The following is a 55,561-nucleotide window of genomic DNA, read 5'->3' on the forward strand; positions in this document are numbered from 1 at the left end:
CAACGTCACCTGGTGCAGCGGCTCGCTAGCGCGCAGCCCGCTGCAACGCAGCATGTGGCGCAATGTCGTGCTGGAACACATCAGCGTCGAGGACTGTGCGCTCGACGATGTGAGGATCACGAGCGGAACATGGTCGGCGGTAACCGTACATGGGTGTGCGGGTGCGCGGGGCGTTGTGCAGGACATCGAGTGGGACAGCGTCGCGTGGAACAAGGTCGACGCGCGCGATTGGACCTGGAACCGCGTGCGCGCCGACAACCTCGGGTTGATCGAATGTACGCTGACGAATCTGGCACTCACGCAATGCACGCTGATCAAGTCGAGTGCGACGCGAAGCAACCTGTCGGAGAGCGCATGGCAGCAGTGCGTCTTGTCGATGACGGTCTTTTCCGTCGGCACGTCGATCGATCGCACTCGGCTCGTCGATTGTGTGTTCCGGTCGTCGAGCTTCCAGGATCTGAGCGCGGAAGCACTGGGGGTCGATCATTGCACGTTCGAGCAGCTCAATGCGCAGCGTCTGAAGGCGGAGCGCTCGAACTGGACATGCACCTTGCTCGATGGCGCGAATGCGACGCACGCTCGTCTGGCCGGCGCATCGTTCGATCGCTGCTCGCTGAAGGAAGCCATCCTGTACGGCGCAGACATGCGCGAGACCCGGATGCGCGATTGCAACCTGATCCGCGCCGGCACGTCATGGGCGCATCTGCCCGAGCCCGGCGCGTGGAGCGATAACATGAACGCTCGACGGATCGATGTTCCGAGGAGGGAAAAATGAGCGGACTCGAACTGCCGGTGCCCGTACCCGCGCTGCCGCAGGTGATCAAAGGGCGGCACTACACAACGTCACATCGCGGACTCGAGCTGGCCAATACGGTTTACCAGGAATGCCATTTCGACCAGCTGGCCTGGTCGGGATGCAAGCTGTCGAACCTGCGTTTCGTGAACTGCCGCTTCGACGGGAATCGATTCGAGCGTTGTGAGCTGACGGACCTGGTTCATGAGGATTGTGTCTTCGCATCTACCACATGGACCGACTGCATACTTCGCGACCTCGCGTTCGTCGGGGGCGAGATCCGCGACGCGATGTGGGCGGGTGGTCAGATCAAGGACACAATCTTCTCGAAAGTGAACGCATCCGACTGGCGATTCGACTGCGTGCGTGCGGCACACGTGTCGATCATTACGAGCGAACTCACTGGCGTCGTGCTGAACCGCGGACGCTGGTCGGACGTGTCGTGGATCGGCATGCAGCTTGACGGCATGCACATACGCTCTGCGGAACTCGAGAATTTCATCGTCGGGCAGAGCGGTTGCAACGCGTGCACGCTCGACGCGTGCCGGGGTATCAACGTGCGCTGGATCGGTTCGAAAATCGATCGAATGACCGTGATCGATTGCGAATTCCGACAGGCTTCCTGGTCGCACTGCACGTGGACGGACGGTCAGATCCATTCGAGCCGGTTGCCTATTGCGAGCTTCGATCACGCGACGATAAGCAACCTGTCAATTTTGAATGCTGATATACCGCAGGCAATCTTCGATCACGCGAGCATCGTCGACAGCGATCTGCGGGGATTGCGTGCACCTCGTATCGGGCTACGTCATGCACGATTCGTGCGCGTACAACTTGCCGGTGCGCAACTGTCGGGCGTGGACGCGCGCGGCGCGACGCTGGAGCACGTCGGTCTGAACGGTTGTGACTGCCGTGCCGGCATTCTGATCGGACAACCGAGACGTGCGTGGCTTGCGGCGGACACGCGGCAAGCGACCTTCGACGAAGTGGGCGCAGAGGACGATGGCCCATGGAGGCAGCGCACTCAACCTGGAGCAAGAGGAGTATGACAATGACGATTCTTCAATCGGCCGATACGTGCGAGGCGAGGATCCACGACGGCGGGTTGCGGGAACCGGTGCCCGCGCCGCTCAAGCGGCAGGTTGCCACGGGTTCGGTCGGATACCTGACGATCGGCCGAGTCGGCGAATCAACATTTGACGGCGTGTGGTGGGTGGCGACGGAGCCCGGCGGTGAGATGAGGCTGGCGCGTACGGCGGTCAGTTGCCTCGTCGCGCCGCAGTCGGACGACCTGGTTCAACTGTACCAGGCAGCGGGCGACTGCTGGGTACTCGCGATCCTCGAGCGGCGTAGCGACGCCGCGTCCGTCACGATCGATTTCGGCACGGCCAGCGTGCTGCTGCGGGCGCACGACGTGCGCGTGCAGGCGCGCGACCGGCTGGATCTGGAGGCAGCCCGCCTTGCGAGCCGCGCGGAGGTGGTCACGCAGGCGGCGACGGAGCGCCACGCGCACGTCAGCGGCACCGACGCCACGCACGCCGGCAACACATTCGTTCATACCGAACGTCACCTGGGCGTCCATGCGCAGACCGCGGTCGTGACGGCGGACGCGCTGCTCAAGATGGATGCCGGCCAGATCCACATGGGTTGAATCAGTTTACAAATTGAGGAGGTTGTCATGTATGCCAATAGCTCTGCGGGTGGAATGGCGATGGCGGGCTCGGACGTCTGCAAGACGCCGCCGCTCGCGATCCCCGCGTCGTATCCGAACATTGCAAACCAGTCCGAGGCCGTGCCGAACGTCCCGACCATCATCTATTGCGGCGGCCCGGTTCACAACCTGAACACGATCATTCCGGTCACGCACGGCGACGAGTCGGGTTCGATGGGGGGCACCGCGTCGGGCACGGTCGCGGGCCCGTCGCGCCATGTGACGGGCTCCGGCAAGGTGATGATCCAGGGTGCGCCGCAGACCCGGTTGACCGACACCAATCTACCCAACAACCAGAACACGGCCGGGCAGACCGTCGCGCCATCCCAGACCGTCACGATGACGCTTAGCTGATGAAGTTCGTTCGAACCCTGTTCTCGTGGCTCGCGCTGGGCATCCTTGCGGGCTGCTCGTTCGGCTCGAAGAACGTCGAGCCGCGCCAACTGCATGTGACATTGGTAGGTGGGAGCCACCTGAACGTCGGCGCGAGCGGTGAGCCGCGGCCGATCCAGTCGTGCGTGTATATCGTGCGCGCGGCCGACTGGGTGCCGATGACGAACGGCGACGCGCCGTGCGCCGGCAAGGATCAGGAGGGCACGGTGGAAAGCGTGTCGCGTCATGTGATCGCGCCGAACCAGGTGCTGCAGTTCTGGATCGACGTGCCGCGCAGCGGCGAGCTCTGGCTCGTCGCGGACGCCGACTACGCACAGCGCCCGGCCCAGTACGCGCCGTTGCGCGTGCGCATCGACGGAAGCGGGGTGATTCATCTCGCGGTATGGCTCGATCGCAGCGGGATCTACAACGCGTCGTTGCCGGGTGCGGTGCCGCTGCCGCCCGACGCGCCCGTCGCCGCGAGCGCGCCGAACCCCGACGCCGCAACCGACAAACCCGCCCGACGCCACGGCTCGGGCACGAGGAGATACAGGCAATGAGCAGTCTGCCGGTTGGACCGGTCGCGTGGAGCGACGGCATGCTGATCGAGACGCAGCATTTTCAGCAACTGGAGCGCCACTTGTCCCATCAGGTCGCGTCGCGGCTCGGGCAAACCGTGAATCACGGCTGGGGCTTCACGCTGCTCGACGTCGACCAGGACGGGCTCGGCCTCGGCCGGCTCGCGCTGCGCGGCGCGCGCGGCGTGTTCCAGGACGGCACTGCATTCTCGCTGCCGTCGCACGACCCGCTGCCCGCGCCGCTCGAGACCGAACGGGCGCAGGCGGGCGACATCGCGTGCCTCGCGATCCAGGCCGCGCGCAGCGGCGGCCCGGAAATGGCCTTCGGCGAGGTGGCGTCGTCGTCGCGCTACCGGGCGATGACCACCGACGTGCCCGATCTCGCGGTCGGCCTCGACGCGCCGGGCACGCCGCGCAGCCTGACGATCGAGACCGGGCTGGCGACGCGGCTGTGCTGGAAGTCGCAACTGCGCTCGGACGAAGCGGCGCTGCCGATCGCCCGCGTGGCCGGGCGCAGCGCGAGCCGCACGGTGCTGCTCGATCCGCGCTTCATCCCGCCGCTGCTCGACACGCGCGCGCACGTCGTGCTCAATTCGCTGATCGACGAGCTGCAAAGCACGCTGCGCGTGCGCCTCGCGCATACGTCCGGGCAGCGGGTGCTGTCCGCGGGCGGGGGCATCGCGGACCTGATCGAGCTGCTGCTGCGGCAGGCGATCGCCGAGTACCGGATGCGGCTCGCGCATCTCGATGCGTTCGATCCGCTGCCGCCCGCGCTGCTGTATCGCGGCGATCAGCCTGCTCGGGCGGCTGAGCGTGCTGCCCGGCGTCGACGAGGAGCTGGCCGAGCGCGATTTCGGCTACCGCCACGACGACCTGCAAGGCAGCTTCGAGCCGCTCGCGGCCACCTTGCGGCATGCGCTCGCGCGCGTGATCGAGACGCCGGTGCTGCCGCTGCGATTCGAGGATCGCGGCGACCAGGTCCATATCTGCGTGGTCGACAAGCAGTGGAACCTGAAGAAGCTCGTGTTCGCGGTGTCGGCCGCGATGCCGGCCGACAAGCTGCGCCAGCTGCTGCCGCAGCAGACCAAGCTCGGCGCGGTCGAACAGATCCAGAAGCTGGTGGACCTGCAACTGCCGGGGGCCCGCCTGATCCCGCTGCCCAACCCGCCGCGCCAGATTCCCTATTACGCCCAAAGCACCTACTTCGAGGTCGAATCGACCGATCCGTTCTGGACGCAGACGCTCGCCGGCTCGGCGATGGCGCTGCGCATCGTCGGCGATTTTCCGGACCTGCGTTTCGAAGCATGGGGCTTGAGAGACGGGAAGGTGGCATGACACACGATATGAACCGCTATCCACGATGAACCTGCTCAGAAACGTTTCCTCTGCCATCCGGCGCGCGTCAACGAGCCCCGATCTGCTCGATCGGGTGATGGCGAATCTCGATCTGGCGACGCGAACGCCGACGCTGTCGTCGCTGGCCAATGCGGCATCGGCCGACGGCGCCGCATCGGTCGGCGAAGCCAGTCCCCCTGCGCCGCCGGCACAGGACCACGCGGTGCTGCCGTTCCCGGCGCCGGCGGGCAACGCCCGCGCGCGGCGCGACGGCACGGTGTCGTCGCCCGTGGTCTACAGCCAGCAAGGCGAACAGGTCGCGATCCTGAAGGCCGGCCAGCAGTCGGCGAGCTGGAGCAACCCGTTCGTGTCGCACGCGCTGCCCGCGATCCTGCAATTGCGGCGGCATCTTGCGGACGGGCCGCTCGACCAGTCCGCGGTACGCACGCAGCTCGGCCTAGAAGCGAGGCTCTACCGGGAACGGCTCGCCAGTTCCGGTTGCGAATGGGAGCAGATCCGCGACGCGTCGTACCTGCTGTGCACGTATCTGGACGAAAGCGTCAGCGATGCTGCGCGTGCCGCGTCGCAGGTGCTTTACGACGGCGAGCGCAGCCTGCTGGTGGAGTTCCACGACGACGCGTGGGGCGGCGAGGACGCATTCGCCGATCTCGGGCGCTGGATGAAGGCGGGCGATCCGCCCGTCGGCCTGCTGGCGTTCTACGAGCTGATCCTGTCGCTCGGCTGGCGGGGCCGCTATCGCGTGCTGGACCGCGGCGACGTGCTGCTGAAGGACCTGCGCTCGCAGTTGCACGCGCTCATCTGGCGTCACGTACCGCCCGAGCCGCTCGGCACCGGGTTGATCACGCCGGCGCGTCCGCGTCGCCGGTGGTGGACGCCGGTGCGGGCGGGCGCGGTCGCGCTAGGCGCCGTGCTGCTGACCTACGGCATCGCGAGCGCGGTGCTCGACTCGCAGGGTCGACCGATGCGCAACGCGCTGGCCGCATGGATGCCGCCGACCCGCACGATCAATCTCGCGGAAACGTTGCCGCCGCCGCTGCCGCAACTGTTGTCCGAGGGCTGGCTCACGGCGTACAAGCATCCGCAGGGCTGGCTGCTGGTGTTCCGTAGCGACGGCGCGTTCGACGTGGGCAAGGCGCAGGTGCGCGCCGATTTCGAGCGCAACATCGAGCGGCTCGGGTTGGCGTTCGCGCCGTGGCCGGGGGATCTAGAGGTGATCGGCCACACCGACCGGCAGCCGATCCGCACGAACGAGTTCGCGGACAACCTGGCGCTGTCGGAAGCGCGGGCGCGGACCGTCGCCGCGGAACTGCGCAAGACCGCGGTGCCGGGCGGTGCGCAGGCGCCCGAGAACGCCGTGAAGCGGAACATCGACTATTCGGGGCGCGGCGACGCGCAGCCGATCGATGCGGCACAGACGCCCGCTGCCTACGAGCGAAACCGGCGGGTGGACGTGCTTTGGAAGGTAATCCCGGCGGGCGGCCGGCGCGCGCCGAATGCGGCCGATTCGCCGGGCGTCGGCCCAGCCGCGCGGCCCGCGCTTCCGGACGGCGTCGTGACGGCACCCGACGGCCAGTCGCCGTATGCAACCGAGGACAAAAAGCAATGATACGAAACAGTCTGCGGGTCTTTGTCGCGGTTCTGATCGCAGTCTTGATCTGCTGGGTCGGCCCTTTGTTTGCGCTGGGCATCTACCGTCCGTTCGCCTCGGTCTGGGTGCGCGAAATCCTGGTCGCAGCCGTGCTCGTGTGGGGGCTGTGGCCGACGCTTGCGCGGCTCTGGGCACGGCTTGCGATGAGTCCGCGCCGGGTGCGCACGTCGCAGCCGGAGGCGCGATCCGATTTCATCGACGAGCGGCTGCGCGACCTGGACCGCCAATTGAAGGCCCGCTGGCTGCGCGAGCCGCGCAGCCGCTGGAAGCACTGGGGTGGCGTGCTGAGCCGGCAGCATCGGGCCGCGCTGCCGTGGTACGTCGTCCTCGGCGCGGAAGGGAGCGGCAAGACGAGCCTGGTGGTGAAGGCGGTGAACGCGGGCGGCTCCGACATGGCGCAGAGGCTCGCGATCGAACCGCTCGACAGCCGTGGAGGCGACTTCGATTTCCGCATCGCCAGCGACGCGGTGTGGTTCGATATCGGCGGCCGCTGGAACTTGCGTGATGGCATCGACGACACGTCGCTCGACGCGTGGAAAAAGCTGCTGCACGGGCTGCGTCGCCTGCGCGGGGGCGCGCCGGTCAACGGCGTGGTGCTGTGCGTCGACAGTGAGTCGATGGTCGATGCGCCGCTGGAGGTCCGCAAGCGTCTCGCCGACGTCGTGTATCGCCGGCTCACGGAGATGCGCGAGGTATTCGGGCAGCAGGCGCAAGTCTACGTGGCGTTGAACGGGATCGACCGGCTCGACGGCGCGGTCTCCATGCTGTCGCTGCTGGACGCCAGCCGCTGGGCGAGTGGCGTGGGCTTCTGCCTGCCCGAGCAGGCGTGCGACGAAGGCGCGGCGGCGGCCGGCGCGAGCTGGCATGGCGCGTTGCAGCACCTGCAGCAGCGCGTCCAGCAGCAGGTGTTGTTCTCCGCACCGGCGGCGACCGAGGTCGCGGCGAATTACGCGCAATTGCGCTTCGTCGAGACGCTTAGCCAGCTGCACAAGGCGCTGCTCGTCTGGCTGCAGATGGCGATCATGCCCGGCGAGCTCCATGCCGCCGCGCGGCTGCGCGGCGTGTGGATGGGCTCGATGGCGGAACTGGCTGTCGCGCAGTCGGGCGGCGCGACGGCCGGGCCACCGGTGCAGACCTGGCCGATGGACGCGTTGTGGACGCCTCTGTTCCGGCAGGTTGCGCTCGAGCGCGACGCCGTGCGGCCGAGCGGCACGCAATCGTGGCGCAGCCGGGCTGGCCACGCGCTGCGCTGGGCGGCGCTGCCGGTCCTCGCGATCTGTCTCGTGCTCTGGTTTGGCTGGAGCTACTTCGCCGAGCGCACCTATCTCGACGACGTGTGGGCGCAGTTCAGCGAAGCGAAGCGCGTGGCGCAGGCCCAGGTGTCGTATGGCCCTGACGACGGCTCGCCGCTGCTCGACGTCGCGAGCCAGATGCACTACGCGCAGGCGCAGGCGCAAGACGCCGGCCGGCGGATGGCGACGCCGTACTTCGAGCACGGACTCGTCGCCGATGCGGCGCGCGACACTTACCACCGGCAGTTGCAGAAGATGCTGATGCCGGAGCTGTACAACGAGGTGCGGCGCGTGCTGGTCGCGCAGTCGGACGGCGCCCCCGGCGATGTGTACCAGACGCTCAAGGTGTACTTGATGCTGTGCCGGCCCGATCGGCGCAACGCGACCGAAGTCGAGCGCTGGCTGAGCAGCCGCTGGGACAGCCTGTCCGGCGGGCAGTACGGCGACGACGACCGGCGCGCGCTGCTGGCGCATGTGCGCGCGCTGATCGAGCTGCCGAAGCTTCCGGGCACGCCCGAGGACGCGAACCTGGTGCGCTCGGCGCGTGCCCGGGCCGAGCAGATTCCGATCGTGACGCGCGTGTTGCAGAACATTCACGCGCAGGGGTTGCCGGCCCAGGTCAACGACACCTCGCTGTCGCGCGCGGCCGGCTTCGCATCGGCGATGAGCCTGCGGATGCGTAGCGACACCCCGGCGACCGACGTTGCGGTGTCCGGCTGGTTCACGCGGGCCGGCTACACGGACGTGTTCCTGCCGCGTCTGGAGAAGAGTGCGCGCGCGACGCTCGAGGAGGATAGCTGGGTGCTGCACGACACGATGCTGCACGGCAATAGCTTCCAGATCGACGGGCTGGTGCAGAAGCTCACGGATGCCACCCGTGCGCAGTTCCTGCAGGACTACATCACCGCCTGGCAGAACTTCCTCAACGATGTGACGGTGCGCAGCGTTACGGGCCTTGACGACGCTTCGCAGTTGGCGGCGGCGATGATGGATTCGCAGTCGCCGCTCGCGAGCCTGCTGCGCTTCGCGGCGCGCGAGGCGACGCTCACCGGCGCAAGCGACGAAGGCAATATCGACAGCTGGATCGATCGTCAGAAATTTCGTTTCGAAAAGGGACGGCGCCAGATCGTTGGCGAGTTGAATGGCCAGCACTATCGGACCGTGCTGTTGCCGGAGCATGTTGTCGAGGAGCACTTCCAGGCCATCCGGCAACTGGCCGCGCAGTTGAACAATCGCGGCGTGGAGTCGAGTAGTCCGCTCTCCCGGCTGTTCGAGCCGCTATACCGGCAATTGGGGCTCGTCAACGGTGCATTGCAGGCAGGGCAGGTGCTGCCCGCGCAATACGATGCATTCTCGCGGCTCAAGGAAACCGCCGCGCGTCAGCCCGAGCCGGTGCGGGGCATCATGCTCGACCTGATCGGCAACGGTAGCGCAATGACGACCCGCGAGTCGGGCGCACTGCTCAATCGCGGCGCGGCAGGCGCGACATCCACCGTGTGCAGTACCGGATTCACGAGCCGTTATCCGTTCCGCCGCGGCGCGCGGGTCGATGCGGGCGTGGAGGATTTCGAGCGCCTGTTCAGCGCCCAGGGACTGATGGCGACGTACTTCCGCGATCACCTCTTGCCCTACGTCGACACGTCGAGCACGCCGTGGAAGGAGCTGCGTTCCAACGGCGGGAATCTCGGCCTCGTGAATCCGAGCGTGCTGTCGTCGTACGAGACGGCCGATCGCATCCGCGGCGCGACGCTCGACGAATCCGGGCGCCTGGGAGTATCCACCGTGCTGCGCTTCGTCGACATGGATTCGCAGATTTCGGAAGCACAGCTGATCGTCGGCGGACAGACGCTGCACTATGCGCACGGGATGACTTCTCCCCAGCGAATCGACTGGAATGGGCAGAGCGCTAAGCTCGCGATCCAGTTGCAGCTGAAATCGGTCGACGGTCGGCTGAACACGATTCAGTTCGACGGACCTTGGGCATTGTTCCGCTTCTTCGACGCGGGGCAGGCGGCGGGCGGGACGGCCGACCGTCGCGAGAGGCTGTATCAGACGAGCATCGGGGCGGTCCGGCTGGAGTGGCAGGCGCTGACGACGCCTTCGCCGATCTGGTCAGGCATCCTGCAGTCGTTCAGATGTCCGTCGTGATGCACGCCATGTATCGCAATGCGCCAACCGGCGCGAACTTGAAAAGGAGTAGCAGATGATTGATCCGAAGGTAATCCTGGCTGCGTGCACCAGCGCACATGAATACGGACAGAGCGCAGGAAGCTCGATGGCGCAGCCATTCATGGACTCGATTCCTGACATGTCGGTGGCATCGTCGCAGAACGCGAGCAACGTGATCGGCGGCGTTCATCAGATCGGCGGCAAGATGCTGGACCATATGGTGAACATCAAGGCGTCGGTCGACAAGCAGGTTGCCGCGCACCAGGACGCGCAGCAGCGGCAAAAGACCTACGACTTCAACGTTAACATGAATGACCTGCGACCTACCAACACGGTCGGTTTCCCACAGGAAATGCCGTCCAACTTCTTCGCGCCGTTTAAAACCGGAAAATAGTCGGCTTGGACGCGAGCCGCTGCGCGGCTCGCGAAAGTTGGCAGGTCTGGCGTTCTGCGTCAGGTCTTCTGGGCGTAGCCGGCGACAACGGACGGCGCGCCGCATCATTTGAAAGGAATACGCAATCATGAAGAGAATATTTTTTGGACTCCTATTCGGTACGTTGTCAGTGAGCGCCTATGCGCAATTCGGCCAGCTTATCCAGTCGGTCACGGATCAAGTGACCAGCGCTGCGCAGACGCAGGTGAACCAGGGCGTGCGGTCGGCGACGGATGAGGCGGTACAGTCGGCGACGACGCATACGCGCAAGATGATCGACTCTGTGCGCTCGTCCGACAAAAGCACGATAAAGGAAGGCCAGGACGTAAAGCCTCAATGACCCGGAGCGAGATCGAGCGGATACGCCCCGCCCCGGGGGGACTGAATCGCGCAGCATGCAGGCGCGTGTCGATAGGAGAAAACTCTTTGGATTTTCCTAACGTAATTGCAGAACCAGATTCGTCTAAAAAATGACCGTCATCCGAGGAATTTTATGCGTCTGATCGAATTACGCAGCGATGTATTGGACTCGAGGGTAGTCGCACTGGCTTTTACGGCTCGCGAGGATTTCTCGCAGGAGCCGTCGTACCGCCTCGACCTGTTGAGCAGCGATCCGGAGCTAGATCTGGACTCGCTGCTGGGCGGGTTAGTGTCGGCCGACATCGACCTTGACGACGGAATGATACGAACCTTCAACACCTACGTGTTTGGGGGCTACGACACGGGGCAGCTGAGTGGTCAATATACCTACACGCTGGAACTGAAAAGCTGGCTGTCGTTCCTGGAGGAGAACCAGAACAGCCGGATCTTTCAGAACCTGACGGTGCCGCAGATCGTCGAGCAGGTGTTCCAGGGACATCAGCGGACTGATTACCGCTTCGAGCTGGAAGGCGCGTATGACGTGCGCGAATACTGTGTGCAGTTTCAGGAATCCGATCTGAATTTCGTCAAACGCCTGCTCGAAGACGAAGGGATCTACTTCTGGGTTGAGCACGAGTTGTTCCGGCACGTGGTGGTGCTGTCCGACACGCAGCGCTTCAGGGACCTGCCGTTTCCTTATCGGCAGTTGCGGTACCTGCCAGACGGCGAGGAGTCGCGGGCGATCTGGGGGCGCGAAGGGGTGCAGCGGCTGCAGAAGACCCGTCGGGTGCGGCCAAACAACGTCGCGCTGCGCGATTTCAACTACCTGGCGCCCTCGAACCGTCTGGACAGTGATGCACAGATTTCGCCGGAGCCGGCGCTGTCGGGAGTGCAGCTTGAATACTACGACTACGCGGCGGGGTATCAGCAGGAACAGACTGGGGAGCGTCTGGCGCGGTTAAGACTCGAGGCGTTTCAGGCGGAGGCACATGTGTTGACCGGCGAGGCGAACGCGCGCGCCTTGGGAACTGGTCAGGCATTCACGCTGGGTGGTTACCCGGCGGTGAGCCGGAATCGTCGCTACTACGTGATCGGCAGCGAGCTGTCGTTTATCCAGGACGGACCGGACAGCACATCGCAGGGGCGTAACGTCGTGGTGAAGTTTCGCGCGTTGGCGGACAACCAGCCGTACCGGCCGGCGCTCGTGACAAGGCGGCCGCAAGTGCCCGGCATCCAGAGTGCGACGGTGGTGGGATCACAGGTGTCGGAGGTGTACACCGACAGGCTCGGTCGGATCAAGGTGCATTTCCACTGGGACCGCTACAAGACGGTCGAAGCCGATGCATCGTGCTGGATCCGGGTGTCACAGGCCTGGGCTGGCAAGGGTTGGGGCGTGCTCGCATTGCCGCGGGTTGGGCAGGAGGTGCTGGTGACATATGTGGACGGCGATCTCGACCGGCCGGTGGTGACAGGGGTCGTCTACAACGGCGAGAACCCGACACCCTATGACTTGCCGAAGGATGCCCGCTACACGGGGCTGGTGTCGCGTTCGATCAAGCAGGCGGGGCAGGCGCAGAACGGTAGCCAGCTCACGTTCGACGACCAATATGGCGCGGAACGCCTGATGCTCCACTCCGAGCGCGACATGCAGCAGACCGTCGAGCGCAACAGCTCGATCGCCGTCGGTCAGGATTTCAATACATCGATAGTGGGCACCAATACCTCCGTCGTCGGTACGAACATAAGTTACACAGGAACTGCTGTCTCATATACGGGCGTCTCGGTCGGCTACGCGGGTGTTTCAACAAGTTTCACCGGCGTCAATACGTCATGTGTCGGTGTAAGTACAAGCTATACCGGTGTTAGCACATCATTCACCGGAGTAGAAACGGGATTCGTTGGAGTCTCCACATCATTCACCGGAATTTCAACCGGCTTTACCGGAGTATCGACGCAGTTTACGGGGGCAGACTTTTCCGTTCATGGTTCTAGCACATCAGTCACGGGTGTATCAAATAGCATGTGTGGTATTTCTTCGTCGTTGACTGGGACACATACGTCAGTTACTGGTCAGGAGCAGAGCATTGTGGGCGTGTCTCTATCCTATACAGGTGTATCGAACCACATGACTGGCACCAGCGCCTCGGTGACTGGTACATCGACAAATATTACGGGGACATCAGTGTCGAACACCGAGACGGAAATCAGTGTAATCGGTACATCAGCATCGACAGTAGGTACATCAACAAGCGTAACCGGAGTTCACTCATCGACTACCGATAGCTCATTTAGCGTTACCGGGTCAAGCACTTCATTAACTGGAAATTCATTCTCGCTTGTTGGGTTAAATTATTCATGCGTCGGAGTTGGTTATGCAAATCTCGGAGTTGACTTAAATCAAGTTCAAATGCAAATTTTGAATTGACCCTTTGTTTTGTTGCCATTCATGGGCGGGCATTATTATGTATTAATTTCTCGATTGCCGCGAAAGGTGAAATGGAGTCGAATTAAGCGAGCATCAAAGATGGTGTGACGATGGCTTTTAGCCTATAAGCACGGCACTCAGAAATCGGCCAATCTTTTCGAGGTATACGAATACACGCATCTGTAAATGTTTTTCAACGATATAAAATATGCATAAATATGGCACGCCCGACATTAACGTGATCTGCACTTGCGCGCAGCGCACGTGATTTGCAATTAATTGACCGCATCGACGGAATTGCTGCTCTTTTATTGTAATTTTTATGGGATCTGTGGATTTATGAGTAACCCGATTATAATTAGACCCCGAGTTAGACCGCAAATTTACCCCGATACCCCGAAATCTCCGGTTGAAATTCATCATGAAACTCAGGGGGTTAAAATTGAAAATAACCCGGAAATTCATGTTGAAGATCATTCGGAAATTCAATCTGAGAGCCATCCCGCGAGAGTGCCGCGTCGCAATTCGCCTCAGGTCCGAGTCGAAGTTGTTGATAATGTGGAAAATACTGGCCATGCAAATCAGGAATCGCGGAACAATCCGACTTATGGGGATATAAATTCACACCCCGACTTCGGGGGTGAAAAATCCGAGGCGCCAGGTCAAAAAGGTACTTCGCGAATTCGTAGAGCACTATGGAATCCAACTATCCAGGCCGAAGAGAACGAGCGGAGGGAAGCAGAGTATTATCAGGGTCTTTCTACATGGGATAAAGGTCTATATAATTTCAAATATTATGGCGAAGCATTACTCTTAACTCTAGCTGCTGGGCCAGGAGTAGAAATTGCAGAAGGGCCCGGAGCGGTCGGAGCGGTCGGAGCGGTCGGAGCGCCAGATCCGCTGGCGCCAAATGTATATACATTTGGGTCAGTAGAAAGCAATTCCCTCTTAGGCAGTGAAGAAAGTATTGGTCTTGACGGTCCGTCGTCTCCGATAAATAATCCATCTCAGTCTTCGCGGCGTAATAACTTCAGGGGGAATTCAAATTCTAGGCCCGATGAAACAGGTGAGATAAGGGAGCCGGGGAACCAAGGTAGTGGGCATGCGTCAAAGGATACAGGAAAGAGCGCGTTTGAGAGTAAACTTGACTCTCAGGTCAAAGAAGAAGCTAACGCGAGGCTTAGTAAGGATCAGAAGGCATATTCAAAGGGGGCTCGAAACAGAGAGTCGGCGTACGCCCGTGCTGGGTCGTACACTACTGGGGCTCACCCTGCTGAGGTGATTAGCGATTCATTTGTAAATCTTTCTGCGAAATTTAAGAACTTTCCGGGGACGAAACCTACTGAGACCCCCCCAGGAGGCCAGTCTAATGTCACTTATTATAAAGTCCACGATCCCGATGCTTTCTTGAAAGCGGTTGATATGGCGTATGGTGGTTCATTGAACAGCCTGACGAGAGCGCAAATCAGAGATTACGTAACCAGTAATCAGGCTATCGGCGAAGTATACGGGGTTCCCGGGTTGCATGCAGAAGTTAGAGCGGCAAATGACCTGTATAATAAACTTGACGCGAGTTATGGCGAGGGTGCTGCACGTCAACGTCTTGAAGCTGGCGATATTAGCGTTTCTACTTATAAATTGGGGGCTAAGTCAATGTCGGGGGAGACCGGCGGCCCTTTCCTTGCGTGTCAAAACTGCAGCGGGATTCTTCCGTCATCCATTAACGCCACTACTGGTAGAACAACTCCATGAAACGCATTTCATCTGATGTAATACAAAAAACTGGCACTCTTTTTTTCTATGAAGGGGCGCCGTTTTCCGGAGTGCTCTATGAGAAAAGAGAAAATGAAAACATCCTACCTTGGGTTGTCGAGAGTGGTGAAATAAAGGAGCGCTATATCTCACCTTATTTTGATATCCAGGATGATGTGCCGCATATTGAATTGACGGACGACGCATCAGAGGTTGGTCGTTTAATGCATGATGGTGGGCTGTTTAGTGGGGTTGCGTATTCATTCGACAACGGATTTTGTTGCGAGGAATATTTTTTTCTCAATGGCGAGGCAATTGTCGATATTTGTTGGGGAGGACGCGGGGACTTGATATCTTATGAAAGAGTGAGAGGGGATATCACTGAGACGTATGAATGGCATGATAACGGAAGGATTAAAAGCTATAAGGCAAATACGGCCGATTCATTTTTTGGATTTTTGAAGTTTTCGGCTGATGGACTTCTTGAAGGGGTAGGGGGCTATCGCGGGTTTGTTGGAAAGCTTCATGAATTGTTGGATGATGCAAAATCTTTGCAAATTGGCATAGGTAATAATTTATTTTCCTCTGCCTGCTCGAGTGAGCTAAAATTAATTGGCGCTGACATTGGTGATGATTTTCTTGATGGCATGATTAAATCTGGGGCATTGTCATCGGTCGAGACTTTACTTATTGTTGATACAAGTGTAACCCATGATGGAATTTTTGCCGTTTGTAGCGAGGCAAGAATTAAGAAAATCTCCATCAAGGAGGATGATGAAGGTCGGCGCAATGATTTGATTGGCGTGAGCCATAGTTTCCCGGAGGTTGATATCAAATCAATCTACTGAATTTATTTCATCGAAATAAATAACTGGGGCGACATTAATCGATCGATAGATAATTCTCCTATTTCGATTCCTAACACTCTGATGCTAATATTCAAGAATACAGTTGGCATCAGAGTGCTTAGAGACGGTTTCATAAAGGCTGCTCGGCGCGCCGGAGGGTATTCCAGCAGATCAGGCAGCAACCGAGTTTGAGGAACGCGCAGTGAATGTCGGCACGGCGCTCGAAATGAATACAGAGGCGGCGAAAGGATGCAGGCAGGCATGCGTGCGCTCAACGACCCAGCGATATTTGCCAAGGCCGCTGCAATGTTCGGTCGCGCCGCTCACGACGAATGTCTCGAATGCCGCGCTATACGCCTACGCGCCGAACTTCATCAAACTCAGCTGGCGCGCTGTGAAACTGGCCAAGCCGGCTAGTACCCTGACGCAAGCCCAAGTCCGCCAGCGGGCCACCCAGGCGGTGCAATCGGGCACGCATGCTCCATGCGGACGCGGCGCTCCCCTTTACGCTGCCAACCTCAACGGTGCCGCACAGCGGCACGCTGCCGAGAGGGCTCAAGGTCGGCGATCCGGTCCAAGGGGCGACGCCGCTGCCGCCGGGCTTTCCGGCGGCAGCGTCCACGAAAAACGGCTTCGACGGCGACGTCGAGATCCACATCGCGACGTAAGCGAGCTACGCATTCCGGCTGCACGCTCGTCCCTATGCTAGGAGACACCTTATGGCACTCTTCCAGATTCCGGTGCAATCCGCCGACGGCTACCCGACCGCCGCCATGACTCCTGACCATGTTGTCGCCTTGCGCGCCTCGCCAGCCCACGCCGGACACGTTGAGATCCGGCGGAATGGACGCACCGCTGCCGGACAGGTGGTAACGCTCACCACACCCCTCGATCTGGCCCAGGTGGCGGGCTTGTTCGAGCCGTTCGTCACGATAGAAGTAGTCGGGGCGGTCAACGGTCCGTCCGCGTACCACGTCCGTGCCGGTGCCATCGTGGCGGTGCAGCCGCTGGCCAACGGTAACGGCCACGTGTGGCTGGTCAACCATGAGGAGCTGTTCGTGCCGCCCGCGGCGCTGGCGGTGCTCGCGGGCCAGACCAAGACGGCCAGCGGCGCGCCGGCCCCAGCGAAGATCTGAGAACCGCCTGCGCAGACTCCGCCCTAGAAAAATGCCCGGCTGGGTGCCGGGCTTCGTCTATTCGAATGTGCCGTTGCGAGACAGGGTGGCATGACTCCGTTGATTCCCCTCGAGACAAACCCCGAGTATCTTCTGTGTTGTTGGTGCGGCAGGCTGAGCCGGGGCTTCGAATCACTTCAGCATCAAGCCGCCCGTGCCCGGTCGAAATGAGACGTATGGGCGCGTATCAGATCCCTTGGCGTACTTGGGCCATGAGCCGCTGACACAGCATCCGCTCGTCGCGTGCGATGCTGAGGCTTTGCTCAAGTTTTCGGATGAGCCCACGGCGCTCATCGAGAAACGCGAGTGCATCCGACCCCTGGCTTGCTAGAAGTAGTCGAAAGACGATTCTGCTAGGCGATTCGACCTTGTTCACTACTGGCACGAGCTCTCCGAGATCGGATACCACATAAGCGCGTCCATCGACATCGTAGTGGTAGGTCCAGCCAGCAGGGTGGTAAGTCTTCGTCATTTTTTAGCTACTGGTGGTGTTCGGACATTCGCTTCTAAGGCGGTCAAGCCGGGCAAAAAGAGCGAGCCCGCATTGGCATGGGATGATCCAGTTTTTGTGTTGCTTGGCTTCAATGCCGCAGTGATCTCGCGCGATCGATGCGGCGAGATCGCGCGCGGCTGGTGAACCTACGCCTTGTAGGGTGAAGTCGCCTTTCCATAGCTGTCCAAGAGACAGGTATCCCTCGTTGAATGGCAGATCAAACCTCATTTCACTTGCTCCTGTTATGGCAGTTCGGGTTGAGGTGCGGCTAGCCAATCGGCCTGGAGTCGGGCGAAAGCCACTTCATTGCAAAGGCGACTTCGTCACGGCAACGCGCGAACGATAAAGCCGCGCTCGAACTTTGGCTGACGAACGACACCCGAGGGTGACAGTGCGTCTCATCGGATATACGTCGCGCGACCAGCGGACCGGCCGCGCAGCCATTCCAGCACGAGCAGGAGCCCGGTCGACAGAACGATCAGGATCGTGGCGAGCGCGGCGATGGTTGGATTGATGTTTTCGCGAATGCCCGCAAACATCTGCCGTGGCAGCGTCGTCTGGTCGGCACCGGCGAGAAACAACGTCACGACGACTTCGTCGAATGAGGTCGCGAAAGCGAACAGCGCGCCCGCCATCACGCCCGGCGCGATTAGAGGCAGAGTCACGCGAAAGAAGGTCGTCAGCGGGTTTGCGCCCAGCGACAGGCTCGCGCGTGCAAGATTTGGATCGATGCCTTGCAGGGTGGCCAGCACGGTGGTCACGACGAAGGGTGTTCCCAGCGCCGCATGGGCACAGATGAGCCCGGTGTAGGTGCCAGCCAGCCCGAGCGGCGCAAAAAACAGATACATGCCGACGCCCACGATCACAACGGGCACGATCATCGGCGACAGCAGCACGGCCAGCAGGAAGGACTTGCCGCGAAAGGCCGTCTTCGACAGGCCGACCGCCGCGAGCGTACCCAGCGTCGTGGCAATGAGCGTTGCGATCGGCGCGACGATGAAGCTGTTGACAGCGGCCGATCGCCAAGCGTCGGAGGCGAACAGGGTCTCGTACCAGCGCAGAGAGACGTCAGGAATCGGATAGACGAGGAAGGTGCTGGACGAGAACGACAGCGGCACGATGGCCAGCACCGGTAGGACTAGATATAGCAGGGCCAACGCGACGAGCATGCGTAGCGCGACGTATCCGATGCGTTCGCTCAGCGATAGATGTGGGGCGAACCGCGGAATTGAGGTTGGTTTCATGGTCGCGTGTTGTCCTGCTATCGGATGTTCAGGTGGGTGCGGGCAAAGCGTCCGTAAACCGCGTATAGCAGCAAAGTCGCAACCAACAGCAAGCCGCCGAGCGCGCAGGCCATTCCCCAGTTGATGGTGATGTTCGTGAAGTAGGCGACGTAGTAGCTGACCATCTGGTCGCCGGGGCCACCGAGCAATGCGGGTGTGATGTAGTAGCCGAGCGTCACGATGAACACCAGCAGCGAACCCGCGCCGATGCCCGCGTAGGTCTGCGGGACGTAAACGCGCCAGAACGCGGCGAACGGATGGCTGCCCAGGGAAATCGCGGCCCGCTGATAGCTTGGCGGAACGGTTCGCATCACGCTGTACAGCGGCAGGATCATGAACGGCAGCATGATGTGCGTCATCGAGATGTAGACGCCCACGCGGTTGAACAGAAGCGGTAGCGGGGCATGAACGAGCCCCAGGTCGATCAGCAATCGGTTGAGCAATCCCTCGTTTTGCAGAATCACGATCCACGCCGCAACGCGCACGAGTATCGAAGTCCAGAACGGGATCAACACCAGGATCATGGCGAGATTTGCCCGCCGCGCGGGCAGTATCGAGATCCAGTAGGCGAGGGGGTAGCCCAGCGCCAGGCACAGGGCCGTGACGACCGCCGCGATCAGGAACGTGCGCGCGAACACCGAGCGATAAATGCGCTGGTCCGGATCGCTCGACACGACGTGGCCGCTGGCGTCCTGCCTGAAATCGAGCGCCGCGAGGACATAGAACGGCGAGTACGCGTGACCATTCCTCGCGATCGCCTGCCAGTAGCGCACGTCGGACCATCGGCCGTCGAGTTCGTTCAGTGCGGCCTTGATGCGGGCGGCCGGCAGCGGACGAGTTTCATCGTCGCGCAGCGGCATCGCGCGGGCGGTTTTCATCACCAGCGAGCGAAAGCCGGGTATTTCGCTATTCAACCGTCGCGCGAGTGCGCCCGTCGTTTCGTCGGTGCCAGCGGCAGTCAAGTCGTTCGCGAGCGCCGCGTAAGCAGCGTCATCGGGAGGCGTGCGCGCGTCCCAGTTGCGCAACGCGGCGACGGTGCCCGGCAACGCAGTCGAAATCTCGGGATTCTGAATCGCGCGGACGAGCAGCGCACCGATCGGGATGACAAACACACCCAGCAGGAAGAGGGCGAGCGGCGCGATCAGCAGTACCGCAATGGCGTGCTGCTTCGCCTTCGCGACGGCGAGGTCGCGTTTCAGCCGAGTGCCCGCGCGCTGCGGGGAGGTCTGGGCCGTCGCCGCGTCGATCATGCTGTCCATCTTCTGCCTTGTTGAGTCGACGGCGTCGATTCGGCCGCCGTCGATTCGCGACGGCGCGGCCGAGATGCCTGGTTACCTGGAGGCCCAGTCGGCGAAACGCTCTTCGAGTTCGTCGCCGTGGTCCGTCCAAAACGCGAGGTTCTGCAAGACCGCTTGTTTGCCGTTGGCCGGTGAATTTGGCAGTTTCGCGAGCAGCGCCGGATCGAGCGATTTGAGTGCCGCGAGATTGACGGGACCATAGGCAATGCGCTTCGCAAAATCCTGTTGCGGTCCCGGGGAGACGGTGTATGCGATGAACTTCTCTGCCAGTGCCTTATTAGGCGCGCCCTTCGGAATGGCCCAGTAATCGAGGTCGTAGATGCTGCCGTTCCAGACGACCTTCAGATTTTTGCCCTCGCGTTGAGCGGCATCGATGCGGCCGTTGAACGCGGACGTCATCACCACGTCGCCCGCTACCAGGAACTGCGGCGCTTGCGCGCCCGCCTCCCACCATTGGATGTACGGTTTGAGCGCATCGAGCTTCTTGAACGCCCGGTCCTGGCCCGCCTTGGTTTCAAGGACCTTGTAGACGTCCTTCGGGGCGACACCGTCCGCCATCAGCGCGAATTCCAGATTGCCGCGCGCGCCCTTGCGCATCGAGCGCTTGCCCGGGAAGCGCTTGACGTCCCAGAAGTCAGCCCAGCCTGTCGGAGCCGTCTTCAGGCGGTTTGCGTCGTAGGCGAGCGCGGTCGACCACACGAAGATGCCGACGCCACACGCTTGCTGGGCTTCCGGAATCAGATCGCTCTTCTTGAAGAGTTTGGACCAGTCGAGTTTTTCGTAAAGGCCTTCATCGCAGCCGCGGCCGATGTCGCCGGACTCCACCGCAACGACGTCCCAGTCGACGTGTTTCGCCTCGACCATGGCCTTGATCTTGGCCTGTTCGCCGTTGTAGGCGACCGCGCTCACCTTGGTCCCGGTTTGCGTGGCGAAGGGCCGGTTGAAGGCCGCTTCCTGCGCGGCGCCGTTCGTGCCGCCGAAATTTACGACGGTCAACTCGGCGGCATGGGCGCTAGTTGAGATGGCGAACGTCGAAAGGATACTCGCCGCGCCGAGCACCACCGAGCGAAGGATGTCCTGCTGTTTCATGGATAGACCCATTGGGTAAACGATGGAAGGGATGAGGCTGGGTTGGGAAGCATCAAACGAATACGCGCAGGTGCTCGGCATCGAACTCGAGCCAGAGCCTTGACCCTGGCGTCAGTGGCCCCGGCGTCGGCGTGCCGAGTGGCACCTTGACGAACAATTCGCGCTGATCCGCCAAGGAGAAGTAGAGGCGAACGTGGTCTCCAAAATACGATAGCCGCTGGATTTCACCGTTGACCCTATTCGCGACGCCGTCGCGGCGGCCATTCGCGAGCCGCAGGCGCTCTGGGCGAATGAGCGCCGTCGCCGGCGCACCCACGCGCAGATCGCCGGCCTTGACGCCGCGCATTTCACTGCCGTCGCTCAGCCGCAGCGTACAGAAGCGGTCGTCGAGGCCGACCACGGTTCCAGCGAGCGGGTTGTTGTCGCCGATGAATGAGGCCACAAACGGACTGGATGGCGCTTCATACAGGTGCTCGACCGTATCGAGCTGTTGGACGCGTCCGGCTTCGAATACCGCGACGCGATCCGACATCGTGAGCGCCTCGCCCTGATCGTGCGTCACATAGATGAAGGTGATGCCAAGCGCGTCGTGCAGCGATTTCAGCTCGTACTGCATTTTCTCGCGCAGCTGCTTGTCGAGTGCGCCGAGCGGCTCGTCCATCAGCACTAGCCTGGGGGTGAACACCAGCGCGCGCGCGAGCGCCACCCGCTGTTGCTGCCCGCCGGAAAGCTGTGCAGGGTAGCGTTTGCCGAGCCCCTCCATGCGAACCATCTTTAGCGCTTCGTGCACTCGCTGCGCGCGTTCGTCCCGCGCGATCCGGCGTACCGTGAGCGGATATTGAATATTCTGCTCGACGGTCAAATGCGGGAACAGCGCGTAGTTCTGAAAAACAACGCCTATGTCGCGCTTCTGAGGCGAGACGGTATTGATCAACACGTTGTCCAGCCAGATTTCTCCGCCGGTCGGCGCCTCGAAGCCGGCAAGCATCATCAGGCAGGTCGTCTTTCCCGAGCCGGACGGTCCCAGCAAGGTCAGGAATTCGCCGCGGTAGACATCGAGGTCGAGCCGCTTAACGACATGCGATTTTCCATCATAGGTCTTGTCGACGCCCCGGAAGCTTGCAATTATGTCTCGCCCTTTCATTATGATTCTTGATGATGACCGCTCGCCTCGGCGCCCATTTGGTGGGTGGGATGAATCCGATTCTGAATTCTATGTTTCAGACTCTCGATAAATGCTTTTTCTGCGGAATTCATGCGCTTTTTATTATTCCATATCAAGTGTACCGCAAGATCTGGTTGCTCGGCGTCAATTGATAATTCCCAGAGTCGGCCACTGTGTATTTCTGTTGATGTGTGGTGATCCGGGAGACAAGCGATGCCATAGCCGGCAATCACGAGGCGCTTGATTTCGTCGATACTCTCGGAGCGGGCAATGACCTTTCCGTCCAGTCCAAATTGCTTGCGGAGTAAGTCGAACGTTCGCAGTCGGTTGTAGTTCGAGGGGCTGGAAAGGGCGGCCAGATCGGCATATTGAATGTCGGCGGGAGTCAGGCCGGTACGGCCGAAAAGCGTATGGCGACGACCGCAATACAGCGAGTAACGTTCACGCATGAGCTGGAGCTGGTCGAGTCCATCGTGCATGGTCTCGCCATACGTGATGCCGCAGGTCGCGAGCTTTTGCGTTACCGCGGACGCGATTTGCTCGGGGGACGTGATTTCTACGATGATGGTCGCGTGAGGATAGCTTTGACGAAAGTCCGACAGGAAGTCGTCATAGGGCGGATAGTCGAACTGCCCGACACATAGGAGGCGGATCGTGCCTGTCACCGCGTCGCCGACGCTCGCGTCGGTTGTTGATGCTGCGTCCACCTGTGAAATATTGTCGTAGAGGTGGTTGGAAATATCGAAGATCTTGCGCCCGGTCTCCGTCGGATTGAACTGCCCGCCTTGGCGATGAACGAGCGTGTGACCAACGGTGTCCTCGAGTCGCCGAAGTGCCGCGCTGATGGCGGATTGCGTCAGGTTCAGGCGCAGCGCAGCCCGGCTGACGCTTTGCTCCTGCACAATCACCCGGTAGGTTCGTAGTAAATTCCAGTCCATTCGATCAACGATGAGGCGATCGGAAATCGTCATAGAGACCTCTGCTGAAAAGTCGTTCGCTGGCTGGGGGTAGCCAGGGCGAACCTGCCAACCGGGGCGCGAGAAGCGCGCTAATAAAAAAGCCGTGCAGAAGTCTGCACGGCGAAACCGCCCACATCCGAGGGCCAAGCATTGAGCAGGCGGAACTGCAAGCGCAACGCCAGTGGGGTGGCGCTACGCCAACAAGATGGTTGCTATGTCGATCGAGGTGACGTCGGCCAAGCCGCGCCGACCTAGCTTAAAAATGCAAAAACAGTAATTCATTTTGTTTGCGATAGTGAAATTATTCGAATCAATCGCCATCGATGAATCTTGAATTGCACTGCTGCGATGCACTATGCAGTGGCGATCCTGTAAAATCCGCCCCAATCAATTTAGCGTTCAGGCATGATAGCGACGGATGGCTATAGGCTATATAGCCATAATCGACCACTTTATAAGGCCGGTTTGGATGCGCGACGTGTTGCTATCGGATCTATTGATTCAAAATCTATCGAGGGAATCGGGCCACTCGTTGCAGCGTCAACTCTATGACCTCATTCGGCGGGGGATCCTGGATCGCATACTGACGGCAGGACAGAAATTGCCGTCGACGCGCGCGCTTGCTGTGGAGCTTGGAATTTCCCGCATCACGGTTTCGCTGGTATACGAGCGACTCGCCGCCGAGAGTTATGTGCTGACCGTGAGCGGCAGCGGAACCTTCATTGCGGATATCGGGATCCGCCCCGGGGCTGACGCGGCAAGAGCGTCAAACACCGATCGCTCGCCGTTGCTGTCACGACGCGGCGGAACACTCGCGCGTGGGCGCGGGGGGATTAGCCAGCCTGGCGGGGCATTCGTACCGGGTGTCGCCGACGCGGAATGGTTCCCTTTTCACGTCTGGCGACGCCTGGTCACACGCCACCTGAACAAGTCGGACCTGTCTCTGGCGGGCTATTCGCGCGAGGGCGCGGGCTTTCTTCCGTTGAGGGAAGCAATCGCGAGCTATCTGCGCATTGCGCGATCGGTGGTTTGTACGGCCGAGCAGGTCATCGTCACCTCGGGCACGCATCAATCGATCGACCTCTGCGCTCGCATGCTGGCGGATATCGGCGATAGCGCCATGGTCGAGGATCCGTGCCACTGGGCATTCCCTTCAGTCCTTGCCGCGTCGGGACTGCGCGTGGCGGCGGGGCAGCTCGATGAGGCCGGCCTCGATCTCGAATCGAGCCGCGTTCCGAAGCGCTTGCGTCTGGTTGTCACCAGTCCGTCCCATCAGTATCCGACAGGCGTCGTGATGCCACTCGTCCGGCGCATCGAACTGTTGCGCGCCGCGAGCCGACGCGGGGTCTGGATCATCGAGGACGACTACGACAGCGAGTTCCGCTATGACGGGATGCCGATCCCGTCCTTACAGGGCCTGGACGATACCGCGAACGTCATCTACATGGGCACGTTCAGCAAGGCGACCTATCCTGGCATGCGCGTGGCGTATATGGTGGTACCGCCGCATGTCGCGCGGGCGTTCTCGCACGCATGCGCCGAGATCTACCGCCCAGGCATGTTGCATCAGCAGGCCGCGCTCGCCGATTTCATCGCGGATGGGCATCTCGTACAGCACATTCGACGGATGCGCGAGGAATACGCACGCCGGCAACAGGCGCTCAGGGCGGCCTTGCACCGGGAACTAGGCGGCGCTATCGAACCGTCCCAGGCGCGCGCGGGACTGCACGTATTCTCCCGCCTTCGCGTGCCCGTTTCCGCCGCGCAACTGGCATCCGAGGCGATGTCCGAGGGCATCGTGCTTGGGATGCCGCATTTCGTTTCGCGCGCGGCGGCTGCAGCGGCGCCAGCCGTCGTGCTGGGTTACGGCGGTGTGCCGATAGACCGGATCGATGCCGGCGTCACCCGTCTGGCGCGTGCATTTGATCGGGCGAGGCGGGCGCCGATACTCGCGGAGGCGCGCGTGCCCTGAGGGTGATGCCTACCCGCACGCCGTAGCTCGAATCGTGCACCTGGTCGGCGCGAGATCCAGCCGCTGACTAGACCGCCGAGGTCGGCTGCAACGCCTCCAAAGCCTCATCGGCTGTTTGCAACAGCAATTCCGCGTTGGCCCGGCTGAAGCAAAGAGGCGGCCGTAACTTGATCACATTGCCATGAGTGCCCGTGGCACTGAGCAGTACGCCTCGATCGCGCATGGCGTTGACGAAGCGAGCAGTCGCCTGCGGGGCAGGCGTCTTCTCGCGGCGGTCGTTGACGAGCTCGACGCCGATGAACAGGCCATCTCCGCGTATGTCGCCGATCAGCGCGTGACGCTCGCCAAGTTGCCTGAAGCCCTCGCGCAGATACGTGCCGATTGCGTTTGCGTTCGCCTGCAAGCCTTCCTGTTCGATGACGTCGAGCGTGGCGGCGGCGGCCGCACAGGACACCGGATTTCCACCGAAGGTGTTGAAGTAGCGCGCCTCGCGGCCGAAGGCGGCGAGCAATGTCGGTTTCGCGACGAGTCCCGCGATCGGGTGGCCGTTGCCCATCGGCTTGCCCATCGTGACGAGATCAGGCACGACATCGTGCCGCTGAAAGCCCCACATCTGAGAGCCGGTGCGAGCGAACCCCGCCTGCACCTCGTCCGCGATGAACAGGCCGCCTGCTTCGCGAATCGCCGCGACGGCGGGGGCGAGAAACCCGGCGGGCGTCGTGTAGACGCCGTCACTTGAAAATACCGTGTCGACCAGCAAGGCGGCTGGGCGGATGCCGTGTCGACGCATGTCGGCTATCGCTGCGCGCACGCCGTGGGCGAATTGATCTGCGACGTCGCTGGACAAGTTGCGATAGCCGTCAGGCGCTGCGACGGTGCGTACGCCGCCACTCAGCGGCACCCCGTCGCCGAGCGAAGGAGAAGCGGCGGCGACCGTCGCGGTCACGCCGTGGTAGGCGAGCTTCGTGACGATGACGCCGGTTCCTTCGGTATGACGGCTTGCTATACGCAACGCGAGGTCATTCGCCTCGCTGCCGCTGCACGTAAAGATGGCCTGCGACAGTTCATCGGGAAACGTCGCGACCAGCCGTTCCGCATAGCGGACGATCCCTTCGTGCAAATAGCGCGTGTGCGTATTGAGGGTCGCGGCCTGCCGCGTGATGGCGTCGACCACGTGGCGATGACAATGACCGACCGAAGCGACGTTGTTGTACGCGTCAAGATAGCGCGTCCCGTCATGACCGTAGAGCCAGACGCCCTCACCACGAACGATATGCAGCGGCTTCTCGTAGAAAAGCCGGTACGCAGGGCCGAGAACGTGATGCCGGCGCTCGACGAGGTCGCGGTCCTGGTGCCATCTGGTGTTGTCGGACGAAGGGTCGAACGCATTCAGCATGGATTTGTCGAGGCTCAATTGGGCTGCTCCGTTTGTGCCAGGTGGGGCTGGCAGGCACGGTGCATTGTGTCGGCCGCGAAGTCCGGATCAAGCCCGGACAGGCGACGGAGTCCATTCCAGGAAAGCGGGTTGTTGCGCAGGATGTAGGCGCGATTGTCCGGGTACTGGCGCGCTCGCCAGCCGGTAATGGCGACCGTCACGAGCAGGCGCGCCGCGATGAGGTCGGGCAGCAAGGCGATCTCATTGGACATGAGCGGGCAAACCCCATGATAGGCGGATACGCATTCCGCTGCGGTCTCGAGCGGATTAGCGGCATCGGCGAGCTGATAGGCGCACGCGACGGCGAGATCCTGCACGAGCGGCGCCTCCACGAGATCGCCGAAGTCGAAGATGCCGGTGATCTGCTCATGACGATGCGCGTCGACCATGACGTTGTACGCGTTCAGATCGTTGTGAATGACCTGTCGGCGCAATACGCCGAGTCGCGGCAGCACATGGCGCTCGAAGTGGTCCATATGGGCGGCGGCGAGGGAGCGCTGACTGTCGTCGTCGATAAACTCCAGCAACCCGCGCAAACGATGAGCGTGCTGCAGATCCCATTGCAGCACGTGTTTGGCTTGAGGATGCGTAAAGCCCGCCAGCGCGAGATCGAAACGTGCCAGTGTGGCACCGAGTGCACGACGCACGCGCGTGGTGCGGGGCACATCGCGCAACAACAGACCAGGCAACAGGGACACCAGCCGAATGGCGCGCCGTTCGGCCGGAGCGTCGCCGTGCCAGTGAATGTGGTCACCTGCGAGGGTGGGGATGAGCCGCGGCACGGGCACGGCCGGGGCTACACGTTCGATGTGGAGCTGCGCGCAGGTCTGGAAATCCAGGACGCCGGGTGCTTCGGCTGGGTGCGCAGCCTTCAGTACGTATCCGACTCCATCGTCGAGAAGCAACCGGAAATTCTGATCCCGTTCTCCGCTCAAAACGGTGGCGCGCGCCCTCAATCCGTAGACATCCCAGGCGATCGCTTCTGCGTCACCGACTGTCAACAGGGGCGGGGACGTGGTCAGGGTTTCGTTGAGATCAACTTTCATGACGTTGGCGGCCGGAGGTCGGTGTCCGCGTTGGTGTTGGTGAGCGCCGATGCCCCGCAACTCATGCGCGTTCGGAAAGGCGATTCGCGCCCAAGTTGGCTCTCGGCCTATCGTGTTACATGGCCCGTATCATTTCGGTTGATGTCGCGCTCCAATATTCGTCATTTGACTGGCGATCCTCGCTGAGCGATAAATATTCCAGTGGTTGTGCGCCGCGCGAAGCATCGGCTTGGTAATCGGGACCGATATCGATTGATAGCTGAGTTTCGAACAATCCTTAGCTTACCGACCTCCTAAAGCTGTCCTTTACGAAATGATGGTGACGCTGTTCGTGTCGCTTCACGAAATCAATTCGCTTAACGAATGAAAGCGGCAGATAGAAAGCTATCCAGCAAATCGCTTGATCGAACTCTATCACAATGTTTTGTTTTGATGTTGTTGGTGTAAATAATTCGAAATGGCGAGCAGAAATTGTGAATTGCCTGGGGGGCGCAGGGACGGCTGATGGCGAGGTCGCTCGCATGCTGGGAGGCGTGAATTCCCTGGCTGGTTGGTCGCTGGCTAGGTGACTGCTCACTTATGCGGGATTTGTCGAATTGCAATCGAGCTCGAATTGAAGCGGGTGCGATTCATTTATGCAGGCGAAATTGTGCGCATTGAACATAAATATTTGTTTGAATGTTTTGGCAAATGCAAAGGCAAAAATCAAGATATGAGAAGTGGATTGAGTCGGAAGTTTTGGCCGGTGCCGCTTCCCCAAAGATTCCGTTAGCGGATAAGACGAAACGCGAACCGGGCGGGGCATTTATCTTTTGATAGGCGAAGGGCGAGGCGATCCTGAGATGGGCCTGGGTCCTCGACTGCTTTGGGCTGGCTGCACGCCGCGCGCTGTCCGGGCATCCAGAATCGGGAAACGGCTCGCCTGGTCGCGGCCGTCCCTGACGCTGCGCCCGCCGCCTCCCCCTAGCATAGGCTTCGAAGGTGTCCGGAGCGCCGTACCCGACTCGCGCGCTGGTTGGGTCTGCAATATCAGAGTGCCTGCCGAAAGTCTGGCGGTCTTGCGGTCCGCAGGTGGGACCGTTTTTTTACACTGGGTTGCCGATAGAGGGTCAGATAGATCGGCGACCATGCGCAGTTCGCGAGCTCACCGGCAGATGTGAGGCTCGATGGTGCAGTAAGTTGTGGAGGGAGAATTTACATGGCTACCTACGAAGAGCTGAAAGAGCAGCTCGAGCAACTCGTCCGCGAAGCCGAGTCGGTCAAGCACCGGGAGATTGCGGAGGCTCTAGTCGAGATCCGGGCACTGATCGCAAAGTACGGGATCGAGCCCGAGCAGATATGCGCGACGTGGACAGTCAGAGGTCGCCTGGACGATCGTCGCGGCGGGCAAATGCCGAAGTATCGGAATCCAGCAACAGGCCAGACGTGGGTTGGGCGTGGCCGGGCACCGAATTGGATGGCCGGACGCCCCCGCGAGATCTTCTTGGTGGGCGGAGCCCGCAGCGAGGCAGACTAGATTGGGTCACGGGACTCTCCGGGCGCGCGGAGTTCCGGGTAGGGAAACCGGGCAAAGTCAGGTGGGAGCTGGGCGTCGGCAAGCGGTGCTTTCGAGCTGCAGAGGCCTGCGGCGTCGCGCTGCGCGCTTTTAAGGGGGCGGGCACTGCGCTGGCGGGGAGCGTGAGACGTGATTTCGTCACCTCAGGCGTCGTTGTCCAGCCGCGGCTCGCGCTTATACCGTTAGAGGTCTGCAAGTGTCGCCGCGGCATCGCGTTTGACCGACCACCACTGCGACGGCGAGCGGGCCGGACGCACCGCGCACGACGTCCTCAGCACTCACGCGATCGAAGCGTGGGAGAGGGGCCGGTCCATTGGCGCGTGGCGCACGCGCCGGGACATTTAACGGCCGCTACCAGTAGGAAGCTCAATCGCGTTGATCGTGAAACCGCGCGCGCGGAGCAGCGCGACCAAGCCGTCCGAGCCGGGCAAATGCGAGGCCCCAACGAGGACAAAGGAACGTTGAGCTTCTAGCAGGTCCGGTAAGGATTTCATCCAAAGACTATTCCGGTCTCGGACCATTATTCCGTGAGTCAACTGCTTGTTGCCGCCGGCTAGTTCGACGGACAGCTCCGTTGCTGCTGCGACTTCGGGGTAGTCACCGCGGTTCAGGGCCCCAATGACACGATCCTTGAGGCGTGTAGCCTCCGGCGAAAACGCAAAATCAAAGCTTTGACGAATATCTCCGGTGGCCAGCTGCGCGCGACTCCGTGCAATTTCTTGCTCAGTTTCCAAGTAGCGCAGTGGGAGACCAAGCTTTTCTGCGGTCGACAGGACGATGTCGTCACGAGAATGGTATCCGGTGCTGTCACAGGTTGCGTAGGCGAGTTCATTTGCCATTCCTGGGGTTGCCTGCGCTAGGACGACGACGAGCCCCAAGGTTACCGACTCACTATCCAAGTCAGGAAACCGGCACTTGAGATGTTCGCGGAGCTTTGCAATGTGGATAGGTCTTAGTTCCTTGATCCACGCGGGCTGGGCGGACTCGAGCTGGGCGGCAATATCCCGAACCTCAGAGGCGACGCGGTGTTCCACGACCACCTGCTGGAACTGCTCCAGTACGCGCGGGTCTGGTTGGTGCAAGCTTGGCGACGCCACGTGGAGGCTACCCATGAGGATGCTGCGAATGCCGTTCGGGGCGATTACCTCGAGCGCTGGGGTGCCGCTGGGAGTGGTGTTTGCAGCCTGTGCCTGGCCGGCTAGTAGTGCCGCAGCACAGACTAGCTGGAGCCCAATAAGCGCCGTTCGGAACACGACATTCGAAACGGCCGCGGCAATTCGCGGCCCATGGTCCGATCTCTTCACTCTGCGGAGCTGGCGCATCCGAAAGCTGGCGGCGAGCCACGACTTGTCGTAGATCGTTTCCCCCGGAGCGGACTGGTTGAGGGCCATGCTGCGCGAAGGCTCATCAGTCAACAGCAGCGCGTTGCGGTAGGAGATTGGACTGATCGACACGGAATTGCCGTCTGCGGTCATGTTATTGAGGTCGCCACAAATTTTATTTGACATAAGTATATCTATCACCCGAACTGGTGAGTCTACAGGTGATGTTGGGTTTTCTGGCGGCGCTTCGACGGTCGATCAAGGGTCGCGGCCGGGTTGCTCGCAACAAAACGCGGCCGCTGAACGTTGGACAGGTCACGCCGATTGGTTGAGAACTTCGACCTCGAAACCATCCGGCCAGCCAGCCTTCGAGACGCGCATTGCGTCCTCGGCTATCAACTCAGGCGCGACGTCCTGGTAGTCCTCGTCCAGCGGAGAAATCATCACGATCGCACACGGCTGCCCCTTTACGGCAGCGATCTGGTGCGCCAGTCGCTTTAGTTCTGCGGTCCAGTCGCGAATCTGCTTCTCAAGAATTAGCTTCTCGTCATACGTCTTTGTCATAACTTCCCTCGTCTGTTCGCGGGTCGTTTGTGTCAGCGCGGGCAGACACCGGCGTCCCGATTTCTACGGACCAAAGCGCGCGGTGGAAATGCACGCCGTGATCCGCTTGGGTTTCCCGGACCAGATCTAGAGCGAGTTTTCCGGCGTTTCGGGTCTGGTTGAACCCGGCAAAGGCATCAGCTGACGGGCGAATTCAGCTGGTGCCAACTCTTTGAGAGCAGAGTGAGGACGGCTCTCGTTGTAATCCCGGCGCCAGGCCTCGACGATCGCTTTGGCTTCGCCCAACGTCTCGAACCAATGTAGGTTCAAGCACTCATCGCGGAATGATCCGTTAAACGTCTCGATGTGGCAATTGTCCGTCGGCTTGCCCGGTCGGCTGAAGTCGATTTTTGCTTGGTAGTGGTACGCCCACATATCGAGCAGGCGCCCGGAAAACTCGCTGCCGTTGTCGACAAACAGATGCCGCGGAGCGCCGCGCCGAGCGGCGATTCGGTTCAATGCGGATACCACGTGTTCGCCTTTCAAGCGTTGCCCCACTTCGATCGCCAACGCCTCCTTCGTGAACACATCCACGATCGTCAAAGTGCGAAATTTCGAGCCATCAGCAAGCTGGTCAGCCACAAAATCCATACTCCAAGCGTCGTTTGGCCTGACCGGAACGATCTTCGCCACGCGCGTCACCACCATCTTTCGTCGCTTCGGCAATTTCGAGCGCAACTGCAACTGCTCTTCGCAATACAACCGGTACGCCTGATTCCGACCCAACTGCCAGCCTTCCCGGCGCAGCAGTACATGGACGCGTCGATACCCGTAGCGCACACGCGTATAGGCGATCTCGCGCATACGTGAGCGCAGTTCTGGGCGAGGGTCCTTGATGCTTTTGTAGTACTGAACGCTGCGCGGTTGCTTCACGAGCCGACAGGCCCGCCTCATCGTCAATCCGTAGTGGCTCACCACGTAATCCACCACGTCTCGTCTCAGCGCGGGCCGGGCCACTTTTTTGCAGCTACGTCTTGCAAGATGGCCTTGTCCAAGCTCAATTCGGCGACCAGCTTCTTCAGCCGCGCATTCTCGTCCTGCAACTGCTTGAGTTCGCGTACCTGATCAGACTGCATCCCGGCGTATTGCTTCTTCCACCGATAGAACGTCTGTTCCGAAATACCGACCTGCCGGATCACATCGGCCACCGGCATCCCCAGTTCGGCTTGCTTCAGCACTGCCACAATCTGTTCGATCGAAAAGCGTTTCCGTTTCATGACAAACGACCTCCTGGTTCAGGGTCAAGTTTGCCGCAAAACTCGCACTCGGATTGGTCCAGAATTCCTAAAGCGGATCAGCCGATGGCAGACTACTGATCGAGCTCTTCGAGGCTGGTCGACGTGCGCGAAGACCCGCTTCCTTCACCGACCAGGACCTTCAGCGGCTTGTCCCGTTCGACCGTCGCATCGTCGGCTGGGCGGCTCAAAGGCGCTCCACCTCCTGCGTCCAGAACTTCATATGAGGCCAAGGTGCGATGCCGTTGCGTTCACGTAGTTCGCAGAATCCAGCGTGCGCGAGTCCGTGAACGCCGAAGTAGGCCGCCGCCTTCAACGACAGTCGAATGTCCTCGCCTTCGCCATCATATTCGTCGTCGCGGATGATCTCGTCGCCGGGGAGTCCTAGCTTGATTCCCGCTGCCCAGGCCCACGCCGTGGCTTCTGGATCTGAGCACTGGATGACGGCTCGATAGAGCGGATGGTCGGGATGCAGTTCTGCCTCGTCGAGGATACGCAGCATTTCACGCTGGCCAGCGAAGAGGTTGCCGTCCATCAAAGTACGAAAGCAGCCCGGGGTAATGGCCAAGTGCCCGCCCTCATGCAGCACGCTCGAAACGCGACATGCTGGGTCGACAGCAAGCGTACCGTGATCAATGCGGCACCCGTCGACGAAGCCGGTTGCCCCTACCTCGTAGCGTACCGGGATACCCACTTCGTTCAAAAATCGCATGACCTTGTCGCGCGTAGCCTGGGTGTCAATCTGATAACTCACTAGCATCCTCGACGGCATTGCGGAGCGGTTCTTATGCCGCTACGGGATTCGACTTGAACCAACTCTCAGCCTTCGCGCGAAACAGCGGCTCGATCTTGATGGATTGAGCACTTCCGGCGTCGACATTCTTCACGTGACCGCCGGCTTTCCCGGATGTCCAGTACCGGTTCGCCTCGGCCACCATCTCGTCTGCTGTCGCGCCTCCGTGACCCATGCACAGAATTCGCATTGCAGCGTCGACGTGGTCGCCGGCACCGGGTACACGGCAGTCCGACAGCGCTTCACACCAGCCGTTACCGGTCGGCTTGTTTGCGCCGTTGAAGCAGTCGAACGAATGCATGATGATCGCAGCCAGTACCAACGGATGGCCGGGATAGGCCGGAGGGCCATCGAGGTGTTCTTGCATCCATCGATGGGCGTCCATCTGATCGCGGATCACGCGGGGCGGTGCCATAGTCGTCCTCTGCCTGGAGCGTTGGTGAAGTGGACCTGCTTGATGTCACCGCATCGCCGCTGCGACACCGATTGCCCACTTCGCCGCGTAGTTGCTGTGTCCCAATGCCTGCCGCTCCGCCGACTCGACAGCTTCGAGTGAGGGCTCTTTGATCGACAAGATCCGAGCTTGGCGGATCGCCTCCTTCAGGACAGCGGTGCGCTCGGCGACGATCCACTCGTTTGGCATTCGGCTCTTCCGCTTCGTGGCCTCTTTGACGAGAGCGTCGTAGATGCTGCGCGCAGGTTCTTGGTGAGGCCTGAAATAGTCCATGGTTTCCCTTGATGCGATGTGGCCAACCGCTAGTCACGCCGGTTGGATATCGAAGTTCGCCTTGAGATACGCACCGTTGCATTTCCAGACTTCGGTGCCGTCGCGGTAAAAGGTGGCCCAGCCGTTTCTAACGATGACCCGCGCCTTCGGAAAGACCTGGCTGTGTCCGTTCATGGCAGCTGAGATCACGTTGCGTTCTCCGCAATGCGCCCAGTATTCGCCGTCAGCTTGTACATCGGCTCCCACGATCGTGCATTCTCCCTACCTGCTCGTTGCGGCCGCGAGCCATGCGGCGCCGACCTCAGTGAGTTGGGCTTCGGTGTCGAGCCGAATGACCAAGCCCTTTCTCGCGAGGCCAGACACTGCTCGACCCTCAGTATGTTCGACGGGCACCAGCGTGCCGGCGGGCGCCCTTCCCGCTTCCGCGAGAATGGTGTGCATGAAGGCTTGTTCGCCGCGTGACAGCTTTGGGCCGGTAGCCTCGGAACTGGCGACCACGGGCAATAAGGGGGAATGCTTGGCTCTCCGCCTTTCCGCAGTAGCAGGCCCGGTGATCCGCTGCCACATTTCGTCGTCGAGCCCATCGAGCTTCGCAATCGCTGCGTCGCGTGCGTCCTTCCACGTTTCCCCGCTAACATTGCCGAGGCGCTTTCCGGCGGTTACGCTGGAGACGACCCAGGTCGGATAGAGGGTGCCGCAGATGTCCGCCTGATAGTGGGCGGCCCACATCATTCCGCGACGTTCGAAGGCGATGCCAATGACCTGCGTTGATACGCCGACCGCCATCTGGACCTCGAAGAGCACTCCCGAGACAAGCTCGGGCTCTCGTCTCGTGTCCGCCGTTGCATTTTTGGTGCCCATGCGTTTCTTCCTTGAGTGTTGAGACGCGGTCCTTTCCATTGGCAGTTCCTGGCTACGGGTGATCAAGCAGGATCAGGCGACTCGTTCCCACTGCGTTGGAATGTACCCGAGCACAGGTGCGAATATGAGCGTCTCCGCCAACGTCGTCGCACGCTTCATGGCAACGATCGAGTCCACCTCGGAAATAAAATTAACTCATTGAGTATGTATTGTACTCACTCAATGAGTGGTGTCAAGGGCGTTTGCGTTGCTTTATTTGACGGCTCTCGAGTATCTCGCTGATGAACTTCCATGCCATCTCAGGCATCGTGCGAAACTCGGCCGACTCGGAAGGTTGCAACCAGTTCTCGATCGTGCGCTTCTTGGCTCCGATTCGCTCCGCAAACTCCTCACGGCTCATGTCGAGGACGCTCATCGCGTGCCTCAGGAAATCCTGCTGTGTTGACGTCACGTTGTGCTCCCTCGTTCTACTCAGTGAGTATCTTAGGGTATCGAAGCGGTTCCGTCGAGGAAGGGAAGAATCATGGAATTCAAACAAGCCCACCGACCGTATGTCGGTAAGCGCCGGGGGAACACGTCTGGGCATCAAGTGTTTCATTGTGCGCTCTCAGCTTGCCCAGCTGACGCTTTGTGATCGCGGGATCGAGCCGGAGATTACCAGGCACCGTGCCGAACATGGCAGCGGCCTTGCCGAACAGCGCTTGGCCGTTGAATGCACGCATGCCTGTCGGCTACCCTGTTGCGCCGGCAGTACGGGACGAAGCAGGCTTGCTTTCCGGGTCGAGGTCATTGAACGCGACCGTCGCGCGACGCTGCGGCGAGCGCCATACAGAAGCTATCCGCAATCGACGTCTCCGAAGCCAGGGTTGACACGCGCTGATTGAACGTACGATGGAACGATCCGGCAGTTGAGCTGCCGTCGACTACAGAACATTGGGGGAACTGACGTGGCAACGTTACTGGAATGTCTCAAGTCGCTCCTTTGCGACCTGGTGATGCGCGACCTCGCGACTGTGCGCGACGAGGTTGCCACGGTCGCAGAGCACATCGCTCGGCTTCACCGCGATGATGACGGATACGAAGTCCGCAAAGAGTCGCGCAATTTCGGCCGAAATGAGATCACGGCGGTAGGCCTTATCGGTGGCCCGGCCGTGCATCGGCAGGTCTGACACAGCTCCGTTTGCCCCCGAATTTCCGGGTACGCTTAGCTACTGGTGGACCGAGCTTCGCGGGCAAGCCGCTCTATCAGCGGCAGCCAAGAGCGGACGCAGTCCGGGCGCGGCGAGCGCGGAGGCTCTCTCGGGGAGAGAGGTGAACAAAAAGGTAATGAGGCAGAGTGGTATGGGCTGACCGACAAGCCAAACGGTCCTGTAATACCCGCTTCGTTTCCAAACGCGCGCTCTACGCCTGGATTCGTCCCGAAGTGACCTCTGGGGCTTCGCGCAACGACGAAACTTATAGACCGAGCGCCGCCAAGCGAGCCCGGATCGATGCTGCGTTCTTGTAGGGAAACGTCACCTGCTTTCCGTCAAGCAAGCCGTCGTAGCCGTCGCCAAACGCCTTCGTGATAGCCGGGAGAGCTTTGAACGTCGTCTTGTTGCCGAGCGCTTCAAGACGATACGCACTGACCTGATAGAAGTCGCCCTGAAAGTCGGCACCGGCCGACGCGGACGCCCAGCGCGCCAACACAACAACGTCGTTTGCTCGGTAGAAAACCGTAACGATTTCCGGCCCGCCACCTTCCGCTTCGATCGTTCCAATCATGACTGCTTCAGCGCCGTCGCATTTCCAGAGGAGTTGCTGATCGAACACAGCCGAACTGACGTTTGGATCGACCCCGGGCGGGTATTCCTTGTGGATGACGACGGAGCAGCCCGGACGGACTTGCTTCGCAGGCAACGTCACGTCGCCGTCGGCGAATGCATACCCAGAGAACAGCATCAGGGCCGTTGAGATGAGTGTGAGAAACGTCTTTTTCATACTTGCCATCCGTTTGACGCAGTCAATGCGCCTTGCCATCTTTCAGAGCAGGGATTTTTACCGTCGTTCAACAACACGAATGCGCGTTTGGCCATGTTTCCACGATCCCGGATCCGGAGCAATGCCTTGTTGATGATGTGGGTTACGTCGTGAAGCGAGTTTCGGTCCGCAGGTTCATTGATACCGTTTGTCCTCCAGAACCACGCGGACGAATCGCATCCGATCGCGCTGTCGGTTGCGAGCAGCCGCGGATTCGGCATTGCGCTGTTACCGGATTCGTCTTGATATCGACGGTAGGTGCTGTCCCAGGTCACTGCCAGCGGACCCCGGCCCCGATAGTCGACATCCGGATATTGCGCGTTGCCGAACAGAACCTTGCCAAGCTCCTGGTCATTGTTGGCCAGATGCGTTTCCGTGTACGCGCGCATTTGGGGCTCTGTCCAGGTTGGATTCAATCGTTTCAGTCCCGCTACCAACGCACTATGATAGATGCCCCATAGGCGGCTCCCGTCGCGGTAGACCAGACTTTCTTCAAACGAGGTGAAGTTGGTGCATTCGACGCTCGCTTGGCCGAGGAAATGAGACACACGTGCGCAGGTGTTCAAGCGGTATTTCCGGAAAGCGGTGGTGAGGTCGGTCGAGTATTTGTCGGCATTCGTCGCCGTGATGTTCGGAAATAGCGTCGTCAGAATTTGGTGCGTCATCGTGAGATCCGCACCGCATGCGGTGCACCTCAACCCGGCCGAGATGAAGTTGCCGACGAGTCCCATCGGATGCCAATGATAGACTAGCGGGGATGCGCGAAAATCTGCCACGCTTGAGGCTCGGTCCCACCAGCGCAATGCATCGATACGGGTCTTTTCGGCCTTCCACACCGGCAGACCCGCATGCATGAACGAATCCAGCGCGTCCCACTTGCTCATTTCTCCGCCCCACTCGCTTTCATATCGCACGACCAGATGATCGAGGCGATCTGCGAGCCATGGTTTCCGGAGCGCCAGTTGCAGTTCGTGGGCGGTAATCTTGCCGTCTTTCTGCCCCCCGCTATCGATCGCGTCCTCGAGCCTCATGATCGTCTCGTCTGAGCGACCGCCCTTGAACGACTCTTCGAAGGTTGTGAGTTCATCGGGTGTGCCATTGTCCGCAACAAACAGCGCGCGTTGGAACATGTCGGACACCGATCTATTGAGAGTAACGACATCGAACCCCGGCCAGTCCCACGAGCTCTTCAGCTCAACCATCGGGTGGCCATGATCACATGCCCAGCCGTCTACTTGGACATTGCTTTCGTCGGCGACGCTGACAGCGTACCAAGTCTTGCCTGCGGATTCGGCGAAAGACTGTGCTGATGGTGTGTAGATGACTCGAGTCCAAGCTGCGGGTCTGCCGCTGCTCGGTCATCGATTGCATTTTGCTTCCCGTGATGAATTGTCTATTGGTAAGTGAGGCGAATAAAAAGCGCTGCATACTCTTTTTCATGGGAAATCGCGTACACAGCAAAGGCCACCTGCGCCCGAGGGAGCATGCTTTAGCGCTGCAGGCGGCGTGAGGAAGAGAAGTCGGTCACGATCCAGCGGGGCTGAACCGGAAGGCCGCGAAGGGCGGAAATTGGCTGCCTAGTAGGAATTGCGCTTCTATCGCAAGAATAGACATTGCAGCCCGAATTGATTCGGTCAATGCTTTCGCAATGAGGCGGAGTGTATTTCCGGACACAATTAGAATTGTGCCGTACAATAGAGCCAGCCATAGTTATTCCTTTTCTTGGCAACCCTCGCGGGTTGCTGGAATGGGTTTGCGATAACTGTGGTCAGGCTGATGTCGGTGTTACCAGCACCGGCTTCAGCCGCTTCTCAAAATCAACTGCTACTACTCTCGTAGTCCATTGAAATGAGATTTGAGTCTCATTTCGTGGCAGATTCCTGGGTCGGCGCGTGGCTGAGGTCTCGCCCTGCAGTTTCGGGAAAGGTCAGCAGCACGACAACCAGCAGTCCGTAGGCGACAGCCGCAAACAGTCCAATGCTCGCGCCCAGGTGATCTTGGGACGCCAGCGCGCCGATCAGGAATGGGAAAAGTGCGCCAATGGCGCGGCCAGCGTTGTAGCAAAAGCCCTGCCCTGACCCGCGAACCGAGGTCGGATAGAGTTCCGAGAGGAACGCGCCCATCCCCGAAAATACGCCCGACGCCGCGAAGCCCAATGGGAAGCCGAGCCAGAGCATAGTCGCGTTGCTCAAGTCGAGGGAGGTATAGACGACGACGATGATCATCGACGCGACAGCGAAGCCAATGAAGTTTGCTTTTCGGCCGATGCGGTCGCAAAGGAACGCGCTGCAGACGTAGCCCACATAGGAGCCAGCGATTACGACAGCGAGATAGGCGCCGGTGCTAATCACGGACAGATGCCGTTCAGTCTTGAGGTAGGTCGGCAACCAGGTCGCGATCGCGTAGTAGCCGCCTTGTGTGCCGGTCGCAATGAGCGTTGCGCGCGCCGTGATTGAGCGGTACTGCCTCGAGAAGATGGCGAGGAGTCCGGGGCGTGAGCCCTCGGCACGGGCCGCATGTGCGCGGACATAGACGCTGGAGTCTTCGACGTGGCGCCGAAGAAACAGGATGAGCAACGCGGGCAAAACGCCGATCAGGAATAGCGTGCGCCACGCGATTTCCGGCGCGAGGATCGAAAACAGGAGCGTGTAGAACCCGACGGCAACACCCCAACCTAGCGCCCAACCAGCCTGCACCAGACCCACTGCTTTTCCTCGATCACCGGACGACACCAACTCGGCCATGAGGATCGATCCGGCCACCCATTCCCCACCGAAGCCCAGGCCCATCAGGCCGCGGGCCACCAGCAGCTGGGTTGGGCCTTGTGCGAGCCCGCACAGGCCGGTGAAGAGTGCGAAGCAGAGAATCGTGAGCTGCAGCGTCCTCACGCGTCCGATCCGATCGGCGAGAATGCCCGCCCCCCAGCCGCCCACTGTCGACGCCAGGAGCGTCGTGGTCCCGATCAGGCCGGTGTCGCGTAGGGAAATGCCCCAGATCGTGATCAGGGTTGGGACGACGAGCGACAGCATTTGCACGTCCATGCTGTCGCAGATATATCCGATTTTGCAGCCCCAGAAGGCACGCCGCACGGCAGGCGGACTTCCGGTGTACCAGGAAAGCACACCGCGTTCTGAATTGCGGGCGACCTCGCCAAGTTGGCTCGACATGCTGGATCCTTGCTCCTAGCAGGCGGTGCAGCGTGCTGATGCACGTACACCGCGTGGAAATTTGATTGCAGAGAAGTGGTGAGGCTTCAGCTGTCGACCTCGCGATCCGTCACAAGCATGTAGCCGGGGCTGTGCGCGTAGGCGAGATCCAATCCAGCGGATTCGATGGCTATCTGAGATGTGACGCCACAGGCCCAGAAAACAGGCGTCTCCCCCTTCAGGACAGGAGTAGCGTCGCCGAAGTCAGGGCGAGACAGATCCGCGATGCCGAGCGCTGACGGGGCACCGATGTGGATCGGGGCACCGTGGCAATCAGGGAGCTGTTCAGTGATTCGGATCACGAGGTCGATCTGCTCATTCGGGATCGGCCGCATCGTGGCAACGAGATTGCCGGAGAATCGCCCAACCATTTTGTTTCGAATATTGGTTTTATACATGGCGATATTTCGATTTTCTGAGATGTGCCGCAGGCGAATACCTGCCTTTGTGAGCGCGCTTTCGAACGAGAACGAGCAGCCAATGGCAATCGGGACGAGGTCCTCGCTCCAGTAGTGTTCGATGGAGCGGAGCGTCGACGAGAACGAGCCGCCCGCCAAAGCCCGGTACTTCCCAATATCGGTTCGGAGATCGATGTCTCGTCCTAATGCGGGTACGTCCCACTGACCGGGCTCACCCGTCCAAATCACTGGGCAGGCGGCTGGATTCGCTGCGCAGAACTGCACAAACTCCGTGGCATAGGCGGAGGGCAGAACCACCAGATTCGCTTGAACGAAGCCGGCCGACGCCGAAGTAGTGGGCGCCCAGACGCCGTGTTCGCGAACGAGTCGTCTGAATGCCTGCGGGGCGAGCCGGTCGAGTGCCATATGCGTGTCGCGAGTGGTTTCGATTAAGTGAGGTGATGGTAGTGATTCTGCGGAGGGTGTCCATCGTATTTTTTTTGACGAGGGGCAATTATTTTTTTCAAAGCTTACAAATAGGCTAAATAATATCTTTGATGGAAATATTGAAAATCAGTTTTCATTAAATAAAACCTTTTATCTCTTGCTTGGCGATAGATGGAGAAAATAATCGGTATAGTTGACCACGTTAACGGTATGGCCGGAATTCGATATAGAATGAACACTCGATTTCTTGAGACGCTAGTGGTCCTCGCGCGAACACGCAGCATCAAGGCAACAGCAGTTGTCCTTGGCACAACCTCCGGCGCCATTTCGCAGCGGATCAAGAACCTGGAGGAGACCTTCGACGGTGTTCTCGTCGAGCGCTGGCACGGCACGGTTCGACTGACCAGTCTGGGGGAGCACGTTCTGCCGTATGTCCGATCGATCTTGGAGGCAGAGAAAGATCTGATCGCGGCGTTGCCGGCCGGTAGTCAACACTTCGGCCGGCTCCGGCTTGGCGTCATCGAGACGATCGTGCACAGTTGGCTGCCGGAGTATCTCCGTGAGTTTGCTGTCGAATTGCCGAAGGTCGAGCTCGATCTGAGCATCGACGCTACGACTGTCTTGCACCAGCGTCTGCTTGCTGACGAGCTTGACGTGATTTTCCGGGTCGGTGGCAGCGATGACGAGCGAATGGTAAGCGAAGTTCTTGCCGATTTCCCAGTTCGCTGGATTGCCCGATCCCATCTAGTGGATCCGCTTGCGCATGGGCTCGCGAAGCGCGTTTTGGCCCATCCGATACTGACCTACGGGCGCGGGACCGCGCCATACCACGCAGTGTCGCAAATCACGAAGTCGCTCGCGATGTCAAACGGCATTGCGCCTCAATCGATACGCATCACGCCATCACCCTCTATCGAAGTGATCCGTCAGTTGGTGTGCGACGGCTATGGCGTCGCGGCCATACCTCCCCTCCTCGTCGACGAGCTGATGGCTGACGGTTCCTTGGTCGAACTCCCGCTTGACCCGTCACCACCGCCGATCGCTGTCGCGATGGAGTGGAAGCTAAATCACGGGAGCCCTATCACGATGGCGGGCGCCAGCATCGCCAGGAAGGTCGTTGAACGCTACGGTCGAAGTGTCGGGCGCGGATTGATCAACGTGCTTTGAACGACGCGTGCAGGAAGTTTGGACGGAGTTCGTCAAATCACGTCGCGGACATTTTGTCGGGCTTCTATTTCAGTTGTCGCCGATATTGCGAGGCTCCGCTACCATTGCTCCTTCACTAACGTGAGGGATTATCTTGGGCACTAGTGTCAAGGAACTGCAAGCGCAATTACGTGACCTGAATCGGAGTCTCGCAGACGCGAAGAGTAGCGAAAGGCAGGCTTTCCTACTTTCCGTTGCGGAGCAGGTCGCACTCTACGGTATTGCCGAGGAAGAGTTGGTAATTGCAGCGGGGTTCAGAAAGGTACGAAAACGACTACCGGCGAGATATTACGATCCTTCGACGGGACAGAAGTGGTCGGGCCGCGGGCCGACTCCGAAGTGGCTGGATGGGAAAAATCTGGACCATTACCGGATCGACAGGGAGGTCAAAACATGGTGGCCGGAGAAGAACTGATAGGGCGACACGCAGGCCGCACTCGACGCCGAATGACAGACCGAACAGATCGCGAGCGAAAGCCTCGCGGAGGCACGCGCGAAGCACGACGCCAGCGCGGGCGCGTTGAGCGACTAGCTGCAGGCGCAGACCACCTGTCGCCGCGCGCTGCTTGACCGCGTGAGCACCGAGAGCAACGCACGCAGCGCGGACTGCGCACTCGCCATCGCGAAGGGGCTCGACGCGAACACACATCTGCACGTCACGCCGTCGCCGCCGGTCAGCACGCGCTCGAAATCGCCCGTGGACGCTACAGAGCCAGTTTACAGAACTATCGAATGCACAAACGGCACTGACCGACGCCAATAAGGAGCGACTATTCGCTGTATCTAAGTCGCGCATCGTCCGCCTCAAGCTTGCAGCCAACCTCAGGGCCCCCGAGCTGTCTAGGCCCGTTCACTCCACCGCTGCCATGCGCAGAGCCTAACGTAAGTGACCCGGCCTTTCAGGCGAACTTCCGCGCGGCCGCGAGACCGGATCCTATTCCACCTCGCTGCCGGCACCGCCTACTAGGAAGGCTTCGCGAGGACGTCCGGCCATCCAATTCGGTGCTCGACCTCGCCCAACCCAAGTTTGGCCCGTTGCTGGATTCCGATACTTCGGCATGGGCACGCCACGACAATTGACCTCTCCACCACGGACCACCCAATTCGGGAAGATCTGATCCGGACCAATTCCGTACTTGGCGACCGCCTCCCGGATCCGGGCTAGCGCTACCTCAATCTCTCGCTGCTTTACGGTATCTGCCTCACGAGTAAGTTGCTCGAGCTGAGTCTTCAGTTCATCGTAGGTAGCCATGGATGTTCTCCTGTAGGCGTGAATCGGATCGAGATATCGGTCCAGCGTACCGATCACGTGCGGGTTAGCTGCACGCCACATTGCATTGCCTCCACCGGCTCGTCGTATTAAGCGAGACACAGGGATTGAGCGTTTTCTGGATGTGCCAAGAACAGAATAAAAAGAGCGTGCGTCGAGTGGGGACGCGCCACACGCTGGGAGGCCAACTTTGAGCGCGCCGTAGATGTACGTTGGCAGCGTGATCACGCCAGCACCGGCGACGAAGTAGGTCGTGACGAAGTCGTCGAGGGACGTCACGAAGCTCAGAATGACTCCCGTTACGACACCGGGCCAGATGAGCGGCAGCGTGACTGTCCAGAACGTCGTCCAGGGGGTAGCCGATAGCGTTGCCGCGGCGTCGAGCAGATCCTGGTCCACCTTCTTGACGCTCGCGCGAATGGGGATATACGCGACGGGCAAGCAGAAGACCACATGCGCGAACAGCACGCTGGCGAAATTCAGGTCGATCGACAAAGACGAGAAAGCAAGCAAAGTCGCGATGGCAAGCACAATCTCCGGGACCACGAGCGGGATCTGCATCGCCGTCTCAAGCATGGATGGCATCGCATGCGACCCGCGATCGAGCGTGACCGCCGTAGCCACGGAAATCACCGTCACAACTGCGACAGTGGCGCTGGCCAGCGCGAGCGAGCCCAGCGCGGCTCGCAGGAGATTGTCATCGGTCAGCGCTTCGACGTAGCCGTGCAGCCCGAACCCTTGCCAGACCAGCGACGAAGATCCAGCATAGAAGCTCGTCGCAGCCAGTGCCGCCAGCGGCAAATACAGAAACACGAACATCGGGATCGCGATCCAAGTCGTTCCCGGAAATACCGCTGCCGGCTCACGCCCCCCCCTCCCGCGTACGACATCGAGGGGCCTGCGACGGGCGATCCAGCTCACGGCCACGACCGCACAAAGCAGCGCAACCGACAGTGCCGCGCCGAGCGGCCAATTGCGATCCGACGTAAACGCCAGTTGCACGAGGTTGCCGATCATCATCGCCTTGGCTCCGCCCAGCAGGTCCGGAACGACATAGGAGCCCAATGCCGGAACGAAAATCAGTGCAACCCCCGCACCTACTCCGGGCATGCATGCCGGCACGACGATGCGCTTGAGCACTTGCCACGGGGTCGCGCCAAGCGAACTTGCCGCCTCGGCGACTTCCCAATCGAACTCGCGAAGGCTGACGTAGATTGGGAGCACCATGAACGGGAAGAAGATCGACACGAGCCCGATCATGGTCGCGACGTCGGTGTACAGCAGGCTCATGCCCGTCATCCTGTTCACGGCCCCGCCATCGGCAAGCAAGATCACCCAGCCGTATGCGCGCACGACCAAGCTCACGACAAACGGCGCTGCCACGAGCAGCAAGAGAATCGATCGCCGCGCCGCCCGCTGGGTTGCGATGAAAAGCGCTGTCGGGAGACCCGTGACGAGGCAGAGCACGGTCGTTAGTGCCGCAAACGAAAAAGACCGGATGAAGATGGAAATGTAGGCGGTTCGGTAAATCCAGCTTCCGTCGAAATCATGCTCCAGCACGACATTCAAATATGCCACCGGCGTGATTTTTCCCCACGCCACTCCGCCAAAATCCAGTGGCATACAAAAAGATACGTAAACCACGATGCACAAGGGAAACAGAACACCGACCAAAAGAATGGCAGCCGCAGGCAAACAGGCCAAAGGCTTGATTGACGGCAATCCTCGGTTCTGAAGTGTGTGCATGTTGCTCATGAATTGTCCTGTTATTGTGCAATGCGGACCCCCGAAAGCTTACCGGAGAACGCCTGAACTGCAATAGCAGCAGTGCACCTTTCGCGCCAAAATTGCCACCTTTCGCGCCACTGTGGAGGCATGATAGATTTAGCCCTATATATTTGAACAGAGACGCCAATCTCACTCATAATCGACCGTTATTTCCACCAGGGCCGCAAACGTGAACAATAAGATTGATAATTTAGAAACCAGAAAATTATTGGAAAGCGACATCGGGAATTTTTACGAAATCCGCTTTTCCGTGAAAGAAAATCGCATCCACCCACATCAGGTTCACCTTCTCGATCGCAGTTTGCTGGTCGAGCAGATCAGTCAAGGCGGAGGCTGGATCTGTATCGACACCGCAACCAACACACCTGCGGGCGCGTGCATCCCGATCAACGGGGAAGTACCGATGATCGGCGCACTATTCGTCCGGCCGGAATACCACCGGCGAGGAATCGGAGAGCGGCTCCTGGCTCTCTCGCTCGATTGGCTGGAGCGCGAAGGAGCGCGGACGGTTACGCTCATCACGGACCCTGGTTCCAACGCCGATCGCTTCTATCAGCGATTGGGTTGGGCGAGAGGCAGCCTTGACGCTTACGGCGTCCAGATTGTCTTCACGAAGCAGTTGGGGCACGGATAGCATGAGATCGGCGATGCAACGGACACCATCATTTGGGACGGATCTCGCGAGTCGCCGGCCCGCACCTCTTCACACCATCATCATTGCGCTACGCGTACTCGAACGCCTCGGCTACTCTGTCACGGAGCTACTACAGGGGTCCGGCATCACCGAGAAAGATCTCACTCGACCAGATCTGGTGGTTTCGCACACGCAAGAACTGATCGTGTTCGCGAACGCTTTACGCGTCACCGGCGACGAGTCGATCGGCATCACGATTGGTCAATCGATACCTGTCACGGCCTACGGCGTCCGTGGCCATGCAATGCTCGTCTGTCCAACCTTGGGCGCGGCACTCCGCCTCGGTTACTCATGTCCGTTGCTCGCGATCTCTTACTTCAACGCGACGCTCCACGAGGTCGACGGCGACGCAGTCGTAACGATCAGCGATTACGCCTATCGCGCAGACCTGCACGTACTTAACACGGCAATGTGTGCGTCCGCGTATAAGCGCGAAATTGTTGATCTTTTACAGTACTCGCCCGACTTCAAACGAGTCACTTTCGACTTCCCCAAACCGGGAAATGCGGATCTGTACGCAACGTTGCTAGGGTGTGACGTCGTTTTCGATGCAGGAAGCACCACGATCGTGTTCGACGCCAAACACCTATCCGCGCCCCTGGCCTACTTTCACGAAGTCGAATATGAGCTTGCGAAGCATTTTTGCGAGCAGCGCGAACGCGAACTGAGTGCGTGGAAGCCCGAGCAACTCGTCACTAGGGCGTTGCAACACCTATACGAAACCCGAGGCGTCTTAAGTGCGCAAGAATTAGCTGAAAAGTTGGGCACCTCGCATCGATCAATGCAGCGCGAGTTGGAGCGTGCCGGTGTCTCCTATCGGCGCCTGCGCGATGAAGTTCTACAAGCGCGGGCCGTGGAGTATCAGGCGCATCAGGCGCTGACGTCCGTCAAGGTGCGCGCCCGGGAATTGGGATATGGCTCTGGATTCGCATTGAAGCGCGCACAAGCTCGCTGGGAAAAGCGATAGACAAGGAGTCTTTTTCTCACTGCCGGGCTCGGTGACTTTGGGTTCTAAATTCATACCATCAGTTTCCACGGCGTCGATGCGCAGACCAACTATCCAGGCGTCAGTGCCCTGGCTCCCGGGGTAGCTTACATACTGCAAATGGCGCGGTTAGCTAGGCATGCGTCACTCGACCGCCATGACCTACGGGTTCTCACGCGCGCTGGCGCCCTCCGCGTGCTTTTCGGCTCAGACCGGCGGGTTTGCGGCCGTCGCGTCGCTCGACAAGGACATCCTGCGCGGCACCGAGTGTGACGACGATCCGGGTTCGCTGCGGCAGACAGTGAAATTGTGGCGAATTACCGCACGACAGGTTTCTCGCTTGGGCAACACCCACTAGAATTGCTGCGCGCTCGACTTACGGCGGCCTGTCTGCTGTCCGCAGGCGAACTGGCACTGCTGCGCAATGGGCAGTTCGCGCGTGCACGTGGGATCGTAACGGTCCGCCAGCGGCCGTGGACCGCTAACGGAGTCATGTTCATTACGTTGGAGGACGAGACAGGTTAAACGAATGTGGTCGTGTGGCCTACTCTGCAAGCACAGTACCGGCGCGAAGCGCTTGGCGCAACACGGCTTGCCGTCTACGGGATCTGGCAGACGGCCGAGAAGGTTCAACACCTCATCGCGAAACGACTCGTGAATCGGACCGAGCTTTTCGGCGCACTACGCCTCGGATCACACGACGTCCGCTGAGCGCCCCTCAATCACGACTTGACTGCCCGCTTCACCACAGCAGATCCATCTTCATTTACCCAAATTTCCTCATTTCCGGAAAAATCGGCCACAAAGTCCAATCCCGCCGGCATCCTGAGAAACTTGAGGACGACCGGAAGAACTTCGCTCAATTCCGTCAGCTTGCACATCAACTGATGCATCCCTGGCTCTCTCTATGCCAGGAAGCAGGGCTTCAGCGTGGACAACGACATCGTCTCGACGACGGCGGAACAACTGTCGAAATCTAGCGCGGGCGACCATATCGATGGAAGCGCGCGTCGCCGCTTTCGTGGCGGGCGCGCGGGAAACTCTGTCAATGCTATGACTGCATCGCTTCACTGCACCCGAACAGTCATCAAACCCTGCTCAAGCGCACCACCCAAAGCAGGTTGTTGTCGTTCTCATACTTAATCAGGGAAACGGCGTACTTCCCGCACTCGACCACGACCTCTACCGTATTGCCCATGCCGGCAGCCTCTTCCCAGGTGAATGCCGCATCGAACACCACCATGGTCGGCGAGGTAATCGCGAAAGCGAAGGGCTGATCCTCGACGCTCGCCCATCGCCCGTTTACCACCTCACGCACACACTGCTCAATCTCTTCTTCGCTCCCGCCAAACTCGATCTTCACCAACAAGTACGAGCCAGCGGAAATTTCATAAAACCCGATCTCCTGTTGCGCTCCACACACTACCAATACGTCGCTGCCGAGCACGTTTCTCAACACATTCACATACTCGTCTGGTCCCGCGAGGCTACGGCATGCCAGGTCGTAATCACTGCCACCAGCAGCAGTGGGCATCACGCTCAGCCCTTCGTTGCCGCGCCATCGCTCGGCAACAGGCTTTCCGGTAAAAATGAAATTTCCGCCGCTGGAATAGATCCATTTCATCATGCAACCCTATGAAGAATTTTGCATCTAAAAGCCCCGCGCACCGCGTGCGCAGGGCCGCAGCCTAACGTTCAAAAACCCGATCGTCCTTTATGCATTCCCTTCAGGGTGCCGTCTCCGAGAGAGGACGACTGCATCGTCCAGAAAACACCTCCCAGCGGATCTTCTTTGAAGTCGTTCCACGCATGAGTGGCGGCTTCGCTGACCGTCGAACCAACCACTGCGGCTGCCTCGGCCGTACGTCGAAGCAATCCGCTCACAAATCCACCCTGTGCGTTGGAACACGTCAGGCAACTCGGGAACAGGCGCTGCTCTTCACCGTTCGCCAATTTGGTCGGTGGAATATGATCGCCAATGTAATTGCCTGACTTCGTTCCCGGATCCGAGGTGCCACATAGGTGACATCCGCTTTCCTTACCTATCGCAGTGATCGTTCTCGTTTCCTCCGCAGTCACTCGGGGACCGCTAGCTTTGATGCTTTCCTTCGCGAATGGTCCTGGTGCGTATCTGGTGATGACTTCCTTGAGCAGTTCGGACACTGGACTCTCTCCAGCCGGATCGACCAGATTGACGGGGTTATTTCTGACGTACGCATACCAGTTCAGATCATCCTTGTACCCGATCGGATCCGTCTGCAGAAAACGCCCCAGTTCCGGCGAATACATCCGTGCCTTGTAGTAGTACAAGCCCAGCGACGCGAGATACTGCTGCCCTGTATACCCAAATCGCGGCACGACCGTTCCGGCGGTTTCGCCGAACGGCCCATAGGCCTGACTGCTGGTGGTCGCCCCACTCCCGTTTGCCTGCGCAACGATACTACCTTGCTGGTTTGCATACAGCCAACTCTTCGACGCCGTACCCGCGCCATCGTATTGCACCAGCGGCTCGTCGACTCCCGGGCCGAACACAAAGCGGTGCGTCATCGCGCCCGCACCGTCATATTCGGATACGAGGTTCTTACCGTCGTACAGCAGCACCGTGTCCACGCCATTGACGCTCATCTTGACCAGCCGCCCTTCCGGATCGTATCCCAGCGCGGCGTTAGTGCCCGAGCGGGTCGCCGTCTTCATCCGGTTGTCGACATCGTACGTATAGGTCCACACCGCATCGCCGGTCAGGTTGCCGTTCAAGTCGTACTTGATTGCACTCTCAGATACCGCCGCGTACTGATTCAACGCATTCGCCGAGTACGTGCTTGTCCCGATCGCCGGCGCCCAGCCATACCGGTTGCTCGTTACACTTTGCTTCTTGATGTCGCCCAGCTGGTTGCGCATGAACGTCGCGACCCAATCCTCGGTACTGCTCGTGAAGCGGTGATTCTTGGCCGCCACGAAGCCTTGGTTGTCGTACGCTAACTCGGTGCGCGTCCCATTGCCAAGATCCACTTGCGCACGACGGCCCAGCGGATCGTAACTGTACTTCGCGAGACTCACCGTGCCGTTTTCCAGCAACTGCGACGGCCGGCCGAACACATCGTACTGAACGGCCAGATGGAAACCATCCGGCCACGCGACATCAGTCACCCTCCCCGCCGCGTCGTAGTGATAACTCAGCGGCCTTCCAGCCGCACTCGTCTGCGTCAGTTGGCCCAGCCCGTCATAGCTGTTCGTGATTGTTTGGCTGCCGTCGCTGTATTGCGAGCTCGTCTTCAGGCCGCGCAGGTCGTAGCCGTACTGCACGTTGCCCCCGTTAACCGGCATGTACCGCACGGCCAGACGATCCAGCGCATCAAAAGTCTGCGTATAGGCCTGGCCGTTGCGCTTGCGCAGCCCGACCAGATTGCCATTCTCGTCCCAGTAATACTGCTCGTAATTGTTCGCATCGGCCTTTCCCGGTTGCCCCTCCAGCGGGTAGTGCGTGCGATACAGGCGGTCTTGCCCGTCATACAGATTGACCGTGGTGTTGCCCTTGGCGTCAGTCGTCAGCGCGACCGGGCCATTCGGGTTGTAGACATAGCTGACGTAGCTCTGCTCCAGTCCCGTTCCCACTGCCTTGCGAACGCTCTGCACGGTGTCGTCTGGGTAGTAAAGCGTATCGACGACGCGGTTGCCGCCATCATCCGCGCCGAGGTACTGCGTCACACGGCTCACGCGATGATGATCGTCGTAGGCCGTATCCGTGATCGGCGTCGGCGCGGCTTCCGTCGGGCAGATCGCCACCCCTGCCGTTTTTGCCGGTCCCCACACGCGCACCACGTTGCCCATCGCATTGTAGCGCTTGCAGCTCACCATCACCGGCACGATTGTCGCGGGGTTGGTAGCGGGCTATTTCTCCACGCTGAAGCGCTGGACTGGCCCGCTGCGCAATCGGGTCGACGCGATGCCGCTGATGTGGCGCAACCGGCGTGACCTTCGCGCGGCGCTGCTGATTGTTTCTTTGGCGGGCCTCTTCGATTCGAACCTGACACTGCGAGCGGCGTTGGAGAAGTTGACGAAGTCGGCGGATCCATGGCTGCACTACCGGGTTGAGCGAGTGGAATGGCCGTCGGAGGCAAGCCGAACCCTGTCGCTGTATCTCAAGCCGGTCAGCAAAGTGATGGTCTGCGAGCAATGCGGCAAACGGTGCCAGCAGATTCACGAGACGACCGTTCGGCGGGTGCGGGATCTGCCCTTATTTGAATACCGGGTGGTGCTCCATGTGCCGCGCCGACGAGTCTGGTGCGACCACTGCGGCGGCCCTCGGTTGGAGAGGCTGGATTGGCTGGGGCGTTACCAACGGGTCACTGCCCGCTTTGCCAAGGCCTGCGAGATCTTGCTGAAGTCCGCCAGCGTACAGGCTGTTGCTGCGTTCTATGGTCTGAATTGGCACACTGTCAAATCGATCGACAAAGCCAGTTTGCAAGCCAGCATTGTTGAGCCGGATTGGGAACAGGTGCGGTATCTGGCCATGGACGAGTTTGCGCTCCACAAGGGCCATCGCTATGCCACCGTGGTTGTTGAGCCGATCAGCCGGCAAGTGCTATGGATCGGCCAGGGCCGCTCACGCGAAACCGCCCGAGCCTTCTTCGAGCAGCTTCCCGAAGGCGTTGCCGAGCGCATCGAGGCGGTCGCCATCGATATGACGACCGCCTATGAGCTGGAAATCAAGGCGAACTGCCCGCAGGCGGAAGTCGTCTATGACTTGTTCCACGTGGTGGCCAAGTACGGACGTGAAGTCATTGACCGGGTACGAGTCGATCAGGCCAATCAGCTTCGGCACGACCGTCCTGCGCGCAAAGTACTGAAGTCGAGCCGCTGGCTGCTGCTGCGCAATCGCCAGAACTTGCGGGCAGATCAGGCGGTACATCTGAATGAACTGCTGGAAGCCAACCAGCCGTTGCTGTGCGTCTATCTGCTACGCGATGAACTCAAGCGACTCTGGTTCTACCAGAGACCCGCCTGGGCTCAGAAGGCATGGGGACAATGGATCAGGCAGGCTCAGCAGAGCGGCATTTCGCCGCTCAAACTGTTCGCTGAACGCCTGCAAAGCTACTGGCACGGCATTCTGGCTCGCTGCAAACACCCGCTCAATACCAGCGTCGTCGAAGGCATCAACAACACCATCAAGGTCATCAAGCGTCGGGCCTACGGCTACCGGGATGAGGAATACTTCTTCCTCAAGATCCGCGCTGCCTTCCCCGGTAATCCGCGATGAACCTTTTTTTGGGGTATCCGGTTTACGCGGTTGATGGATGGTGCGGCGCAGTATTTGCAAGGGAACGGCTTTTCCTTTGTGGCCAGCGCATCGAGCGCGAGCGATTTCCTTCAGTTCTTGTGGTGTTCGATGCAGGCCGCTTTGCTTGTAAAGACTTGCTCATGTCCAGACAGATCGAGGTCGATGTTTAGCATTGAAGCTACACGCACAAAAGCGTTGTCATTGCCATTGATGAGCATGTGCCCGGCGCATTGCATATCAGTTCGCTCGTGACACACAAACGAATCGGCAGCAAGTATCTCTGCGGTTCGTTGCTCGCCTAGCCAGCCCTTCAACGTGTCCGTCCTGAACGGGCAGTCTCGGCAAGGGGTTTTGATGTGCGGCAGCTTCACTTTGTGTTTTCCGATATTCCTGTTAGTCCAAATCCGGGCCAGGGTAGCCCGACGAGCACCTGACGCCCCACTCCCGCCCGCGAAGAGTTAGGTCAAAGGTACTACGCAGCGGCCTTACTTCGACACCTTTCCCGATGTACTGGCGAATCAGCGAGCCGGTTGGGTGTCCGCATGGATTCTTCATAGCGATCGAAATGTCGTCATGTACCTCGAAACCATTGCGCTCGGCCTGCGCCCGGTTTTCAGCAAAAACCGGCGCTTTGTCCAAATAGTCGCGAAGTACCATCGCGAGTTCATTCTCTGTTGCCATGTCTAACTTTTCCTTTGTGGCCAGCGCATCGAGCGCTAGCGTTTTCCGTGGTCAAAGGTTGGGTTCGCGCTTCGCCCGCAATTCGACAAGCGTCGAGTACAGAACAATAAATTTAACGGCCTCCATCGGGGTCCAGAGAGCGACAATCGCTTGACTTTGATAACCATTGGCGTCAATAAAGTACCCGACATAATGGTTGTCATCGACCCACTTGAAAGCAAAGTCCGCGACATGGTGGAGTCGATGCCCAACGGTGATCTGCCCCAATCCGTCCGATACCTCGACGGTCACATCGTCCAGCTCGTCGAGTGAGCGCAGACGGTTTGCCATCTTCTTTTGCGGCGTCATAGCCATTTTTTTCCCCGTAGACGATTGGCGCATCGCGCCAGTGTTTATCCTATGCGCTGGCATTGGCCGGCGACTCTTTTTGCAGGCCCAGCCGAAGTTTTCCGTGGTCAAAGGTTGGGTTTGGTCAGTGCTTGCACATGTTAGAGAGCACGGTGATTGCGCCAGAGAACAGGACCGAGATACCGGTGGCGCCTGCCGCCCACATGTTGCGGCGAGCAGCGTCATCGAGAAATTTCTGCATTCTCACCCCGCCGTCTAACACCGCAGGGGGAGCTTTAGCTTTCGCAGACCAAAACCAGAGTGCTGCAGCAATGAGGCCGAAGACAGCGGAACCGATTTGCAGCCAAAGCGACATTTTTTTCATCCTCTCCGTGGGTGTCAATGCCGGCCAAGCCGGTCTTTTCCTAGTGGACGCGTGCCGGATACACGTTTTCCTTTGCGTCAGCTCGACATGACGCCGAGGATTTTTACGTCAGACAGCCGCACCCGCAGACGACGCGCTACTGCACGTTGAGCGCGCGTAACCAGATCGAGTCCTTTGGATGGGTCCGTTACGCGAGCCACGAATGCGACACTGCCGGTGACGCGTTCGCCGGATTGCACCACCTCGTAGGTAGCCGACACCGCAATACGTTCCATCGCGCTTTCCCGTTTTCCGATCAGTCCGCAATCATGTCGCTCAGTCGCACCAAAACTCGACGGGCAAACTCCGGTGCGGCTTTCTTCGCAGCCTCGGCGCTCGCGAAGTCGTGCGCGGCGTAACCAAGGTAGTAAAGGTGAAAGCGCCATCGTGCTCATGCTGCAAAGACATGTCATTGCCAGCAAACAACGCTGTGTGTGAGCCTGGCGCGCTGCTGTTGAGCCATTGTTGTTGAGGTTGCTCCGCGAGCCTTTTGCTCGAATCCATCAATTCAATTTTCATGCCGTTTTCCTATTCGATTTGCCCGACCGCAAGCTACGTGGCGATTGCAGCCAACGCTCTGTCGATGCTAAAGACTGTTGTCTCTCCGGTCGCTGCTACGACAGCAAACGCCTTAGTCGTGTTGTAACCACCGGAAGGCCGTTGCTGATTGTCGAGTTCTGTCGTCACCTCTACAGCATCTATCGCAGGGTAGTTCGTCGCAGCACAGTAGCGCCGGTAGACATCCAGAATATCCGACCGGTTAGGGTCCGCGACCTTCGTTCCAGGAAGCGTGGCCTGCCGTATCACGCTGAAGTACGATCTCGCGGCCGTAAGCGTCTGGAAACTAACTCCACTTGCTAGCGATACCTGCTTCGCCATATCACCCCCAACGTTAACTGCTGCTTGGATTGGCCTACCTCACAAGCCCCCGCAGACTTCGATTCGTGAACCAATATCGTGCGCGGCTCGCGCGCCTGCGTTTTCCTTGCTGCTCAGGTGCTGATGCCCCACGCCTCAAGCCGGAACACCGGTTCGTCTTGTCCAGCGAGCGATGTCGTCACCCCTTTCGCGCGTACGTCAAACGTCTCCTGTTCGAACTCATTGAGGCCGATGGCTGTGTCGGGGTAGGCCACACACACCTTCATGTTGCCGTCGAGCTGCGCCAGCGCGTTGCGCAATTCATCTACCGTCATCGTTGCTGCTCCTGTTTTCCGTGGTTAACCGCGTTGCTCTACTTGCTTTCCATGCTTGCACAGAGGACACCAGTGAGGCCGTTTAATGGTGTTGGGCGTTGTCCACCATCGATGGCCGTCTGCGCATTCGAAATGAAGGTGAACCTTATCCCCAAGATAGCGATCGGATAGGCACCTGCCGAGTCGGCTCTGAGCCACGTCTTGAATCTCGGCCAACCTGTTCGTCTCCTGTACCTTCAACGACCGGGAATTAGTCACGCGCGCGCAGACCGGACACCACGAAGTTCTATGGCGAAGATTTGCGGGGCGAGCCTCCCATACGTGACCGGCCGCGCATCGGAACACGTGCTTCCGATGAGCACCGTAGTACGCTTCGGACAGACATTCGCCGCCTCTTTCTGCGGCTACCCTCCGAATTTCATCAAGCGTGAGAGGCGGACTTTTAGCAGCACCGCAATTCGGACACCAACGGCCACGATGCAGGATATTAGTGGCACGAGTTGTCCATTCGTGCCCCGTTGAGCATCGAAATCGCAGAACTGACGTTGTGCTCGTGTAGTCGCCCGATGACGACAAGCATTCACCCGCCTTCGACTTCACCAGTTCAACCACGTCCTCAAATGTCCTTGCGCTCATAGCTCGCCCTCGTGCTCGCCCCCGTTTTCCGATCAGTTTCCAACGAGGCGCTTACACGCTGCGAGGCTGCTCGGACCGCTCTGGCCATACGCATCGAAGCGCCGGATCTGGCCCAAGTGCCGAAGTTCTTCTCGCCCTAACGCCTCGAGGTCACCTGCAATTCGGTCGCCAACCGCGATGTCAATATCAGCGATCAACTCGAAGACAACAAAGTCGCCTTCGTCAATCTGTACAACAAACATACCGCGCCTCTGGTTCGTG

The 55,561-nt window shown here is 59.9% G+C and carries 58 protein-coding genes and 2 pseudogenes (2 of these 60 only partly in view); 24 read left to right on the forward strand and 36 right to left on the reverse strand.

Translation table 11 applies throughout. The annotated features are described in order from the left end of the window. The 13 genes and pseudogenes from Bsp3421_RS00185 to Bsp3421_RS00245 form a co-directional block, all read left to right on the forward strand. Positions 1-775: the end of a DUF2169 family type VI secretion system accessory protein gene (locus tag Bsp3421_RS00185; RefSeq protein ID WP_273995149.1), read on the forward strand. The gene continues 1,445 nt to the left of window position 1, outside the view; only the last 775 of its 2,220 coding nucleotides appear in the window; its start codon lies off the left edge, out of view; it ends in the stop codon at positions 773-775. Then, on the forward strand, positions 772-1,842 hold the full coding sequence (locus tag Bsp3421_RS00190) for a pentapeptide repeat-containing protein (RefSeq protein ID WP_273995075.1): 1,071 nt from the start codon (positions 772-774) through the stop codon (positions 1,840-1,842). The genes Bsp3421_RS00185 and Bsp3421_RS00190 overlap by 4 nt, the downstream gene beginning before the upstream one ends. Positions 1,843-1,844: 2 nt before the next feature. Beyond that, a complete protein-coding gene (locus Bsp3421_RS00195; RefSeq protein WP_443111405.1) occupies positions 1,845-2,444 on the forward strand; it encodes a DUF3540 domain-containing protein in 600 nt (199 codons plus the stop codon). Positions 2,445-2,471: 27 nt separating this feature from the next. After that, entirely contained in the window at positions 2,472-2,858 is a 387-nt protein-coding gene (locus Bsp3421_RS00200; RefSeq protein ID WP_273995076.1) for a DUF4150 domain-containing protein, read from the forward strand. Beyond that, a complete protein-coding gene (locus Bsp3421_RS00205; protein ID WP_273995078.1) occupies positions 2,858-3,436 on the forward strand; it encodes a type VI secretion lipoprotein TssJ in 579 nt (192 codons plus the stop codon). Before Bsp3421_RS00200 ends, Bsp3421_RS00205 begins: the two co-directional genes overlap by 1 nt. Then, positions 3,433-4,789 (forward strand): annotated as a pseudogene (gene tssK / locus Bsp3421_RS00210) (type VI secretion system baseplate subunit TssK). The gene Bsp3421_RS00205 and the pseudogene tssK overlap by 4 nt, the downstream one beginning before the upstream one ends. A gap of 82 nt (positions 4,790-4,871) precedes the next feature. Further along, entirely contained in the window at positions 4,872-6,416 is a 1,545-nt protein-coding gene (locus tag Bsp3421_RS00215; RefSeq protein ID WP_273995150.1) for a DotU/TssL family secretion system protein, read from the forward strand. Continuing rightward, a complete protein-coding gene (gene tssM / locus Bsp3421_RS00220) occupies positions 6,413-9,898 on the forward strand; it encodes a type VI secretion system membrane subunit TssM (RefSeq protein WP_273995079.1) in 3,486 nt (1,161 codons plus the stop codon). Before Bsp3421_RS00215 ends, tssM begins: the two co-directional genes overlap by 4 nt. A gap of 55 nt (positions 9,899-9,953) precedes the next feature. Next, entirely contained in the window at positions 9,954-10,313 is a 360-nt protein-coding gene (locus Bsp3421_RS00225; protein WP_273995080.1) for a DUF6277 family protein, read from the forward strand. A 127-nt stretch (positions 10,314-10,440) separates the two neighbouring features. Next, entirely contained in the window at positions 10,441-10,692 is a 252-nt protein-coding gene (locus tag Bsp3421_RS00230; protein WP_273995081.1) for a hypothetical protein, read from the forward strand. Positions 10,693-10,845: 153 nt separating this feature from the next. Next, a complete protein-coding gene (locus Bsp3421_RS00235; RefSeq protein ID WP_273995082.1) occupies positions 10,846-13,137 on the forward strand; it encodes a type VI secretion system Vgr family protein in 2,292 nt (763 codons plus the stop codon). 279 nt (positions 13,138-13,416) lie between these two features. Then, positions 13,417-14,889, forward strand: coding sequence for a YwqJ-related putative deaminase (locus Bsp3421_RS00240; protein ID WP_273995083.1), 1,473 nt, complete (start codon positions 13,417-13,419; stop codon positions 14,887-14,889). Then, a complete protein-coding gene (locus tag Bsp3421_RS00245; protein ID WP_273995085.1) occupies positions 14,886-15,737 on the forward strand; it encodes a hypothetical protein in 852 nt (283 codons plus the stop codon). The genes Bsp3421_RS00240 and Bsp3421_RS00245 overlap by 4 nt, the downstream gene beginning before the upstream one ends. A gap of 130 nt (positions 15,738-15,867) precedes the next feature. Here Bsp3421_RS00245 and Bsp3421_RS00250 read toward each other — a convergent pair. Beyond that, positions 15,868-16,062 (reverse strand): annotated as a pseudogene (locus Bsp3421_RS00250) (IS5/IS1182 family transposase); the annotation flags it as partial. A gap of 151 nt (positions 16,063-16,213) precedes the next feature. Here Bsp3421_RS00250 and Bsp3421_RS00255 point away from each other — a divergent pair. Together Bsp3421_RS00255 and Bsp3421_RS00260 are read left to right on the forward strand one after the other, a co-directional pair. Further along, on the forward strand, positions 16,214-16,405 hold the full coding sequence (locus Bsp3421_RS00255; protein ID WP_273995086.1) for a hypothetical protein: 192 nt from the start codon (positions 16,214-16,216) through the stop codon (positions 16,403-16,405). Positions 16,406-16,456: 51 nt separating this feature from the next. Then, complete coding sequence (locus Bsp3421_RS00260) at positions 16,457-16,873, forward strand: hypothetical protein (RefSeq protein ID WP_273995089.1); 417 nt, start codon at positions 16,457-16,459, stop codon at positions 16,871-16,873. A 226-nt stretch (positions 16,874-17,099) separates the two neighbouring features. Here Bsp3421_RS00260 and Bsp3421_RS00265 read toward each other — a convergent pair whose 3' ends face one another. From Bsp3421_RS00265 to Bsp3421_RS00295, 7 genes are all read right to left on the reverse strand, one after another. Further along, entirely contained in the window at positions 17,100-17,384 is a 285-nt protein-coding gene (locus Bsp3421_RS00265) for a hypothetical protein (RefSeq protein WP_273995091.1), read from the reverse strand. A 3-nt stretch (positions 17,385-17,387) separates the two neighbouring features. Further along, on the reverse strand, positions 17,388-17,633 hold the full coding sequence (locus tag Bsp3421_RS00270) for a hypothetical protein (protein WP_273995093.1): 246 nt from the start codon (positions 17,631-17,633) through the stop codon (positions 17,388-17,390). Between the two features lie 170 nt (positions 17,634-17,803). Beyond that, positions 17,804-18,649, reverse strand: a complete 846-nt coding sequence (locus Bsp3421_RS00275; protein ID WP_273995094.1) for an ABC transporter permease — start codon at positions 18,647-18,649, stop codon at positions 17,804-17,806. 17 nt (positions 18,650-18,666) lie between these two features. Beyond that, positions 18,667-19,938 carry an ABC transporter permease gene (locus tag Bsp3421_RS00280; RefSeq protein ID WP_443111407.1) on the reverse strand — a complete coding sequence of 424 codons (1,272 nt, stop codon included), beginning with the start codon at positions 19,936-19,938 and terminating at the stop codon, positions 18,667-18,669. Between the two features lie 81 nt (positions 19,939-20,019). After that, positions 20,020-21,075 carry an ABC transporter substrate-binding protein gene (locus tag Bsp3421_RS00285; protein ID WP_273995097.1) on the reverse strand — a complete coding sequence of 352 codons (1,056 nt, stop codon included), beginning with the start codon at positions 21,073-21,075 and terminating at the stop codon, positions 20,020-20,022. 52 nt (positions 21,076-21,127) lie between these two features. Then, positions 21,128-22,219 carry an ABC transporter ATP-binding protein gene (locus tag Bsp3421_RS00290; RefSeq protein WP_273995099.1) on the reverse strand — a complete coding sequence of 364 codons (1,092 nt, stop codon included), beginning with the start codon at positions 22,217-22,219 and terminating at the stop codon, positions 21,128-21,130. Then, entirely contained in the window at positions 22,219-23,211 is a 993-nt protein-coding gene (locus Bsp3421_RS00295) for a LysR family transcriptional regulator (RefSeq protein WP_273995100.1), read from the reverse strand. The genes Bsp3421_RS00290 and Bsp3421_RS00295 overlap by 1 nt, the downstream gene beginning before the upstream one ends. Before the next feature lie 457 nt (positions 23,212-23,668). Here Bsp3421_RS00295 and pdxR point away from each other — a divergent pair, with 457 nt between their 5' ends. Then, complete coding sequence (gene pdxR, locus Bsp3421_RS00300; protein WP_273995101.1) at positions 23,669-25,171, forward strand: MocR-like pyridoxine biosynthesis transcription factor PdxR; 1,503 nt, start codon at positions 23,669-23,671, stop codon at positions 25,169-25,171. 67 nt (positions 25,172-25,238) lie between these two features. Here pdxR and Bsp3421_RS00305 read toward each other — a convergent pair whose 3' ends face one another. Further along, complete coding sequence (locus tag Bsp3421_RS00305; RefSeq protein WP_273995102.1) at positions 25,239-26,585, reverse strand: aspartate aminotransferase family protein; 1,347 nt, start codon at positions 26,583-26,585, stop codon at positions 25,239-25,241. Continuing rightward, complete coding sequence (locus tag Bsp3421_RS00310; protein WP_273995104.1) at positions 26,582-27,652, reverse strand: phosphotransferase; 1,071 nt, start codon at positions 27,650-27,652, stop codon at positions 26,582-26,584. The genes Bsp3421_RS00305 and Bsp3421_RS00310 overlap by 4 nt, the downstream gene beginning before the upstream one ends. A gap of 1,198 nt (positions 27,653-28,850) precedes the next feature. Between Bsp3421_RS00310 and Bsp3421_RS00315 the strand changes: the two genes are divergently transcribed. Continuing rightward, positions 28,851-29,168, forward strand: coding sequence for an H-NS histone family protein (locus Bsp3421_RS00315; protein WP_273995105.1), 318 nt, complete (start codon positions 28,851-28,853; stop codon positions 29,166-29,168). Between the two features lie 380 nt (positions 29,169-29,548). Here the strand turns inward: Bsp3421_RS00315 and Bsp3421_RS00320 are convergent, their stop codons facing one another. The 10 genes from Bsp3421_RS00320 to Bsp3421_RS34145 form a co-directional block, all read right to left on the reverse strand. Further along, a complete protein-coding gene (locus Bsp3421_RS00320; RefSeq protein WP_273995106.1) occupies positions 29,549-30,715 on the reverse strand; it encodes a TraB/GumN family protein in 1,167 nt (388 codons plus the stop codon). Between the two features lie 129 nt (positions 30,716-30,844). Beyond that, positions 30,845-31,093 carry a hypothetical protein gene (locus Bsp3421_RS00325; protein ID WP_273995107.1) on the reverse strand — a complete coding sequence of 83 codons (249 nt, stop codon included), beginning with the start codon at positions 31,091-31,093 and terminating at the stop codon, positions 30,845-30,847. A gap of 126 nt (positions 31,094-31,219) precedes the next feature. Further along, a protein-coding gene (locus tag Bsp3421_RS00330; protein WP_443111402.1) for an IS3 family transposase occupies positions 31,220-32,349 on the reverse strand; the annotation gives its coding sequence in 2 pieces (ribosomal slippage) (positions 31,220-32,088 and positions 32,088-32,349; 1,131 coding nt in all). 205 nt (positions 32,350-32,554) lie between these two features. Next, the gene (locus tag Bsp3421_RS00335) at positions 32,555-33,121 is read right to left on the reverse strand and encodes a hypothetical protein (RefSeq protein ID WP_273995108.1); all 567 of its coding nucleotides are present in this window, start codon (positions 33,119-33,121) and stop codon (positions 32,555-32,557) included. Positions 33,122-33,152: 31 nt separating this feature from the next. After that, positions 33,153-33,575, reverse strand: coding sequence for a hypothetical protein (locus tag Bsp3421_RS00340; protein WP_273995110.1), 423 nt, complete (start codon positions 33,573-33,575; stop codon positions 33,153-33,155). A 45-nt stretch (positions 33,576-33,620) separates the two neighbouring features. After that, entirely contained in the window at positions 33,621-33,887 is a 267-nt protein-coding gene (locus tag Bsp3421_RS00345) for a hypothetical protein (protein WP_273995111.1), read from the reverse strand. Positions 33,888-33,920: 33 nt separating this feature from the next. Then, a complete protein-coding gene (locus tag Bsp3421_RS00350) occupies positions 33,921-34,133 on the reverse strand; it encodes a hypothetical protein (protein ID WP_273995112.1) in 213 nt (70 codons plus the stop codon). A 15-nt stretch (positions 34,134-34,148) separates the two neighbouring features. Beyond that, positions 34,149-34,748 carry a hypothetical protein gene (locus Bsp3421_RS00355; protein WP_273995113.1) on the reverse strand — a complete coding sequence of 200 codons (600 nt, stop codon included), beginning with the start codon at positions 34,746-34,748 and terminating at the stop codon, positions 34,149-34,151. Between the two features lie 232 nt (positions 34,749-34,980). Next, complete coding sequence (locus tag Bsp3421_RS00360; RefSeq protein WP_273995114.1) at positions 34,981-35,163, reverse strand: transcriptional regulator; 183 nt, start codon at positions 35,161-35,163, stop codon at positions 34,981-34,983. 115 nt (positions 35,164-35,278) lie between these two features. Then, positions 35,279-35,470 carry a hypothetical protein gene (locus Bsp3421_RS34145; RefSeq protein ID WP_443111406.1) on the reverse strand — a complete coding sequence of 64 codons (192 nt, stop codon included), beginning with the start codon at positions 35,468-35,470 and terminating at the stop codon, positions 35,279-35,281. Positions 35,471-35,695: 225 nt separating this feature from the next. Here Bsp3421_RS34145 and Bsp3421_RS00370 point away from each other — a divergent pair, with 225 nt between their 5' ends. Then, positions 35,696-35,917, forward strand: coding sequence for a hypothetical protein (locus Bsp3421_RS00370; RefSeq protein WP_273995115.1), 222 nt, complete (start codon positions 35,696-35,698; stop codon positions 35,915-35,917). Positions 35,918-36,203: 286 nt separating this feature from the next. Here Bsp3421_RS00370 and Bsp3421_RS00375 read toward each other — a convergent pair whose 3' ends face one another. From Bsp3421_RS00375 to Bsp3421_RS00390, 4 genes are all read right to left on the reverse strand, one after another. Further along, complete coding sequence (locus tag Bsp3421_RS00375; protein WP_273995116.1) at positions 36,204-36,728, reverse strand: hypothetical protein; 525 nt, start codon at positions 36,726-36,728, stop codon at positions 36,204-36,206. Continuing rightward, entirely contained in the window at positions 36,725-37,969 is a 1,245-nt protein-coding gene (locus tag Bsp3421_RS00380; protein WP_273995117.1) for a glycoside hydrolase family 19 protein, read from the reverse strand. Before Bsp3421_RS00380 ends, Bsp3421_RS00375 begins: the two co-directional genes overlap by 4 nt. 660 nt (positions 37,970-38,629) lie before the next feature. Then, positions 38,630-39,934, reverse strand: a complete 1,305-nt coding sequence (locus Bsp3421_RS00385) for an MFS transporter (RefSeq protein WP_273995118.1) — start codon at positions 39,932-39,934, stop codon at positions 38,630-38,632. Between the two features lie 86 nt (positions 39,935-40,020). Next, entirely contained in the window at positions 40,021-40,797 is a 777-nt protein-coding gene (locus tag Bsp3421_RS00390; RefSeq protein ID WP_273995119.1) for a putative hydro-lyase, read from the reverse strand. Between the two features lie 252 nt (positions 40,798-41,049). On the opposite strand from Bsp3421_RS00390, the gene Bsp3421_RS00395 reads away from it, so the two are divergent. Further along, a complete protein-coding gene (locus Bsp3421_RS00395; protein ID WP_273995120.1) occupies positions 41,050-41,985 on the forward strand; it encodes a LysR family transcriptional regulator in 936 nt (311 codons plus the stop codon). 133 nt (positions 41,986-42,118) lie between these two features. Then, a complete protein-coding gene (locus Bsp3421_RS00400; RefSeq protein WP_273995121.1) occupies positions 42,119-42,439 on the forward strand; it encodes an H-NS histone family protein in 321 nt (106 codons plus the stop codon). A 519-nt stretch (positions 42,440-42,958) separates the two neighbouring features. On the opposite strand, the gene Bsp3421_RS00405 is transcribed toward Bsp3421_RS00400, so the two are convergent. Then, a complete protein-coding gene (locus tag Bsp3421_RS00405; protein ID WP_273995122.1) occupies positions 42,959-45,049 on the reverse strand; it encodes an ABC transporter permease subunit in 2,091 nt (696 codons plus the stop codon). Between the two features lie 202 nt (positions 45,050-45,251). On the opposite strand from Bsp3421_RS00405, the gene Bsp3421_RS00410 reads away from it, so the two are divergent. From Bsp3421_RS00410 to Bsp3421_RS00420, 3 genes are all read left to right on the forward strand, one after another. Beyond that, positions 45,252-45,716, forward strand: a complete 465-nt coding sequence (locus Bsp3421_RS00410) for a GNAT family N-acetyltransferase (protein WP_273995123.1) — start codon at positions 45,252-45,254, stop codon at positions 45,714-45,716. A gap of 13 nt (positions 45,717-45,729) precedes the next feature. After that, on the forward strand, positions 45,730-46,743 hold the full coding sequence (locus tag Bsp3421_RS00415; protein ID WP_273995124.1) for an AraC family transcriptional regulator ligand-binding domain-containing protein: 1,014 nt from the start codon (positions 45,730-45,732) through the stop codon (positions 46,741-46,743). A 157-nt stretch (positions 46,744-46,900) separates the two neighbouring features. Continuing rightward, the gene (locus Bsp3421_RS00420) at positions 46,901-47,119 is read left to right on the forward strand and encodes a hypothetical protein (protein ID WP_273995125.1); all 219 of its coding nucleotides are present in this window, start codon (positions 46,901-46,903) and stop codon (positions 47,117-47,119) included. Between the two features lie 364 nt (positions 47,120-47,483). On the opposite strand, the gene Bsp3421_RS00425 is transcribed toward Bsp3421_RS00420, so the two are convergent. From Bsp3421_RS00425 to Bsp3421_RS00435, 3 genes are all read right to left on the reverse strand, one after another. Further along, positions 47,484-47,654, reverse strand: a complete 171-nt coding sequence (locus tag Bsp3421_RS00425) for a hypothetical protein (protein WP_273995126.1) — start codon at positions 47,652-47,654, stop codon at positions 47,484-47,486. Between the two features lie 194 nt (positions 47,655-47,848). Continuing rightward, complete coding sequence (locus Bsp3421_RS00430) at positions 47,849-48,385, reverse strand: Imm21 family immunity protein (RefSeq protein ID WP_273995127.1); 537 nt, start codon at positions 48,383-48,385, stop codon at positions 47,849-47,851. A gap of 71 nt (positions 48,386-48,456) precedes the next feature. Next, complete coding sequence (locus Bsp3421_RS00435; RefSeq protein WP_273995151.1) at positions 48,457-50,616, reverse strand: RHS repeat domain-containing protein; 2,160 nt, start codon at positions 50,614-50,616, stop codon at positions 48,457-48,459. Here Bsp3421_RS00435 and Bsp3421_RS00440 point away from each other — a divergent pair. Then, positions 50,603-52,018 (forward strand): ISL3 family transposase, encoded by a 1,416-nt coding sequence (locus Bsp3421_RS00440; protein ID WP_273995128.1) that lies wholly within the window; start codon positions 50,603-50,605, stop codon positions 52,016-52,018. The two genes, Bsp3421_RS00435 and Bsp3421_RS00440, sit on opposite strands and share 14 nt — an antisense overlap. 110 nt (positions 52,019-52,128) lie before the next feature. On the opposite strand, the gene Bsp3421_RS00445 is transcribed toward Bsp3421_RS00440, so the two are convergent. The 8 genes from Bsp3421_RS00445 to Bsp3421_RS00480 form a co-directional block, all read right to left on the reverse strand. Then, complete coding sequence (locus tag Bsp3421_RS00445) at positions 52,129-52,410, reverse strand: DUF6283 family protein (RefSeq protein ID WP_273995129.1); 282 nt, start codon at positions 52,408-52,410, stop codon at positions 52,129-52,131. A gap of 22 nt (positions 52,411-52,432) precedes the next feature. Beyond that, positions 52,433-52,720: a hypothetical protein gene (locus tag Bsp3421_RS00450; RefSeq protein ID WP_273995130.1), complete on the reverse strand. Its 288-nt coding sequence runs from the start codon at positions 52,718-52,720 to the stop codon at positions 52,433-52,435. A 51-nt stretch (positions 52,721-52,771) separates the two neighbouring features. Next, a complete protein-coding gene (locus tag Bsp3421_RS00455) occupies positions 52,772-53,074 on the reverse strand; it encodes a hypothetical protein (RefSeq protein WP_273995131.1) in 303 nt (100 codons plus the stop codon). 118 nt (positions 53,075-53,192) lie between these two features. Further along, positions 53,193-53,432, reverse strand: coding sequence for a hypothetical protein (locus tag Bsp3421_RS00460; RefSeq protein ID WP_273995132.1), 240 nt, complete (start codon positions 53,430-53,432; stop codon positions 53,193-53,195). A gap of 77 nt (positions 53,433-53,509) precedes the next feature. Further along, a complete protein-coding gene (locus Bsp3421_RS00465; RefSeq protein WP_252987851.1) occupies positions 53,510-53,707 on the reverse strand; it encodes a hypothetical protein in 198 nt (65 codons plus the stop codon). Between the two features lie 40 nt (positions 53,708-53,747). Continuing rightward, on the reverse strand, positions 53,748-53,990 hold the full coding sequence (locus tag Bsp3421_RS00470) for a hypothetical protein (RefSeq protein ID WP_273995133.1): 243 nt from the start codon (positions 53,988-53,990) through the stop codon (positions 53,748-53,750). A 473-nt stretch (positions 53,991-54,463) separates the two neighbouring features. Beyond that, a complete protein-coding gene (locus tag Bsp3421_RS00475; RefSeq protein WP_273995134.1) occupies positions 54,464-54,664 on the reverse strand; it encodes a hypothetical protein in 201 nt (66 codons plus the stop codon). A 668-nt stretch (positions 54,665-55,332) separates the two neighbouring features. Continuing rightward, on the reverse strand, positions 55,333-55,561 hold the 3' portion of the coding sequence (locus tag Bsp3421_RS00480) for a hypothetical protein (protein WP_273995136.1). It continues 23 nt past the right edge of the window; the window shows 229 of its 252 coding nt (coding positions 24-252); the start codon falls outside the window, past its right edge; its stop codon occupies positions 55,333-55,335.

This window comes from Burkholderia sp. FERM BP-3421, from assembly GCF_028657905.1.
GTDB lineage: Bacteria > Pseudomonadota > Gammaproteobacteria > Burkholderiales > Burkholderiaceae > Burkholderia.

What these genes read in the sequence shown, in the direction of transcription:
- Bsp3421_RS00190 (WP_273995075.1), top strand. Translation starts at nt 772, where the DNA reads ATGAGCGGACTCGAACTGCCGGTGCCCGTACCCGCGCTGCCGCAGGTG.
- Bsp3421_RS00195 (WP_443111405.1), top strand. Translation starts at nt 1,845, where the DNA reads ATGACGATTCTTCAATCGGCCGATACGTGCGAGGCGAGGATCCACGAC.
- Bsp3421_RS00200 (WP_273995076.1), top strand. Translation starts at nt 2,472, where the DNA reads ATGTATGCCAATAGCTCTGCGGGTGGAATGGCGATGGCGGGCTCGGAC.
- Bsp3421_RS00205 (WP_273995078.1), top strand. Translation starts at nt 2,858, where the DNA reads ATGAAGTTCGTTCGAACCCTGTTCTCGTGGCTCGCGCTGGGCATCCTT.
- tssM (WP_273995079.1), top strand. Translation starts at nt 6,413, where the DNA reads ATGATACGAAACAGTCTGCGGGTCTTTGTCGCGGTTCTGATCGCAGTC.
- Bsp3421_RS00225 (WP_273995080.1), top strand. Translation starts at nt 9,954, where the DNA reads ATGATTGATCCGAAGGTAATCCTGGCTGCGTGCACCAGCGCACATGAA.
- Bsp3421_RS00230 (WP_273995081.1), top strand. Translation starts at nt 10,441, where the DNA reads ATGAAGAGAATATTTTTTGGACTCCTATTCGGTACGTTGTCAGTGAGC.
- Bsp3421_RS00235 (WP_273995082.1), top strand. Translation starts at nt 10,846, where the DNA reads ATGCGTCTGATCGAATTACGCAGCGATGTATTGGACTCGAGGGTAGTC.
- Bsp3421_RS00245 (WP_273995085.1), top strand. Translation starts at nt 14,886, where the DNA reads ATGAAACGCATTTCATCTGATGTAATACAAAAAACTGGCACTCTTTTT.
- Bsp3421_RS00255 (WP_273995086.1), top strand. Translation starts at nt 16,214, where the DNA reads ATGCTCCATGCGGACGCGGCGCTCCCCTTTACGCTGCCAACCTCAACG.
- Bsp3421_RS00260 (WP_273995089.1), top strand. Translation starts at nt 16,457, where the DNA reads ATGGCACTCTTCCAGATTCCGGTGCAATCCGCCGACGGCTACCCGACC.
- Bsp3421_RS00265 (WP_273995091.1), bottom strand. Translation starts at nt 17,384, where the DNA reads ATGACGAAGACTTACCACCCTGCTGGCTGGACCTACCACTACGATGTC.
- Bsp3421_RS00270 (WP_273995093.1), bottom strand. Translation starts at nt 17,633, where the DNA reads ATGAGGTTTGATCTGCCATTCAACGAGGGATACCTGTCTCTTGGACAG.
- Bsp3421_RS00275 (WP_273995094.1), bottom strand. Translation starts at nt 18,649, where the DNA reads ATGAAACCAACCTCAATTCCGCGGTTCGCCCCACATCTATCGCTGAGC.
- Bsp3421_RS00280 (WP_443111407.1), bottom strand. Translation starts at nt 19,938, where the DNA reads ATGATCGACGCGGCGACGGCCCAGACCTCCCCGCAGCGCGCGGGCACT.
- Bsp3421_RS00285 (WP_273995097.1), bottom strand. Translation starts at nt 21,075, where the DNA reads ATGAAACAGCAGGACATCCTTCGCTCGGTGGTGCTCGGCGCGGCGAGT.
- Bsp3421_RS00290 (WP_273995099.1), bottom strand. Translation starts at nt 22,219, where the DNA reads ATGAAAGGGCGAGACATAATTGCAAGCTTCCGGGGCGTCGACAAGACC.
- Bsp3421_RS00295 (WP_273995100.1), bottom strand. Translation starts at nt 23,211, where the DNA reads ATGACGATTTCCGATCGCCTCATCGTTGATCGAATGGACTGGAATTTA.
- pdxR (WP_273995101.1), top strand. Translation starts at nt 23,669, where the DNA reads ATGCGCGACGTGTTGCTATCGGATCTATTGATTCAAAATCTATCGAGG.
- Bsp3421_RS00310 (WP_273995104.1), bottom strand. Translation starts at nt 27,652, where the DNA reads ATGAAAGTTGATCTCAACGAAACCCTGACCACGTCCCCGCCCCTGTTG.
- Bsp3421_RS00315 (WP_273995105.1), top strand. Translation starts at nt 28,851, where the DNA reads ATGGCTACCTACGAAGAGCTGAAAGAGCAGCTCGAGCAACTCGTCCGC.
- Bsp3421_RS00320 (WP_273995106.1), bottom strand. Translation starts at nt 30,715, where the DNA reads ATGTCAAATAAAATTTGTGGCGACCTCAATAACATGACCGCAGACGGC.
- Bsp3421_RS00325 (WP_273995107.1), bottom strand. Translation starts at nt 31,093, where the DNA reads ATGACAAAGACGTATGACGAGAAGCTAATTCTTGAGAAGCAGATTCGC.
- Bsp3421_RS00340 (WP_273995110.1), bottom strand. Translation starts at nt 33,575, where the DNA reads ATGGCACCGCCCCGCGTGATCCGCGATCAGATGGACGCCCATCGATGG.
- Bsp3421_RS00345 (WP_273995111.1), bottom strand. Translation starts at nt 33,887, where the DNA reads ATGGACTATTTCAGGCCTCACCAAGAACCTGCGCGCAGCATCTACGAC.
- Bsp3421_RS00355 (WP_273995113.1), bottom strand. Translation starts at nt 34,748, where the DNA reads ATGGGCACCAAAAATGCAACGGCGGACACGAGACGAGAGCCCGAGCTT.
- Bsp3421_RS00360 (WP_273995114.1), bottom strand. Translation starts at nt 35,163, where the DNA reads ATGAGCGTCCTCGACATGAGCCGTGAGGAGTTTGCGGAGCGAATCGGA.
- Bsp3421_RS34145 (WP_443111406.1), bottom strand. Translation starts at nt 35,470, where the DNA reads ATGCGTGCATTCAACGGCCAAGCGCTGTTCGGCAAGGCCGCTGCCATG.
- Bsp3421_RS00375 (WP_273995116.1), bottom strand. Translation starts at nt 36,728, where the DNA reads ATGAAAAAGACGTTTCTCACACTCATCTCAACGGCCCTGATGCTGTTC.
- Bsp3421_RS00380 (WP_273995117.1), bottom strand. Translation starts at nt 37,969, where the DNA reads ATGGTTGAGCTGAAGAGCTCGTGGGACTGGCCGGGGTTCGATGTCGTT.
- Bsp3421_RS00385 (WP_273995118.1), bottom strand. Translation starts at nt 39,934, where the DNA reads ATGTCGAGCCAACTTGGCGAGGTCGCCCGCAATTCAGAACGCGGTGTG.
- Bsp3421_RS00390 (WP_273995119.1), bottom strand. Translation starts at nt 40,797, where the DNA reads ATGGCACTCGACCGGCTCGCCCCGCAGGCATTCAGACGACTCGTTCGC.
- Bsp3421_RS00395 (WP_273995120.1), top strand. Translation starts at nt 41,050, where the DNA reads ATGAACACTCGATTTCTTGAGACGCTAGTGGTCCTCGCGCGAACACGC.
- Bsp3421_RS00405 (WP_273995122.1), bottom strand. Translation starts at nt 45,049, where the DNA reads ATGAGCAACATGCACACACTTCAGAACCGAGGATTGCCGTCAATCAAG.
- Bsp3421_RS00415 (WP_273995124.1), top strand. Translation starts at nt 45,730, where the DNA reads ATGCAACGGACACCATCATTTGGGACGGATCTCGCGAGTCGCCGGCCC.
- Bsp3421_RS00420 (WP_273995125.1), top strand. Translation starts at nt 46,901, where the DNA reads ATGCGTCACTCGACCGCCATGACCTACGGGTTCTCACGCGCGCTGGCG.
- Bsp3421_RS00425 (WP_273995126.1), bottom strand. Translation starts at nt 47,654, where the DNA reads ATGCATCAGTTGATGTGCAAGCTGACGGAATTGAGCGAAGTTCTTCCG.
- Bsp3421_RS00430 (WP_273995127.1), bottom strand. Translation starts at nt 48,385, where the DNA reads ATGAAATGGATCTATTCCAGCGGCGGAAATTTCATTTTTACCGGAAAG.
- Bsp3421_RS00435 (WP_273995151.1), bottom strand. Translation starts at nt 50,616, where the DNA reads ATGGTGAGCTGCAAGCGCTACAATGCGATGGGCAACGTGGTGCGCGTG.
- Bsp3421_RS00450 (WP_273995130.1), bottom strand. Translation starts at nt 52,720, where the DNA reads ATGGCAACAGAGAATGAACTCGCGATGGTACTTCGCGACTATTTGGAC.
- Bsp3421_RS00455 (WP_273995131.1), bottom strand. Translation starts at nt 53,074, where the DNA reads ATGGCTATGACGCCGCAAAAGAAGATGGCAAACCGTCTGCGCTCACTC.
- Bsp3421_RS00460 (WP_273995132.1), bottom strand. Translation starts at nt 53,432, where the DNA reads ATGAAAAAAATGTCGCTTTGGCTGCAAATCGGTTCCGCTGTCTTCGGC.
- Bsp3421_RS00465 (WP_252987851.1), bottom strand. Translation starts at nt 53,707, where the DNA reads ATGGAACGTATTGCGGTGTCGGCTACCTACGAGGTGGTGCAATCCGGC.
- Bsp3421_RS00470 (WP_273995133.1), bottom strand. Translation starts at nt 53,990, where the DNA reads ATGAAAATTGAATTGATGGATTCGAGCAAAAGGCTCGCGGAGCAACCT.
- Bsp3421_RS00475 (WP_273995134.1), bottom strand. Translation starts at nt 54,664, where the DNA reads ATGACGGTAGATGAATTGCGCAACGCGCTGGCGCAGCTCGACGGCAAC.